Annotated in this window: 47 protein-coding genes, 3 tRNA genes and 1 pseudogene (2 of these 51 cut by a window edge); 20 read left to right on the top strand and 31 right to left on the bottom strand. The window is 73.5% G+C overall.

What is annotated here, in order from left to right; all coding sequences use genetic code 11:
- The 3 genes in view from Cpa01nite_RS01090 to Cpa01nite_RS01080 are tightly spaced (at most 32 nt apart) and all read right to left on the bottom strand, a layout consistent with a single transcriptional unit that may run on beyond the window.
- A protein-coding gene (locus Cpa01nite_RS01090) for an immunity 8 family protein (protein WP_203666870.1) crosses the window boundary here: on the bottom strand, positions 1-322 show its 5' portion. Its footprint begins 29 nt before the window's first position; the window shows 322 of its 351 coding nt (coding positions 1-322); its start codon is at positions 320-322; the stop codon falls past the left edge of the window.
- The gene (locus Cpa01nite_RS01085) at positions 319-6,651 is read right to left on the bottom strand and encodes an RHS repeat-associated core domain-containing protein (protein ID WP_203666869.1); all 6,333 of its coding nucleotides are present in this window, start codon (positions 6,649-6,651) and stop codon (positions 319-321) included. The genes Cpa01nite_RS01090 and Cpa01nite_RS01085 overlap by 4 nt, the downstream gene beginning before the upstream one ends.
- Positions 6,652-6,683: 32 nt before the next feature.
- A complete protein-coding gene (locus Cpa01nite_RS01080; RefSeq protein WP_203666868.1) occupies positions 6,684-9,551 on the bottom strand; it encodes a hypothetical protein in 2,868 nt (955 codons plus the stop codon).
- A 387-nt stretch (positions 9,552-9,938) separates the two neighbouring features.
- On the opposite strand from Cpa01nite_RS01080, the gene Cpa01nite_RS01075 reads away from it, so the two are divergent.
- Positions 9,939-10,382, top strand: coding sequence for an MreC domain-containing protein (locus Cpa01nite_RS01075; protein ID WP_203666867.1), 444 nt, complete (start codon positions 9,939-9,941; stop codon positions 10,380-10,382).
- A gap of 10 nt (positions 10,383-10,392) precedes the next feature.
- Here the strand turns inward: Cpa01nite_RS01075 and Cpa01nite_RS01070 are convergent, their stop codons facing one another.
- Genes Cpa01nite_RS01070 through Cpa01nite_RS01060 form a run of 3 tightly spaced genes read right to left on the bottom strand, consistent with a single transcriptional unit; the run spans position 10,393 to position 12,867 of the window.
- Entirely contained in the window at positions 10,393-10,965 is a 573-nt protein-coding gene (locus Cpa01nite_RS01070; protein WP_203666866.1) for a YdeI/OmpD-associated family protein, read from the bottom strand.
- Between the two features lie 55 nt (positions 10,966-11,020).
- Positions 11,021-11,623 carry a response regulator transcription factor gene (locus tag Cpa01nite_RS01065; RefSeq protein ID WP_203666865.1) on the bottom strand — a complete coding sequence of 201 codons (603 nt, stop codon included), beginning with the start codon at positions 11,621-11,623 and terminating at the stop codon, positions 11,021-11,023.
- Positions 11,620-12,867, bottom strand: a complete 1,248-nt coding sequence (locus Cpa01nite_RS01060; protein WP_203666864.1) for a sensor histidine kinase — start codon at positions 12,865-12,867, stop codon at positions 11,620-11,622. The genes Cpa01nite_RS01065 and Cpa01nite_RS01060 overlap by 4 nt, the downstream gene beginning before the upstream one ends.
- Positions 12,868-13,020: 153 nt before the next feature.
- Here Cpa01nite_RS01060 and Cpa01nite_RS01055 point away from each other — a divergent pair, with 153 nt between their 5' ends.
- Both Cpa01nite_RS01055 and Cpa01nite_RS01050 read left to right on the top strand, forming a co-directional pair.
- Entirely contained in the window at positions 13,021-13,518 is a 498-nt protein-coding gene (locus tag Cpa01nite_RS01055; RefSeq protein ID WP_203666863.1) for a small multidrug efflux protein, read from the top strand.
- 86 nt (positions 13,519-13,604) lie between these two features.
- A complete protein-coding gene (locus Cpa01nite_RS01050) occupies positions 13,605-14,351 on the top strand; it encodes an SRPBCC family protein (protein ID WP_203666862.1) in 747 nt (248 codons plus the stop codon).
- Between the two features lie 122 nt (positions 14,352-14,473).
- Here the strand turns inward: Cpa01nite_RS01050 and Cpa01nite_RS01045 are convergent, their stop codons facing one another.
- From Cpa01nite_RS01045 to Cpa01nite_RS01025, 5 genes are all read right to left on the bottom strand, one after another.
- Positions 14,474-14,575 (bottom strand): LPXTG cell wall anchor domain-containing protein, encoded by a 102-nt coding sequence (locus tag Cpa01nite_RS01045; RefSeq protein ID WP_203666861.1) that lies wholly within the window; start codon positions 14,573-14,575, stop codon positions 14,474-14,476.
- A 100-nt stretch (positions 14,576-14,675) separates the two neighbouring features.
- A complete protein-coding gene (locus tag Cpa01nite_RS01040; RefSeq protein ID WP_203666860.1) occupies positions 14,676-16,388 on the bottom strand; it encodes a glycoside hydrolase family 13 protein in 1,713 nt (570 codons plus the stop codon).
- Between the two features lie 62 nt (positions 16,389-16,450).
- Positions 16,451-17,341 (bottom strand): carbohydrate ABC transporter permease, encoded by an 891-nt coding sequence (locus Cpa01nite_RS01035; RefSeq protein WP_203666859.1) that lies wholly within the window; start codon positions 17,339-17,341, stop codon positions 16,451-16,453.
- Positions 17,341-18,267 carry a carbohydrate ABC transporter permease gene (locus tag Cpa01nite_RS01030; RefSeq protein WP_203666858.1) on the bottom strand — a complete coding sequence of 309 codons (927 nt, stop codon included), beginning with the start codon at positions 18,265-18,267 and terminating at the stop codon, positions 17,341-17,343. Before Cpa01nite_RS01030 ends, Cpa01nite_RS01035 begins: the two co-directional genes overlap by 1 nt.
- Positions 18,264-19,586, bottom strand: coding sequence for an ABC transporter substrate-binding protein (locus Cpa01nite_RS01025; protein ID WP_203666929.1), 1,323 nt, complete (start codon positions 19,584-19,586; stop codon positions 18,264-18,266). The genes Cpa01nite_RS01030 and Cpa01nite_RS01025 overlap by 4 nt, the downstream gene beginning before the upstream one ends.
- Before the next feature lie 117 nt (positions 19,587-19,703).
- Between Cpa01nite_RS01025 and Cpa01nite_RS01020 the strand changes: the two genes are divergently transcribed.
- Positions 19,704-20,912, top strand: a complete 1,209-nt coding sequence (locus tag Cpa01nite_RS01020; RefSeq protein ID WP_203666857.1) for an ROK family protein — start codon at positions 19,704-19,706, stop codon at positions 20,910-20,912.
- A gap of 168 nt (positions 20,913-21,080) precedes the next feature.
- On the opposite strand, the gene Cpa01nite_RS01015 is transcribed toward Cpa01nite_RS01020, so the two are convergent.
- Positions 21,081-21,163 (bottom strand) — tRNA-Leu (locus Cpa01nite_RS01015).
- 269 nt (positions 21,164-21,432) lie between these two features.
- Between Cpa01nite_RS01015 and Cpa01nite_RS01010 the strand changes: the two genes are divergently transcribed.
- Genes Cpa01nite_RS01010 through pknB form a run of 7 tightly spaced genes read left to right on the top strand, consistent with a single transcriptional unit; the run spans position 21,433 to position 30,334 of the window.
- Complete coding sequence (locus Cpa01nite_RS01010; RefSeq protein WP_203666856.1) at positions 21,433-22,146, top strand: FHA domain-containing protein; 714 nt, start codon at positions 21,433-21,435, stop codon at positions 22,144-22,146.
- A gap of 21 nt (positions 22,147-22,167) precedes the next feature.
- Entirely contained in the window at positions 22,168-22,668 is a 501-nt protein-coding gene (locus tag Cpa01nite_RS01005) for an FHA domain-containing protein FhaB/FipA (RefSeq protein ID WP_203666855.1), read from the top strand.
- Positions 22,669-22,676: 8 nt separating this feature from the next.
- Positions 22,677-23,993 (top strand): Stp1/IreP family PP2C-type Ser/Thr phosphatase, encoded by a 1,317-nt coding sequence (locus Cpa01nite_RS01000; protein WP_203666854.1) that lies wholly within the window; start codon positions 22,677-22,679, stop codon positions 23,991-23,993.
- Entirely contained in the window at positions 23,993-25,468 is a 1,476-nt protein-coding gene (locus Cpa01nite_RS00995) for an FtsW/RodA/SpoVE family cell cycle protein (protein ID WP_203666853.1), read from the top strand. The genes Cpa01nite_RS01000 and Cpa01nite_RS00995 overlap by 1 nt, the downstream gene beginning before the upstream one ends.
- Positions 25,465-26,922 (top strand): peptidoglycan D,D-transpeptidase FtsI family protein, encoded by a 1,458-nt coding sequence (locus tag Cpa01nite_RS00990; RefSeq protein WP_203666852.1) that lies wholly within the window; start codon positions 25,465-25,467, stop codon positions 26,920-26,922. Before Cpa01nite_RS00995 ends, Cpa01nite_RS00990 begins: the two co-directional genes overlap by 4 nt.
- Complete coding sequence (locus Cpa01nite_RS00985) at positions 26,919-28,337, top strand: serine/threonine-protein kinase (RefSeq protein ID WP_203666851.1); 1,419 nt, start codon at positions 26,919-26,921, stop codon at positions 28,335-28,337. The genes Cpa01nite_RS00990 and Cpa01nite_RS00985 overlap by 4 nt, the downstream gene beginning before the upstream one ends.
- Complete coding sequence (pknB, locus tag Cpa01nite_RS00980) at positions 28,337-30,334, top strand: Stk1 family PASTA domain-containing Ser/Thr kinase (protein ID WP_203666850.1); 1,998 nt, start codon at positions 28,337-28,339, stop codon at positions 30,332-30,334. The genes Cpa01nite_RS00985 and pknB overlap by 1 nt, the downstream gene beginning before the upstream one ends.
- Positions 30,335-30,510: 176 nt before the next feature.
- Here the strand turns inward: pknB and Cpa01nite_RS00975 are convergent, their stop codons facing one another.
- The 5 genes from Cpa01nite_RS00975 to Cpa01nite_RS00955 all read right to left on the bottom strand — a co-directional run bounded on the left by Cpa01nite_RS00975 (position 30,511) and on the right by Cpa01nite_RS00955 (position 34,397).
- On the bottom strand, positions 30,511-31,401 hold the full coding sequence (locus Cpa01nite_RS00975; RefSeq protein ID WP_203666849.1) for a hypothetical protein: 891 nt from the start codon (positions 31,399-31,401) through the stop codon (positions 30,511-30,513).
- 425 nt (positions 31,402-31,826) lie between these two features.
- Entirely contained in the window at positions 31,827-32,450 is a 624-nt protein-coding gene (locus Cpa01nite_RS00970; RefSeq protein ID WP_203666848.1) for an aminodeoxychorismate/anthranilate synthase component II, read from the bottom strand.
- 2 nt (positions 32,451-32,452) lie between these two features.
- Positions 32,453-32,614 carry a hypothetical protein gene (locus Cpa01nite_RS00965; protein ID WP_203666847.1) on the bottom strand — a complete coding sequence of 54 codons (162 nt, stop codon included), beginning with the start codon at positions 32,612-32,614 and terminating at the stop codon, positions 32,453-32,455.
- Entirely contained in the window at positions 32,614-33,465 is an 852-nt protein-coding gene (locus tag Cpa01nite_RS00960) for a class E sortase (protein WP_203666846.1), read from the bottom strand. The genes Cpa01nite_RS00965 and Cpa01nite_RS00960 overlap by 1 nt, the downstream gene beginning before the upstream one ends.
- On the bottom strand, positions 33,462-34,397 hold the full coding sequence (locus tag Cpa01nite_RS00955; protein ID WP_239068426.1) for a DUF881 domain-containing protein: 936 nt from the start codon (positions 34,395-34,397) through the stop codon (positions 33,462-33,464). Before Cpa01nite_RS00955 ends, Cpa01nite_RS00960 begins: the two co-directional genes overlap by 4 nt.
- Before the next feature lie 122 nt (positions 34,398-34,519).
- Here Cpa01nite_RS00955 and Cpa01nite_RS00950 point away from each other — a divergent pair, with 122 nt between their 5' ends.
- Positions 34,520-34,768 (top strand): cell division protein CrgA, encoded by a 249-nt coding sequence (locus Cpa01nite_RS00950; RefSeq protein ID WP_203666845.1) that lies wholly within the window; start codon positions 34,520-34,522, stop codon positions 34,766-34,768.
- Positions 34,769-34,981: 213 nt separating this feature from the next.
- On the opposite strand, the gene Cpa01nite_RS00945 is transcribed toward Cpa01nite_RS00950, so the two are convergent.
- Positions 34,982-35,677: a rhomboid family intramembrane serine protease gene (locus tag Cpa01nite_RS00945; protein WP_308439332.1), complete on the bottom strand. Its 696-nt coding sequence runs from the start codon at positions 35,675-35,677 to the stop codon at positions 34,982-34,984.
- Positions 35,678-35,840: 163 nt separating this feature from the next.
- Complete coding sequence (locus Cpa01nite_RS00940) at positions 35,841-36,383, bottom strand: peptidylprolyl isomerase (protein ID WP_203666843.1); 543 nt, start codon at positions 36,381-36,383, stop codon at positions 35,841-35,843.
- A gap of 149 nt (positions 36,384-36,532) precedes the next feature.
- Here Cpa01nite_RS00940 and Cpa01nite_RS00935 point away from each other — a divergent pair, with 149 nt between their 5' ends.
- Complete coding sequence (locus Cpa01nite_RS00935; protein WP_203666842.1) at positions 36,533-37,459, top strand: hypothetical protein; 927 nt, start codon at positions 36,533-36,535, stop codon at positions 37,457-37,459.
- A gap of 222 nt (positions 37,460-37,681) precedes the next feature.
- On the opposite strand, the gene Cpa01nite_RS00930 is transcribed toward Cpa01nite_RS00935, so the two are convergent.
- The 12 genes and pseudogenes from Cpa01nite_RS00930 to dnaA all read right to left on the bottom strand — a co-directional run bounded on the left by Cpa01nite_RS00930 (position 37,682) and on the right by dnaA (position 50,977).
- Complete coding sequence (locus Cpa01nite_RS00930; RefSeq protein WP_203666841.1) at positions 37,682-38,386, bottom strand: hypothetical protein; 705 nt, start codon at positions 38,384-38,386, stop codon at positions 37,682-37,684.
- A gap of 165 nt (positions 38,387-38,551) precedes the next feature.
- Positions 38,552-38,627, bottom strand: a tRNA-Ala gene (locus Cpa01nite_RS00925).
- A gap of 83 nt (positions 38,628-38,710) precedes the next feature.
- Positions 38,711-38,830, bottom strand: coding sequence for a DLW-39 family protein (locus tag Cpa01nite_RS18440; RefSeq protein WP_239068425.1), 120 nt, complete (start codon positions 38,828-38,830; stop codon positions 38,711-38,713).
- A gap of 24 nt (positions 38,831-38,854) precedes the next feature.
- Positions 38,855-38,928: transfer RNA gene (locus tag Cpa01nite_RS00920), tRNA-Ile, on the bottom strand.
- A 71-nt stretch (positions 38,929-38,999) separates the two neighbouring features.
- Positions 39,000-39,737, bottom strand: a complete 738-nt coding sequence (locus Cpa01nite_RS00915; RefSeq protein WP_203666840.1) for a DUF3566 domain-containing protein — start codon at positions 39,735-39,737, stop codon at positions 39,000-39,002.
- Complete coding sequence (gene gyrA / locus Cpa01nite_RS00910; RefSeq protein ID WP_203666839.1) at positions 39,734-42,349, bottom strand: DNA gyrase subunit A; 2,616 nt, start codon at positions 42,347-42,349, stop codon at positions 39,734-39,736. The genes Cpa01nite_RS00915 and gyrA overlap by 4 nt, the downstream gene beginning before the upstream one ends.
- A gap of 73 nt (positions 42,350-42,422) precedes the next feature.
- Positions 42,423-44,423, bottom strand: coding sequence for a DNA topoisomerase (ATP-hydrolyzing) subunit B (gyrB, locus tag Cpa01nite_RS00905; RefSeq protein ID WP_239068424.1), 2,001 nt, complete (start codon positions 44,421-44,423; stop codon positions 42,423-42,425).
- Between the two features lie 277 nt (positions 44,424-44,700).
- The gene (locus Cpa01nite_RS00900) at positions 44,701-45,330 is read right to left on the bottom strand and encodes a DciA family protein (RefSeq protein ID WP_239068423.1); all 630 of its coding nucleotides are present in this window, start codon (positions 45,328-45,330) and stop codon (positions 44,701-44,703) included.
- Entirely contained in the window at positions 45,320-46,579 is a 1,260-nt protein-coding gene (recF, locus tag Cpa01nite_RS00895; protein ID WP_203666837.1) for a DNA replication/repair protein RecF, read from the bottom strand. Before recF ends, Cpa01nite_RS00900 begins: the two co-directional genes overlap by 11 nt.
- 10 nt (positions 46,580-46,589) lie before the next feature.
- Positions 46,590-47,543: pseudogene (gene gnd, locus Cpa01nite_RS00890) on the bottom strand (phosphogluconate dehydrogenase (NAD(+)-dependent, decarboxylating)); the annotation flags it as partial.
- Positions 47,544-47,687: 144 nt separating this feature from the next.
- The gene (gene dnaN / locus Cpa01nite_RS00885) at positions 47,688-48,818 is read right to left on the bottom strand and encodes a DNA polymerase III subunit beta (RefSeq protein WP_203666835.1); all 1,131 of its coding nucleotides are present in this window, start codon (positions 48,816-48,818) and stop codon (positions 47,688-47,690) included.
- Positions 48,819-49,540: 722 nt separating this feature from the next.
- Positions 49,541-50,977, bottom strand: coding sequence for a chromosomal replication initiator protein DnaA (gene dnaA / locus Cpa01nite_RS00880; protein ID WP_239068438.1), 1,437 nt, complete (start codon positions 50,975-50,977; stop codon positions 49,541-49,543).
- Between the two features lie 495 nt (positions 50,978-51,472).
- Between dnaA and rpmH the strand changes: the two genes are divergently transcribed.
- The 7 genes from rpmH to Cpa01nite_RS00845 all read left to right on the top strand — a co-directional run.
- Positions 51,473-51,610: a 50S ribosomal protein L34 gene (rpmH, locus tag Cpa01nite_RS00875; protein WP_010849920.1), complete on the top strand. Its 138-nt coding sequence runs from the start codon at positions 51,473-51,475 to the stop codon at positions 51,608-51,610.
- Positions 51,611-51,624: 14 nt separating this feature from the next.
- Positions 51,625-51,999, top strand: a complete 375-nt coding sequence (gene rnpA, locus Cpa01nite_RS00870; RefSeq protein WP_203666833.1) for a ribonuclease P protein component — start codon at positions 51,625-51,627, stop codon at positions 51,997-51,999.
- On the top strand, positions 51,996-52,319 hold the full coding sequence (gene yidD, locus Cpa01nite_RS00865) for a membrane protein insertion efficiency factor YidD (protein WP_203666832.1): 324 nt from the start codon (positions 51,996-51,998) through the stop codon (positions 52,317-52,319). The genes rnpA and yidD overlap by 4 nt, the downstream gene beginning before the upstream one ends.
- A gap of 22 nt (positions 52,320-52,341) precedes the next feature.
- Entirely contained in the window at positions 52,342-53,613 is a 1,272-nt protein-coding gene (gene yidC, locus Cpa01nite_RS00860; RefSeq protein WP_203666831.1) for a membrane protein insertase YidC, read from the top strand.
- Between the two features lie 49 nt (positions 53,614-53,662).
- Positions 53,663-54,175, top strand: coding sequence for a Jag family protein (locus Cpa01nite_RS00855; protein ID WP_203666830.1), 513 nt, complete (start codon positions 53,663-53,665; stop codon positions 54,173-54,175).
- A gap of 1,490 nt (positions 54,176-55,665) precedes the next feature.
- Positions 55,666-56,391, top strand: coding sequence for a 16S rRNA (guanine(527)-N(7))-methyltransferase RsmG (gene rsmG, locus Cpa01nite_RS00850; RefSeq protein WP_203666829.1), 726 nt, complete (start codon positions 55,666-55,668; stop codon positions 56,389-56,391).
- Positions 56,388-57,358 carry the 5' portion of an AAA family ATPase gene (locus Cpa01nite_RS00845; RefSeq protein ID WP_275406178.1) on the top strand. The gene runs 19 nt beyond the window's last position, so only the first 971 of its 990 coding nucleotides appear in the window; its start codon is at positions 56,388-56,390; the stop codon falls past the right edge of the window. Before rsmG ends, Cpa01nite_RS00845 begins: the two co-directional genes overlap by 4 nt.

Genomic DNA, 57,358 nt, shown 5'->3' with positions numbered 1-57,358 from the left:
CCAGACGGCTGAGCTTGTGACCGATTTCCTGCCACGTCTCACCGTCGCACCGAGCGACTCGGCCTTCGATGTAGCCACGGATCGCTGCCCAGTCGAAGCCTCGCACGACGAGATGATGTCGAGCGTCGTAGACGCTCGTGTTCACGGTCTGTTCCCCGAGCCAGCTCGGGGAACAGACCGTCAGATCGAACGATTCCTCGCCGGGGGCGCCAGCTGGGCCGGCGATAAATCTGATCGCAATGGCGAATGAATCATCCGACGGGCGGAACTCGGCTAAGTCCTCCACGTCACTGGAGAATATCGATCGGATTTCAGCTCTCATGGCATGTCGATGATATCGAGGTGGCCATTCGTCTGCCACTGGCCGCGCGGAACCCACCGAGACTCGAAGTTCGACTGCCAGGTCCCGCCTCCCCAGTTCGGCTTGAACGACGGCGGTCTCCACTGTCGTAGACCGTCTTGGCTCAACCAGGTCTTTCCGTCGCTAGCGAGGCGTGCTCCGTCGCCGACCCAAGCCTGGCCAGCGTCTCGCGCTTCTGCAGCGGTTCCCCGTCCGACGCCGAAGTTTCCCTTCCCCCGCGCGGCGTCCCGCAGGATTCCACTGACGTTGGCCCAGTCGTCGCCAGACGCCGCTGCCACGTCTCCCGCGGTCGAACTCCTGCCAGCCGAGGCAAAGAGATTGATCGAACCCCGATCCGACCCTCCAGCAACCGCTGTCGAGACCCTGCTCCGTACCGTCGCGACTGCAGCGCGTGCACCCGACGTCACGGCCCCTGACGCGCGGGCCGCCGCTGCCGCCACCCCCTGCCTGATCGCAGGTGCCGCAGCAGCCGCGACCTTTCCGAGGACTCCGCCAGCCGCCCCGGCGAGAGCACCCATCCCGGTGTCACGTGCGAGCGACGCCCACGAGAAGGCTTGGGTCTTCTGGACCTTCGATCTCCAGAGGTTCGTCGCAGCGCCCGCTGCCGCGCCACCGAGGGCCGCACAGCCGACGCTTCCCGCACCGGCGGTGACGAAGAGGCACCCACCCGTCACTACGGCACCCGTGACACCGCCGACGATCTCCGCCTGGTACTTCTTCACGAACCGCGTCGTCGACTTCCACGCGGAGCTGGCCTTCTTCTTGGCCGAGCTCCACATCTTCCCGAGGGACAGCAGACCCGTCGGGTCGGAGAAGGACACCGGGTTGTTGTCGGCGTACGAGTACGCCCCCCACTGCTGCGGGCTCGCCATGTCGAACACCGGGTCGACCGAGATGAACCGGCCGATCTTCGCGTCGTAGTACCGCGCCCCGACCTGCGTGAGTCCGCTGGAGTCCTGCACCTTGTTCAGGAAGCCGCGGTCCCCCGGCCAGGTCCCCGTGGCGGTCCCGCGGGCGTTGCCGTAGGGGTCGGTCCGCCGCTGGGTCACGGCCTTGGTGGTGTTGGCGATCGAGATGGTCGCCGTCTGGTGCGGGTCCGCCACGAGGGAGCTGACGGTGGACCCCGACATCCCCGTCCGCATGGCGATGTTCTGCCCGTCGAACGAGTAGTAGCGCGTGCCCTTCACGACCTTGGTCGCGGTGGTGAGGCTGAGCTCCTGGCCGCCGGGCAGGTAGACGGTCGTCACGCCGCCCTGGCGGCGGATGAGCCGGTCGCCGTCGGCGGTGTAGAGCGCCTGCATGACGGTGGTCGTGCCCTGCGTGATCGACTCGAGCCGGCCCTCGGCGTCCCACTTGAGGGTCTGCCCGGCCGCGCCGGCGACGTTGCGGGTCGTGGTGTTGCCCGCGGCGTCGTAGGCGTAGGAGCTGGTGGCCGCACCGCCCGCGCCGGCCTGGGTGACCGCCGTGACGGCGTGCGGACGGGCCGCACCGGCCGCGGGGTACGCGTACGTGCGCGTCGTGTCGCCACCGGCGGTGTGCACGACCTCGCTCGTGCGGTTGCCCGCGGCGTCGAGCGTGTAGTCGATCCAGTACGGGGCGGGGCCGCCGAGCGTCGCGACTGAGCGGGTCGAGCCGCAGTTCGCGTCGGCCGGCGTCCACGCGGACGTCAGCTGGCGCAGACCGTCGTACGCGAAGCACTGCGCGTCGACCGCCTTGCCCGTCGGCCGGTCCACGACCGACGTCGGGTTGCCCATCTGGTCGTACGCGTACGTCAGGTCCATGTCCAGACCGGCGACGCCCTCGCGCTCGACCCAGGTCTTCTGCAGCCGGCGCGTGCCCTCCTCGTAGGCGTAGTTGACCTTGAACGAGTAGGTGTTGCCGAGGTCGTAGCGCAGCGGCTCGCCGTACACGTCGTAGAGCGAGCCCGCGACGTACACGCCCCAGCCGAGCCCGCCGGACATCCACTCGGGCTGCGAGAGGGCGTCGTACCGGGTGGTGACCGTCTCCGCGTTCAGGCCTCCGCCGGCGGGCAGCTTCACCGTCTGCACCTGGCCGTCGGCCGTGTAGGTGTAGCTGGTCGTGTACGTGCCGGCCAGCGCTCCCTCGGTGCTCGGCAGGGTCACGGAGGCGCCGAGCGGCCGGGAGGCGTCGTCGTAGCCGGTCACCGCGGTGACGTACGCGGCGGTGCCGCTGTACCGCGTCGACGACGTGAGCTGCCCCTTCTGCAGGGTGTCGTAGGACCACTTGGCCCGCAGGGCGCCGGTCGCGCTGGTCTCGCGGAGCTCGGTCTGCCGGCCGAGCTGGTCGCGGACGTAGTACAGCGTGGTGCCGCGCGCGTCCTTGCTGGTCTGCATGAGGCCCGCGTCGTCGTACGTGGTCGTCGTCGCGCCCTTGTCGGGGTCGGTCGCCGAGGTCTGCCGGCCGCGCAGGTCGTACGCGTACGTCCAGGTGTTCCCGGTGGCGTCCTTGACCGACGTCAGGTTGCCGGCCTTGTCGTAGCCGTACGTCGACGACCGGTACGTGCCCGAGGGCGTCGCTCCGAGGTACTGGCGCAGCTCGGTCGTCTGGCCGCGCGCGTCGGTGATCGTGGTCTGCGGCGTGCCCCCGGCCGGCGGGTCGACGCTGACGCGGTCGCCTCCGTAGCTGGTGGTGGTGCGCCAGACCTCCTTCTCGCCCACGTCCGTGATCTGGACGGTCTCCCGGCCGGCGCCGTCGTAGACGAAGCGCGTGCGCTGCGGCACCGCGGTCGAGGAGACGACGAGGGTGGTGGCGGGCGCGCCGTTCGTGAACCAGGCGCCGTGCGTCTTGGCCGTGTTGCCGCGGCTGTCGTAGTAGGTGTCCGTCACGAGGCGGCCGGGCGTGTCCCGCGCCGCCGACGGCGACTGCGTCTGGCGGGGCCGCAGCATCCCGTCGTAGAGCTCGACGCTCGTCAGGTACGTCTCGCCGGCGGTGAGCGTGGAGGTCGTGACCGTGTTCGGGGCGGTCTTCGAGATCGTGTACCCGTAGGTCACGTGGGCGCTCTTGCTGCCCTGCGCGCGCCCGGGGTGCCAGACGGCCGTGGTCCGGCCCAGCGCGTCGAAGGTCGCCGACGTGACCTTGCCGTTGGGGTCGGTGACCTTGACGGTCGAGCCCCAGGCCGGGTCGAGGTCGACCTTGGTCACGGCTGCGGTCAGCGCGCCGGCACCGTCCGGGTCGGGCGCGGTGACGGTGGTCCCCGTGACCATGCCGGCCGTGCCGGTGTAGGCGGTCGTCGAGGCGCGACCCATCGCGTCCGTGGCGACCGTCGGGCGGCCCAGCGCGTCGTACGTGGTGGTGGACGTCGTGGCGTACGTGGGCGTCGTGCCGGAGTAGGCCGAGAGGACCTGGGTGGCCGACGGCAGCCCGCGGGTCGGTGCCGCGCCGAACGCGCCGCCGTCGTAGAGGGTGCGCTCGTCGGCGACGACCTGGCCGGGGCGGGTGGGCGTGGCCGCGCACGCCACGGAGACGGTCTCGCTGCGGCGCACCGTGGCGACCACGTGGGCCGCCGTGTTGCGGGCGTACTCGACGCGGGTGCAGCGGTCGTCGGCGGCGGTCGACACGTCGCCCTGGTCGTCGACCTGCGTGACCATCCCGTACGTGCCGTCGTAGGACGTGACGGTCCTCGTGGTCCGCACGCCGCCCGGGAGCGCGGGGGCGGCGGTGCGCTCCTCGACCGATGCGGGCTCGAGGAACGTCGCGCGGGCGCCGTCGGCGCCGACCGCGGTCGGACCGGACACCCACGGCGTCGTGATCGACCCGCCGACCTCGGGGCCGTCCACGCCGTCGTAGGTGATCTCCTCGCGGACGAAACCGTTCAGCCGCTCCTGGTCCGGGATGCCGTCGACCGCGACCTGCCGGGTCCCGCCGCCGGCCAGCCGGTCACCGTCCATGCCCCGGAAGTACCGGGTGCGCTCGTGGGAGCGCTGCTCGAGCGGCGAGCCCGTCAGGACGTCGACGGTGCCGTAGCCGCGCCACTCGCTCCACGTGCGGTGCGCGGGCGGCGCGAGCGGGTTGTCGTCGTAGTGCCACGCCGGGTCGCCGACGTACCGGTACGCGGTCTCGACCGCGGGGCTGACCTCGTCGTTCGGGTTCTCGACGACGGTGTCGACGACGTACTTGTGGAAGTACTCCTGGATCTCCGGGCCGGTGCCCTCGGGCTGCCAGGTCACGGGGAAGCAGCGCCGGGTGTTGCTGTCCGCGGCGCCGGGCACGTTGCCCGGCGCGCAGTCGGGCGCGGAGTAGTTGATCGTGACGGTGCCGCCCGACTCGGAGCCGATGGCGGTGACCCGGTACCGGTTCATGGGCGGGCCCGCGTCGCCGGTGGCGTCGACCCGGTTGGCCATCTGGGCGCCGCGGAACGTGACCTCGGGCAGGGTGATCGTCGACCCGGCCAGGCCCTGGTGGGTGATGCCGTCGAGCCAGAGCGCGGCGTTGGTGCGGTCGCCGGTGTCCGGGAACGTGTGCCGGAGGTTCCAGGCGTCGACGTCCCGGTAGGACGACCCGTCCAGCACGCGCGTCTTCACGGAGACCAGGCGCTTGCGGGTGAAGAAGGACGGCGACGTCTGCTCCGCGCAGCTGGACCCGGACGAGCAGATGAGGTCGGCCGGCACGTCGGGCCACGACTTCGCGTTCTCCTCGGTGAGCTGCGCCGGGTCGCAGGTGATCGACCCGGACGGCAGGCACCGCTCGGCGACCGTGAAGTCGACCCGCGCCGGGGCGGGCGACGCCGACTCGGCGCCGGCGCGCTGGCCGTACTCGATCCGGGTCAGGAAGCCGCCGCGGACGTAGGACGACACCGCCTCGTTGTTGTTCCGCCCGTAGTTGTTCGTCTCCTTCTCGTAGACGTACGTCAGCGTGTTGCCCGACGGGTCGACGACGTACTCGAGGTTCCAGCGCCAGGCCTGGGTGCAGGAGGACCCCGCGAAGGTGGGGGCGTAGCACGGGTCGCCCGGGTGGTTGCCGTACACGGGCACGGACCAGGTGGAGTTGAGCTGGAGCGCGTCCGCCGCCGACCGCTTGCCGCGACCGAAGTAGTACTGCGTGCCGTCGGTGGTCGTGAGGCGCCAGTACTCCCCGTCGTTGTCGTCGTTCCAGCCGCCGGTCAGACGCTCGACGCGCGAGCCGTCGTCCGCCTTCGGCCGCCAGGCGCCGGTGGTGGCGTCCTTGACGAGCTCGGTGCTGGAGCCGCCGAACACCAGCGTGGCGTTGTCGCCGAACCAGCACTGGTCGCCCGTCCGGTGCCCGGCGTTGTTGGCGTTCGCGCCCATGTCGTCGAAGCACGACTGGTACTTGCGCTCGACGTAGCCCGAGTCGAGGTTCCAGCCGTCGCCGACCCAGGAGGTCTGGTTGTTGGTCGACGCCACCCGACCGTCCAGCGAGCCGGAGGAGTAGGAGAAGGCCAGGTCCGGCTGCGGGCCGCCCGAGACCGGCGGGACGCGCATCGGGTAGGACCAGCTGAAGTCACCGGTCTGCCCCGAGACCTGCCACGACGCCGACGGCGACAGCGGGGTCGCGGACCAGTTGCCGGTGGAGCCGGACGTCGTCGCCGCCAGGGCCATGACGCGGGCCGACGCGGGGGCGACGGTCGCGGTGACGGTGCCGGCCTCCGGGTCGTTGCTCGACTCCACGGGGGTGCGGGTGCGGCACTCCTCCGCCTCGGGGTCGGTCAGCGCGCACTCCGGCAGGGCGACGAGCTGCAGGCGGGACGCCCAGTCGCCACCGAACGCGCCGGCGAACTCGGTGTAGTCGACGGTCACGTCGACGGGGGCGTCGGCCGCCTCGGCGCCGCTCTCGACGGAGAGCAGGACGCCCTCGACGCCCGCGTCCTCCGCGTCCGCGCGGTCCAGCACCTCGACGCTGACCTCGGCGGGAGCCGGGTCGGCGGTCTCCGTCGGCGCGGGCGCGGCGGTCTCCGTGGCCCCGACGGCGGCAGGGTCGGCCCAGGCCAGGCTGACCACCTCGCCCGCCGCCTCGGTGGCTCCGGCATCGAGCGTCGTCGCGGCGGCCTCCGGCCAGGCGGCCGGGTCGGCCTCGGCACCCGGCATCTCCGGCAACGGGTCGACCGGGATCGTGCCGTCTCGCGACGGGAGCGGGTCGGTCTCCTCGCGCTCGCCTGCGACCTCCGCACCGTGCGCCCGTCGTTCGGCGTCCGACATCAGCCGGTCGCTCCGCGCCGCCTGCGCCACGCCGGGCGCGACCAGGACGAGTGTCCCGACCAGTGCCGCCGTCACCGTCGACGCGACGACGCGCCGGACCCGACCCCACTCCTGCATCGCGTGCTCCCCTGCTCCGTGCCGTCGGGTGGTCAGTAGGTGGTCGCGGTCGGCACCGCGAGCTGGGCCGCGGGCTCGCACAGGCGCCGCATGCTCTCCGTGTCGAAGACCCCGGTCCGGGTGCGGACCTCGCTCACCGCGCCGGTCCAGCCCGCGCTACCGGCGGTCTTCGTCGCTCCGACGCGGAACGTGCCGGCCGCGGCCCACGACTGCGTTCGCGGGATCTCGACCACGTCGCTCGACGGGGTGCCGAGGGTGCAGGACCACACGGAGACCGATCCGGGCGTGGTGCCCTGCGGCGCCTTGAGAGCGCCCCCGACCAGCGTCCAGACGCCGCTCTGCACCTTGGTGGCCGTCAGCGCCCGCGTGACCCCGGCGGTGGCACTGTCCGACTGCGCGACCTCGAACGCCCAGCAGCTGCCCACCCCGTCGGCGCAGGGACGGAGGCCCAGGTCGAAGCCCGCGGTCGCCGTCCCGTCCTGGCTCAGCACCGTGGCGGATCCGTCGACCACGTCGGTCCGGACGATCGCCTGGACCCCGAAGCTGTCGTTCGTCACCACGGGGGCCCGCGCGCTGGTCACCGTCGCGCCCGGAGCACCGAGCACGAGCGCACGGTCCGCGGCGCTCCACCCGGTCTCCGCCATCGGCCCGTCGACCCGCGTGATCGCACCGCCGAGCGTCAGCGGGTACGACGTCCCCGCGTCGTCCGAGCTGGCCGCCGTCGTGCCCGTCGTCTCGTCCAGGGTCCAGATCGTCTGCGTCGGGTACGCCACCGAGAACCGGAAGGTCTGCGTCGGGCTGGTCCACCCGGCGCGGTCCACCGACTGGACGTACAGGACCTGCGACCCGGTCGAGGTCGGCGTGAGCGCGATCGTCGGGGTCGCTCCGCTCGCCGTCTTGTCCAGCGCCGAGCTGTTGAGCGAGTACTTGTACGACAGGATGTCGGTCGCAGTCCCCGGTCCCAACCGGAACGACCCCGTCTTGCCGATGCCGCCGGCCGGAGTGTCCGCCGCGTAGACCGGCTGGCTGCCGACCGCCACGGGCGCCACGGTCGGCGCGCCCGGGGCCTGGGTGTCGATCGTCATCTCGCAGGCGACCGCCGGGCCGCCCGTCACGTTCGGGTCGACGCCGTTGATCTGGACCCGGAAGGTCTTCCCGTTCGCGCCCTTCATCCCACCGAGGCGGATCGTCTGGGCGACGCCCGACGCCTGGGCCGCCGGACGGGCGTGCCACAGGATCGGGTTGCTGGTACCGGCCGCGTACACGTCGACGTTCGCCTGGACCGCCTGCCCGTCCGGGTCGCTCAGGACCGCGTGCAGCACCGGCTCGTCCGAGCGGAGATAGGGCCGGCCGGCACCCATGACGCACTTCGACGGCGGGTCGCTCGTGATCTTCACGTCGACAGGCAGGACGGGCGGCCGGTTGTACGAGATCGACAGGCCGGCGTCGTTCCGGAACCGCTTCCACCACGCCATCGAGCCCTCGTTCACCGCGATGCCCATGGTGAGCTGGCTGGAGTTGGCGGACGCCACCGCCCGGCCGGCCTCGTGCGCGGAGAACTCGAGCCAGCGCACCGGGCTGCCGGCGCAGGTGGACTTCGTCGCCGCGACGAGCGTGCTCTGCGGGATCCAGTTCGCGCCACCGGGCCACGGAGTCGACGAGTCCCAGTTGTCGACGCGGTACGCCGTGACCTCACGCGGGGTGCAGTCGTAGGAGTGCGTGCCCACGGCGGCGAAGGTCGCGCCGAGGATGTGCCCCGGCTCCATCGCGCCGATGCTGGACAGCCCGCCGAACTTGAACAGGAGCCGGCTGCGGAAGGTCGCGCTGCACGTGGTCGTGGTGCCGCGGTCGCAGAGGCCCACGCCCTCGTCCGGGTTGAACCGGTACGACTGCCCGTAGACGTCGCGCACGGCGGACCAGTCGTTCAGCGAGCCGCTGATGGCGGGGTCGATGTAGACCGGCCACACGGTGGCGTCGTCCTCGATCATCCCGGTGTCCGGCGTGATCGCCACACCGTCCTCGCCCATGGACACCGGCAGGTAGCTGACCTGGCTCTGCGCCGAGGGGGAGCGCTCGAGGTCCACGACCTCCCCGCCCACGGCGTCGACCGACGCCTCCGACGCACCTGGCAGGCGCGCCGCCCGGGCCGCGAACGAGGGCAGCGGCGCCACCCGGCGCGAGTCCCACATCGCCGGGGTCGGGCTGGAGAACACCTGCTCACCGGCGTCGTCCAGGGCGACGAACCCGCCCGCCTCCTCCTCGAGCGTCAGCCCGTCCGTCGTCTCCACGGGGAAGGAGAGAGCCGCGAGGCGCGGGTCGGCGGCCGCCTCGGGCGACTCGACCCGCAGGACCTCCGAGAACCCCGTGGCGTCGTCGTTCACCGTGACGACGAGGTCGACGCCGGGGAGCACCTCGTCGTACGTGATCTGGTCACCCTCCGCGGCGGGTGCCGGCAGGTCGAACGGGACGTCGAACGTCAGCTCGTGGCCGTCGCGCTCGATCCGTGCGAGCGGCATGCCGTCGGTCCCGTCGCTGAAGACCATGGGGCGAACCGGGGCTGCGACGGTCAGACCGGAGTCACCCTCGACGACCGTGGTGTCGATGTCGCCCCAGGAGCCGGTGACGTCCGTGCGGACCGCGAGCGCCGAGACGTCGAGTCGCATCGTGCCGTCCGGCTGCGCGTAGACGGTGTTCCACTGGGTGCGCTCGCCGACGACCTCGACGTCCCGTGCGCACGCCGTCGCGATCGTGCTGGCCTCCGCGCTGTCCGCGGCGGAGGCGGCACATGTCACGTCCGGTGCCTCCGGCTCCGGGTCACTGGCCGACGCGGGTCCGACCGCGGAGGCGAGCAGGGCCGTCGTGACGGCGACGGACAGGACGGTGGTGACAGGACGACGCACGGGCCGAGCTCCCCCTACGGCACCCGGGGGCACGTCCTCCCCCGGGCATGACGACGACGGGAGCAGGCGCTCCGCCGCGACCTCGACGGGCGCTCGCGAGAGCCTGTGCGTGATCTGTGAGGAACGTAGGGCTCGGGTGAAATGCCTGGATAGCGGCCGTTCGGGTGACACGGTGATCGTTTTCCCACGAGCTCGTTCATCCGTGACGGCCGAGAGCCAGCGGCCCGTCCCGACCGGCCGAGGTCGCACGTCACACCCCGGCTGGGCCGATGGTCACAGCCCGCGGCGGATCCGAGGGCGACCCGGCCCGACCCACAGGCGCCGCCGGCCGGTCGCACCGCTCCCCCAGTTGACCGCGGCCCCCGGCGGAGGAGCAGGGTGGGCCCCGTGCAGTCGGACGAGTGGGCACAGCAGGGCGACGTCATCGAGCAGGCGCGGCACCGCGCCGAGGTCGTGCGGCAGAACGTCGAGCGCGCCCTGCGCCTGGCCGAGGCCGAGGGCGGGCCGTTCGACTTCCTGTCGGTCGCGATCGCGGCGCACTGCTCGGTCGCCTACCTGCGGCAGCACCGCGAGTTCGCCGGGCGGATCCGCGCGCTGCAGGCCACCGTGCCGCCCGAGCCCGACGACCGCCGGGACGCCGCGCTGCGGACCCGGCTCGCCCGGGCCGAGCACCGGGCCGTCGCGCTCGCCGCTCGCGTCGAGCGGCTGGAGGCGGAGAACGCACGGCTGCGCGACCGGCTGGCGCTCACCCGGCGGGCAGCACCGGTCCCGCTCGGAGCCGGCGCGCGCCGACCCGGGACGGCCGCGCCCGGTGCGACGAAGCGGCCCTGACGACGGGCGGTCAGCCCTCCACCAGCCCCCGCACCGCCCGGGCGACGCGCTGCGCCCGCACGGCCAGGCTCGGCGCGGTCATCAGCGGGTGCAGCACCGAGTACCGCCGCTGCTTGTCGAGCGCGTCGAACGCCGCCCGCGCTCCCGGGACCGCGTCGAGCGCCGCCAGCAGGTCCTCGGGAACCTCGGCGGTCGCCGACCCCGCGTAGGCGCGGTCCCACCGGCCGTCCGTCCGGGCCAGCTCGACCTCGGCGTGCCCGCGCGGCCGCATCCGCCCGTCGGCGACCAGGCGGGCGACGTGCTCGACGTTGCGCTGCGACCAGATCGACCGGCGCCGCCGTGGGGTGAACCGCTGCAGGAAGGTCGCCTCGTCGCGGCTGCGCTTCTGGCCGTCGATCCAGCCGCTGCACAGCGCCTCGTCGAGCGCCTCCGCGTAGGTCAGCGACGTGGGGTCGACGGTGCCCTTCTTCGCGAGCACCAGCCAGACGCCGGCGGTCTCGTCCTCGTGGGTGTCCAGCCACGCGCGCCAGGCGGCGGCGTCGGGCACCACGAGCAGGTCGTCGGCCGGGGCGGGGTCGGTCATGGGGTCCACGATCCCGCACGTGCGCCGCTGACGGCGGGAGCCCGGCCGACCCGGCTCAGATCCAGCCGCGCTCCTCCGCGGCGAGCACCGCCTGCTGCCGGGTCGCGACCCCGAGCTTGCCCAGGATCGACGAGACGTGGTTCCGCACCGTGCCCGGCGACAGGTGCACGGCGGCGGCGATCTCCGCGATGGTCTGGCCCCGCCGGCCGGCGCGGAGCACGTCGAGCTCGCGGTCGGTGAGCGGGCTGCGCTCGTCGGCGAGCGCGTCGGCGGCGACCTCGGGGTCGACGTACCGCCGCCCGGCCGCGACCAGCCGGATCACCTCGGCGACGTCCTGGGCGGGGCGGGACTTCGGCAGGAACCCGTCGACCCCGGCCTGCAGCGCGCGGCGCAGCACCCCGGGCCGTGCGTGCCGGGTGACGACCACGCACCGCGTGGGCAGCGCGCGCGTCAGCCGGGCCGCGGTGTCGACGCCGTCGATGCCGGGCATCTCGAGGTCGAGCAGGCACACGTCCGGCCGGGTGCGCTCCGCCTCGGTCAGCGCCTCCGCGCCCGACCGGCACTCGGCGACGACCTCCAGGTCGGGCTCCAGCCCGAGGAGGGCCGCGAGCGCCGTGCGGATCATGTCCTCGTCGTCGGCGATGAGCACCCGGATCACGTGCGAACCCCCTCCCCCGTGGCGCCGACTGGCACCGCGACCGTCAGCTCGAACTCGTCGTCGCGGCGCACGTGCACCTCGCCGCCGAGCGCGCCGATCCGGTCGCGGATCGCCGCGATGCCCGTGCCCGGCGGCCCGCCGGGCGTCGCAGCCCGCTCGTCCCGGTCGTTGGCGATGGCGTAGCGCCACCGGTCGCCGTCGCGCCGCAGGCTGATCCGCGCCCGGGCGCCCGCGCCGTGCTTGAGGACGTTCGTCACACTCTCCCGGACCAGCGGCCCGAGCACGTCGGCGGGCGCGTCCTCGGCCCCCGGGCCGAGCTGCACCTGCACCTCGTGGCCCGCGGCGCGGAGCAGGTCGGCGGCGTTCGCGATCTCGTCCGGCAGCGGCACGCCGCGGAACCGGGTCGCCAGGTCGCGCGTGCCGGCCCGCGCCTCGTCGACCGACGCCCGCGCGGTGCGGATCTGCTCCGCCGCGGCGGCCGGGTCACGCTCGATCAGCCGCTCCGCCAGCTCCAGCTGCAGCGCCACGACCTGGAGGTGATGGCCCTGCAGGTCGTGCACCTCTCCGGCCAGCCGCAGCCGCTCGCGCATCGCGGACAGCGCCCCCGCGGCCTCCCGCGCCCGGTCGAGCTCGCGCACCAGGTCCCACCACCACAGCGAGAACGCCGACATCGCGGGCAGCAGCAGGATCAGCGTGGGCGGCAGCGTCGCGAGCTCGGCCTCGGCGGTGTCGATCCCGAACCGGGGCGCGTCGACCGCCCACAGCGCCACCAGCACCAGCGTGAGGACGACGACGAGGCGCCAGCGCACGCCCCGGGGCCAGGGCCGCAGGCTGAGCAGGAACGCCAGCACGCCGACGCCGAGCATCCAGGACCCCGTGGTGATCCCGAGCAGGGCGGCTCCCGCGGCGCCCACCACGAGCGCCGCCACGTCGCGTCGGCGCCGCAGGGGGTCGACCGGGGCGTCCTCGCCGGCGTGCGCCACGACCGGGTAGTCACGGACGAGCACGACCGCCGCGGCGAGCTGGAGCACGACGCCCACGGCCGCGAGCGCCGGACCACCCGGGACGACAGCGTGCTCGGGGAGCTGCCCCAGCCAGACCCACCAGTTCACCACCACCACGAGGTCGAGGAACACGAGCCCCGCGACGGTGTACCACCACGTCGCCCGGACCCCTCCGGCGTACGGGCTGACGCCGCCGGGCACCGCCCCGCGCGTGACCGACGTGCGACCCGGATCCGCCATGGACCCGACCGTACGGCCATGACATCCGTCACGGGGTGCTCCCCGGGACCTCACGGACGCCGGTGACACCGCGCCACTGCCGCGGGCGGCGTCGACGCCGTTGGCTGGAGGCACCGAGAAACGCACCGTCCGATCCGCACCCCGGAGGTCTCCATGGCTGGTCTGTCCGACGTCGTCCCGCAGTTCCAGGAGCTCGTCGCCCAGCTCCCCGACTGGCTCCAGCCCGCGGGCGTCGCGCTCGCCGGTGCCGTCCCGTTCGTCGAGGGCGAGGGCGCCGCCGCGATCGGCGTCGTCGGCGGCATCCACCCGGTGTTCGCCGCCGTCGCGGGGATCGTCGGCAACTTCGTCGCGGTGCTGCTGGTGGTGCTGGTCGGCGCCCGCACCCGGCAGGCCGTCGTCACCCGCGGCGGCCGGGCCCCGGTGGCCCCGAGCGCGAACCGGCAGAAGTTCGACCGCGCGTTCGCCCGCTACGGGGTCGCCGGCGTGAGCCTGCTCGGCCCGCTGCTCATCCCGACGCACTTCACCGCGGCCGCGCTGGCCGCGTCGGGCGTGCCCCGCGCCCGCATCCTCACCTGGCAGGGGATCGCCATCACGCTGTGGACGATCGCGATCAGCCTCGTGATCACCGGCGTCATCGCGTTCGCCGGCTGAGCGCAGGCGCCCGCGGCCGTCCGCGCGCATCCTGGACGGGCCGGGTGGAGCAGTCACCCGGCACCGAGCTCGGACGAGGAGACGTCATGACGACGAAGGTCGAGGAGTCTGTCCTGGTGAACGTGCCGGTCAGCGTCGCGTACAACCAGTGGACCCAGTTCGAGGACTTCTCCCGGTTCATGGGGGGCGTCAAGTCCGTGACCCAGCTCAGCGACGACCGCCTGAAGTGGGTCGCCGAGATCGCCGGAGTGAAGCGCGAGTGGGAGGCCCGGATCCTCGAGCAGGTCCGCGACACCAAGGTCGCCTGGGCCGCCACGGAGGGCGCGACCAACGCGGGCGCCGTCACGTTCGAGGACCTCGGCGGCGGGCAGACGTCCGTGCACCTGTCCCTCGAGTACGAACCCGAGGGCCTGGTCGAGAAGGTCGGCGACAAGCTCGGCGTCGTCGAGAACACCGCCGCGAAGGACCTGGAGCGCTTCAAGGCGTTCATCGAGGACGAGGGCTACGCGACCGGCGCCTGGCGCGGCGAGGTGAACCCGGGTGCCTCTGTCGGCACGCCCGGCGTCGCCGACGCGGCCGCCTCGGAGGGCGACAAGGGCAAGGCCGTCGCCGCGGGGCTGGGCGTCGCCGCGGCCGGTGCCGCTGCTGCGGTCGCCGGGGCGGCGAAGGCCGGCGGCGGTCAGGACGACACCGCGACGGTCGAGCACGTCGACCCGGTGGTCCCGGTCGAGCCGGTGGTCGTCGAGACCGACCCGGTGCTGGGCGTGCCGCCGACGACCGGCACCGTGCCGGGCACCGGCGACGACGGGACGGACCCCGCCGCGCGGATCTGACGCCGCGATGCGCGCGAACCCCCCGGTCGGGTCACCGACCGGGGGGTTCGGTCTGCACCGGACGACACTGTCGGCATCGCTCACCGCGACCGGCGTCGATCAGGCGGGCCGGCGCGGGCCCGTCACCGCTTCCGCCGGGCGAACATGACGCCCGCGACGACCAGGATCACGACGATCCCGACCACCGCGAGCGCCGGACTCAGCGTGCCGCCTTCTGCCACCATCGCGCGCCTCCCTGGGACGACGCCCGCCGTCCGCACGGGCTGGGGCGAACGTAGCGGGCAGCGCATGCCGCTGCACCACGTCGCCGTCGGGGCGCCCGCGTCAGCCCTCTGGCGGGGTGAACCAGACCGTCGCGCCCCCGGGCACCAGCACCGCCCCGTCCGCCGCCGACCCGGCGTCCGGCGCGCTGGTCAGGACCACCCGTCCCACGCCGCCGACCGGGTACGGCTCGTCGCCGAACACCGTCACCACGTGCCACCCGCCCGGTCGGACGTAGTGCAGGACGTCGTCCCGTCCGGTGTCCACCCACGTCAGCCGCTCCTCCCCCTGCAGCCGCCGCCGGGCGTCGAGGGCCTGCCGGTACAGCGCCAGCGTGGACGCCGGGTCGGGCTCCTGGACCGCCACCGCGTGCTCGGCGAACCACGCGGGCTGCGGCAGGTGGGAGCCGGCGGCGCCGAAGCCGAACGAACCCGCGTCCGCGGTCCACGGGATCGGCACCCGGCAGCCGTCCCGGCCGACCTGCGACCCGCCGGTGCGGAAGAACGTGGGGTCCTGCCGCTGCTCGGCGGGGATGTCCGCGACCTCGTGCAGGCCGAGCTCCTCGCCCTGGTACAGGTAGGTGGACCCCGGCAGCCCGAGCACGAGGAGCGTCGCCGCCCGGGCGAGACGCAGCCCCCGGGCCCGGTCCAGGTCCGCCTCGGGCCCGCCCTCGAGCAGCCACCGGGCCGCGCGCTCCCGGGGCGCCAGCCCGTCGCCGCGGGACGCGACCCCGTAGCGCGTCGCGTGCCGCACCACGTCGTGGTTGGACAGCACCCAGGTGCTCGACGACCCCGACCGAACGGCGAGCTCCAGGTTGTCGGTGATGATGCGACGGAACTCCGCGGCGTCCGGCTCGGCGAGCAGGAGGTCGAAGTTGAACGACTGCCCGAGGCTCTCGGGCCGCGCGTAGAGCGGCACCCGCTCCGAGTCGACCCAGGCCTCGGCGACCGCGGCGCGCGGCGGGTCGTAGTCGTCGAGCACGGTGCGCCACTCGGCGTAGACCTCGTGCACGTCGTCCCGGTCGTACAGCGGGTGGTTCCCGTCCCGGGGCATGGCCTCGATCTCCGCGGCGGAGGGCAGCGGCTCGGTGAGGTCCTTCGTCAGCATGTGCGCCACGTCGATGCGGAAGCCGTCGACCCCACGGTCGGACCAGAACCGCAGCGTCCGGACGAAGTCGGCGCGCACCTCCGGGTGGTCCCAGGCGAGGTCCGGCTGCTCGGGGGCGAAGCTGTGCAGGTACCACTGCCCGTCCGGGACCCGGGTCCAGGCCGGACCGCCGAAGGTCGACTCCCAGTCGGTCGGCGGCTCCGACCCTCCCGGCCCGGACCCGTCGCGGAAGATGTACCGCGCTCGGGCCGGGGACCCGGGGCCCGCGGCCAGGGCCTCCCGGAACCACGCGTGCTGGTCGGAGGTGTGGTTCGGCACGATGTCGACCACGACCCGGATGCCTCGCGCGTGCAGCGCCTCGACCAGCGCGTCGAAGTCGTCGAGCGTCCCCAGCCGCGGGTCCACGTCGCGGTAGTCCGCCACGTCGTATCCGCCGTCCGCGAGCGCCGACGGGTAGAACGGGCTGAGCCAGATCGCGTCGACGCCGAGCTCGGCGAGGTAGTCGGCGCGCCGGGTGATCCCGGCCAGGTCGCCCAGCCCGTCGCCGTCGGCGTCGGCGAAGCTGCGCGGGTACACCTGGTAGACGACGGCCTGCCGCCACCACGCGGGGACGTCCCCGGGCGGGGTGCTCGCGGCCGGCGTCGGGGCGGTGGTGTCCGGTGCGGTCATGCGGGTGCGTCCTCCTGGTCGGTCGACGGGGGGTGCGGGTGAGCGGCTCCGGTGGCGGGGTGTCAGCCCTTCACGGCGCCCTGCGTGACGCCCTCCATCACCCAGCGCTGCGTGAACAGGTAGGCGACGATCGCGGGCGCCATCGCCATCAGGTACGACGCGAACGCCACGTGGTAGTTGTTGCTGAACTGGTTCTGGAACAGGTTCTGCCGCACGGGCAGGGTCTGCAGCGCCGGGTCGGCGATGATCAGCGACGGCATCATGAAGTCGTTCCAGGCGTACAGGAACGCGAAGATCCCGACCGTCGCGCTCATCGGCGCCAGCAACGGGAAGATCAGTCGCCAGAACGTCTGCCACGTCGTGGCCCCGTCCAGGCGGGCGCTCTCCTCGAGCTCCTCGGGGATCGAGCGGAGGAACGCGGTGAACAGCAGCACGGAGAAGCTGAGCTGGAACATGGTCGCCAGCAGGATCACGCCGAAGGGGTTGTCGAGGCCGACCCGTCCGGTCAGCTGGATCTGCGGCAGGGCGACGACCGGGAACGGGATGAACATCGCGGCGAGCAGGTAGTAGAACGAGTACCGGAACACCCGGTGGTCCCAGTTCCGCATGATCGCGTAGGACGCGAACGCGGCGAGCAGGATCGTCGCCACGACGGTGCCCGCGGTGACCAGGAGCGAGATCCCGGCTCCCACGGGGAAGTTCGTGAGGTTCCACGCCTGCACGAAGCCGTCGACGCTGAACGGCGCGGGCAGCGAGAACGCCTGCCCGTCGACGGCCTGCCCCTGGGTCTTGAACGCCATGGACACCGTCACGTAGAGCGGCAGCAGGACGGTGACGGCGCAGAGCACGAGGACGACCGTCCCGGACCAGTTCGTGCGCTCCTTGCGGACCTGCCCGGTCGTGCGGCCGGTGCCGCGGGCGGGCACGGGCCCCGCCGTCGTCTGCGTCGCCATCACGAGGCCTTCCGGGAGCGCGTCAGGGAGAGCTGCAGGAGCGAGATGAGGACCGCGACGACGAAGAAGATCGTCGCGTTGGCCATCTGGTAGGCGTAGTCGCCGCCGTTGAAGCCGGCGATGATCGTCATGGCGACGCTGCGCGTGGCGGTGCCGGGACCGCCGTTGGTGAGGCCGACGATGATGTCGTAGGCGTTGAGGTAGCCCTTGAAGCCCAGGATGACGTTGATGACGACGTACCCGGCGACCAGCGGGACCGTGATCCGCAGCAGCTGCTGGAGCTTGCTCGCACCGTCCAGGTCGGCCGCCTCGTACACGTCGCCGGGCACGGACAGCAGCCCCGCGATGTAGATGAGCATCGTGCCGGGGATCGACTGCCACGCGGTCACGACGACGATCGCCACCCACGCGAGGTCCGGGTTGGCGAGCAGGCTCGTCTCCAGCCAGCTGATCCCCGTGGCGGCGCCCGCGGCGGGCAGCGAGTTCGAGAACAGGAAGTTGAAGACGTAGGCGATGATGATGCCGCTGATCACCATCGGGACCACGAACACCGTGCGCAGCGCCGTCTTCATCCGGATCCGCGAGGTGAGCCCCACGGCGAGCAGGAACGCGACCACGTTGACGACGAGGACGGTCGCGACCGCGAAGCCGAACGTGAACAGGTAGCTCTGCAGGATCGCCGGGTCGCTGAACATCGCGACGTAGTTGGTCAGCCCGACGAAGCTCCAGTCGCCGATGCCGATCGAGTCGGTGAAGCTGAAGAAGATGCCGATGACGCCCGGCACCGTGATCGCCAGCGTGAACAGGACGACCGTCGGCAGCAGGAGCAGGTAGTACAGCGGCTCGACGCGCCGGCGCGGGCGTCTCGGCGCCGGGCGGGTGGTCGCAGCGCTCGCCGCGGCCGCGGTCGTGACGGTACCGGTCATCGCGTCGACTCCTTCGTCTCCGTGACGGGGGCCGGCTGCCGGAAGGCGAGTCGCGCCCAGTCCGCGTCGAGCGTGCGCAGCATCGCGGCCGAGTCCTGGCCGAGCAGCACCGCCTGTGCGTAGTTGTTGACCGGGATGGTCCTCGGCACCAGCACCGACGGGCCCTGGTAGACCCGGTTCTCCTCGTAGTACGGGACCATGCCGGCGACCCGCGGGTCGTCGACGGGGGCCGCGTCGGTGGTCGGCGCGAAGCCCAGCTGCGAGGCGTTGTACGCCTCGATGACCTCCGGCTGGTAGAGGTGCTCGAGGAAGTCGCGCGCGGCCTCCGGGTGCCGGGCCTCGACCGGGATCCACGCCGCGAGGTCGACGTTCACCCGGACCGCCAGATCGTCCGGGTCGTCGGTCATGGGCAGCGGGAACGTGCCGAGCGGGAGGTCGGGCGCGGTCTTCGCGATCTCGCTGAACGCCCACGGACCCTGCAGGTACATGGCGGCCTCGCCCTGCGCGAAGGCGAGGTTGCCGTCGCCGTAGCCGCGGCTCGCGGCGTCCGGGTTCACGTACTGCGCGAGCTCGGTGGCCTGCTCCAGCGGGCCGCTGAAGTCCTTCTGGAACGACACCGCGCTGTCCGGCCCGACGTCGGTGCCCTGCTCGGCGAGCCGGTCGAAGAACTCGAGCACGTCGACCTGCCCGCCGACCGCGTAGTCGAACCACCCCTGGGCGACCGTCCAGTCGTCCTTGAACGTCGCGTAGATCGGGGTGATCCCCGCGGCCTGCAGCGTCTCGCAGGCGGCGATCAGCTCGTCCCAGGTCTGCGGGACCTCGATCCCCTGCTCGGCGAAGATCTGCTCGTTGTAGATCACCGACGCGGCCATGACGGAGTACGGCAACGCGCTGGTCCGCCCCGGGTACGACCCGTACTGGTCCATCAGCGGCTGCAGGTCCGGGCGGATCCGGTCGGCCGCGTCGGTGTCCGACAGGTCGCTGAGCGCCCCGCGCTGCACGAACCGCGCCGACTCCATGTTGTAGTTCGCGAGCGCGATGTCCGGCGGATTGCCCCGGACGAAGCTCGCCGACACCACGTCGACGCCCGAGGTGTCCAGCACCACCCGCACGTCGTCCTGCGAGGCGTTGTACTCGTCGACCAGCTCGGTCATGAAGCCGATCGCCTCGCGCTTGCTGAACGCGAACCGCACCTCGTCGCGGCCGTCGCCGGCGCAGGCCGCGAGCAGGACCCCGCTCGTCAGGACCACCAGCACGGACGCGACCGCCCGGCGGGCGCGACGCACCCGCCCGCTCCGTCGCCAGACCTCCAGCACCATCGCCCCCTCCGTCGCGGACACCGGCCGGGCGAACTTCTTCGTCGCCCACTAGATCTACTTGGCAAATCAAGTCGCCTCGGGCAGTGTGTCAGCGCCGAGGAAGGGCGGTCAAGACCTGTGACGACCCAGCACCACCGCGCCGCCCCGCGGCCCGCGAGCCTGGACGCCGTGCTGTCCTGCGCGTGGGAGGCGGCCGAGCTCACGGCCAGCGACGTCATCGCGGCGACCGGCCTCACCCGGTCCACCGCCATCGACGCGCTCGACGCGCTCACCGCCACGGGGCTGCTGCGTGAGCTGCCGAACGCGCGGGAGGCCGGCGCCTACCGCAAGGGCCGCCCCGCGCGCCGGTTCGAGCTGCGCGCGGACGCCGCGGTCCTGGTCGGCGTGGACAGCGGGCAGGTCCACGTCACCGCCACCGTCACCGACCTCCGCTGCGCGCCGCTCGGGACCGCCCGCGCCGTCCTGGACGTGTCCCACGACGATCCGGCGCGCCGGCGGGCCGCCGTGCTCGCGGTCGTCGACGAGGCGCTGGCCGAGGCGGACCGGTCGCGTGCGGACGTCCTGGCGCTCTGCGTCGGGGTCCCCGCGCCCGTGAACACGCACGGCGCCTCGCCGCCGCACCCCGACGGGTTCTGGGACCGGATGAACCCCGGCTTCCAGGAAGCCCTCGCCGACCAGGCCCCCGTCGTGCTGGTCGAGAACGACGCCTCGCTCGCCGCGGTGGCGGAGGGTGCCCGCGGCGCGGCCGTCGGCTGCCGCAACTACGTCGCCCTGCTCGCCGGGGAACGCCTGGGTGCGGGCGTCGTCGTCGACGGCCGGGTGCTGCACGGCACCCACGGGGGCGTCGGCGAGATGGTGGCGTTCGACCTCGTCGAGGGGGTGGGAGCGGCGTACGGGCTCGGCGCGCGCGCCGCCGGGTGGGCGGCGGACGCGGTGGCGCGCGGGGAGGTCGCGCCGGGCGGCCCGCTGACGACGGTCGCGGTGGAGGAGATCGACGGCCGGCTCGTGCTCGAGCTCGCGGCCGCCGGCGACACCGACGCCCTCCGCGTCGTCGAGCGCGTCGGCGCCGTGCTCGCGCGGGTCGTCAGCGTGCTGGCCAGCATGTTCGACCCCGAGCGGATCGTCGTCTCCGGCGCGGTCGCCGCAGGGGTGGACCAGGTCGTGGAGGCCGCCCGTGCGGCGCTGCCACCCGGGCTGCACCTGCCCGCACCGGACCTCGTCGTCTCGCCCCTCGGCGCGGACGTGGTCGTCACCGGGGCGATCGCGCAGGCGCACGCGGCGGCACGGCGGCGGGTGCTTGACGTGTGGGCGGCGCGCGAGGGTTGACCCGCACGGCGTCCCCGGCTCCGTCCGCCGCCGGTACGGCCGCCACCGCGCCTGCGCTCGCGTCGTCGCGCTGTCGGCCCCGTCCGGGTCGGGAGGAGCGGCGCGACCGGCACGGAGGAACGCGAGAACCCCCGGCCGGATCTCTCCGACCGGGGTTCCCGTCATGTGTGCGCGAGGGGGGATTTGAACCCCCACGCCCTTTCGGACACTGGCACCTGAAGCCAGCGCGTCTGCCGTTCCGCCACTCGCGCGCCGCAGAAGATTAACACGATTCCGGGGGGCCTCTTGACCACTCCCCCGCGACCCCCGGCACGACCCCGGCGCGGGCCCCGCGAGACGGCTCGGGGCGCCCACCTGCACAGCCCCCGCACACCCCGCCGCAGCCTCTCCACCAGCCCCGCGCCACTCCCGTCGTCCCCAGGGAGAGCCCGCGGACCTGCTCCGCGGCTACCATCGGGGCAGTGTGTCGGGTGCACGTCCGTGCCCGACCGTTCGCGCGTGCGGTGAGGAGGTGGTGGGCGTGGGGATCCTGGACCGGTTCGAGCACGGTGTGGAGCGCGTCGTGAACACCGCGTTCGCCAAGGCCTTCCGCAGCGAGGTGAAGCCCGTCGAGCTGGCGAGCGCGCTGCGCCGCGAGGTCGACGACCGCGCTGCCGTCGTGGGCCGCGACCGGACGGTCGTGCCGAACGAGTTCACGCTGGAGCTCTCCCCGTCCGACTACGACCAGGTCGAGGCGTGGGGCGCGGAGGCCCTCGCGGACGAGCTGGCCGCGAACGTCACGGAGCACGCGACGGGCCAGCGGTACGCGTTCGTGGGCCCCGTGACCGTGGCGTTCCACGAGTACGAGGACCTCGAGACCGGTCGGTTCCGGGTGAAGTCGGCCACGGTGCGCGGCGCGGCCGCCCCCGCGACGACCGCCGCCCCGAGCCCGCGGCACCCGCTCATCGACATCGACGGCCAGCGGTACCTGCTGACCGGGCCCGTGACCGTCATCGGCCGCGGCTCCGAGGCGGACATCGTGGTCGACGACCCCGGCGTCTCCCGCCGGCACCTGGAGATCCGGGTCTCCCCCCAGGGCGTCGTCGCGTCCGACCTGGGCTCGACGAACGGCCTGTTCGTCGAGGGCCACCAGGTTCCCGCCGCGACACTCCTCGACGGGAACACGCTGACGATCGGCCGGACCCGCATCATGTTCTGGACGGGCGACGGCGACGGACAGGACCTGGACGAGTGAGTCACGGCACGCAAGGCACGCATGAGTGAGCTGACGGTCACCCTGCTCCGCCTGGGGTACCTGGTGCTCCTGTGGGCCTTCGTGCTGTCCGCGATCGGCGTGCTGCGCCGGGACCTGTACGGGACCCGCATCACGAGCCGCCGGCGCCCCCGGGCCGCCGCGAACCCGGCCCCGCCCGCCGGCGCCGCCGCCACGGCCCCCACCCCCGACCGGGGACGCGGCCGCAAGAGCGGCCCCACCCGCCTGGTCGTCACCGAGGGCCCGCTGCGCGGCACGACGCTCCCGCTCGGGTCGTCCGCGGTGCTGATCGGCCGCGCGCCGTCCTGCACCCTCGTGCTCGACGACGACTACTCGTCCTCCCGCCACGCCCGGGTCTACCCCGAGGGCGGTCAGTGGCTGGTCGAGGACATGGGCTCGACGAACGGCACCTTCGTGGACGACCAGAAGGTGACGGACGCGGTCCCGGTCCGCCCCGGTGCGCAGATCCGCATCGGCCAGAGCGTCCTCGAGCTGCAGGGGTAGCGGGGATCGTGGGCATCGCGCTGCGGTACGCCGCCCGGTCCGACGTCGGGCTGGTCCGGTCGAACAACCAGGACTCCGCGTACGCCGGGCCGCACCTGCTGGTGGTGGCCGACGGCATGGGCGGCCACGCCGGCGGCGACGTCGCCTCGTCGGTGGCGATCGCCGCGCTCGCGCCGCTGGACGGCGAGTCGCACGGCCCCGACGACGCGCTGGACGAGCTCGAGCGCGCCCTCGAGGAGGCCCGCGAGGAGATCATCAGCCGGTCGGAGTCGAACCCCGAGCTGGCCGGGATGGGCACGACGGTCACCGCGATCCTCCGCGCCGGGAACAAGCTGGCGATGGTGCACCTCGGCGACTCCCGCGGGTACCTGCTGCGCGACGGCGTGCTCACGCAGGTCACGACGGACCACACGTTCGTGCAGCACCTGGTCAACACGGGCAAGATCACGCCCGAGGAGGCGGAGACCCATCCGCAGCGCTCCGTCGTCATGCGGGTGCTCGGCGACTTCGACGTCGACATCGCGCCCGACCTGTCCGTCCGCGAGGCGCGCGCCGGCGACCGGTGGCTGCTGTGCTCGGACGGGCTGTCCGGGTTCGTCAGCGGCGAGACGATCGCGCGCACCCTCTACGAGCTGACCGACGTCGACACCTGCGCCGAGCGCCTGGTGCAGCTCGCCCTGCGCGCCGGCGGCGGCGACAACGTCACGGTCGTGGTCGCGGACGTCCTCGAGCTCAACGAGGTGCGCGACGGCGCCGGCCCCACCACGAACGCCGTGGTCGTCGGGTCCGCGGCCGTCTCGCGCAACCGCCCGACCTCCGCGCAGGACGGACCCGCTGCCCGCGCCGCCGAGCTGTCCCGGCAGAGCACGCCCGGCGCCGGGGTGCCGGTGGTCGACGGGGTGGACGACGACGAGGAGGAGGACGAGGACCCGCGCGAGCGCCGCGCCCGCCGCCGCCGGCGCGTCCGGCGCGTCGTGCTGAGCCTGCTCGCTGTCGCCGTCGTCGTCGCGGGCGCCTTCGGGTTCTACCGCTGGACGCAGACGCAGTACTACGTGGGGACGGACGGCGACACGGTCGCGATCTACCGCGGCATCCCGCAGTCCGTCGGCCCGCTGTCCCTGTCGGAGGTCGTCGAGACCACGGAGGTCGCCGTCGACGACCTGCCCGCCTTCGTCCGGGACCGCGTCGAGCAGACCATCCACACCGCCTCGCTCGCCGACGCCCGCGAGCGCGTCGAGCAGCTCGCGGCGGACGCCGAGGCCGAGACCGAGGCGGACGCCGAGCCCACGCCGAGCCCCTCCCCGACCGGCACGGCGGCACCCTGATGGCCACGGTGGAGGCGCACCGCGTCCGAGCCGGCCGCGGCACCGAGCTCGCCCTGCTGGTGCTGGCGCTGGCGATCGCGATCGCGTCGTACGCGCTGGTCGGGCTCGGGGCGACGGACGAGCTGCCGGCCGACGTGCTCGGCTACGGCGCGGGCATGACCGGCCTCGCACTCGCCGTCCACCTCGTGCTGCGCTGGCGCGCCCCGTACGCGGACCCGGTGATCCTGCCGTCGGTGATCGCGCTCAACGGCATCGGGCTCGCGATGATCTACCGGATCGACCTCGCCCGCGAGGCCCGGGGCGGCACCGAGATGTTCGCGGGCAAGCAGCTCGCGCTGTCCGCGGTCTCGGTGGTGCTGGCGTGCGTGGTGCTCGTCCTGCTGCGCGACCACCGCACGCTGCGCCGGTACACGTACACCGCGATGGTCGTCGGCCTGGTCCTCATCCTGCTGCCGCTGATCCCGGGCCTCGGCGTCACGATCAACGGCGCGCGCATCTGGATCCGCGCGCTCGGGTTCTCCCTGCAGCCGGCGGAGCTCGCCAAGATCGCGCTCGCCGTGTTCTTCGCCGGGTACCTGGTCACGCACCGCGACACGCTCGCGCTCGCCGGTCCCAAGGTGCTCGGCCTCCAGCTGCCCCGCGTGCGCGACTTCGGCCCGATCATCGTGGTGTGGGCCGCGTCGATCGCCGTCCTCGTGCTGCAGAGCGACCTCGGCACCTCGCTGCTGCTGTTCGGCCTGTTCGTCGCGATGCTCTACGTCGCCACCGAGCGGCTCTCCTGGATCATCATCGGCCTGGTCATGTTCGCCGGCGGCGTCGCCGTCGCGACCGCGACGTTCGGGCACGTCGCTGCCCGATTCCACATCTGGCTGCACGCGCTGGACCAGGACGTGTTCGAGCGTGCCCCGGGCGGCTCCGGCCAGCTCGTGCGTGGCCTGTTCGGCCTGGCCAGCGGCGGCCTGTTCGGCACCGGCTGGGGCCAGGGCCGCCCCGACCTCGTGCCGTTCGCCGAGTCCGACTTCATCATCGCCTCGCTCGGCGAGGAGCTCGGCCTCACCGGGCTGATGGCGATCCTCACCATCTACCTGGTGCTCTGCCAGCGCGGCCTGCGCACGGCGATCGGCGTCCGCGACGGGTTCGGCAAGCTGCTCGCCGCCGGCCTCGCGTTCGTCATCGCGTTCCAGTGCTTCGTGGTCGTCGGCGGCATCACGCGGATCATCCCGCTCACCGGCCTGACCACGCCGTTCCTCGCCTATGGCGGCTCCTCCCTGCTCGCGAACTGGATCGTCGCGGCCCTGCTGCTGCGGATCTCCGACGACGCCCGGCGCCCCGCGCCCGAGCCGGTCGGCGAGCTGCTGACCACCCCCGCCGGGGGCACGCCGCTCGACGAGGACGCCCGCAATCCGGTCGCCGTCGCCGGCGACGACCAGCCCACCGAGCAGCTGCGCCGCACGTCCGGGGGTGGTCGCGCGTGAACACCGCCCTCCGCCGCCTCGCGACCGTCGTCGTCGTCATGTTCCTGGCGCTCCTGGCCGGCACCACCTGGGTGCAGTTCGGCCAGGCGTCGGCCCTGAACAACGACTCGCGCAACGTCCGCACCCTGTACCGGGAGTACGGCAAGCCGCGCGGGCCGATCATCGTGGCCGGCCAGCCGGTCGCGCAGTCGACGCCCGTCGACGACCCGTTCGGGTTCCAGCGCTCCTACACGCAGCCTGAGCTGTACTCGACCGTCACCGGCTTCTACTCGGTCGTGAACGGCGGCTCGCAGCTGGAGCGCTCGATGAACGACGTGCTCACCGGCCAGGCGGACTCGCTGTTCTGGTCGCGCGTGCAGGACCTCATCACCGGCGCGCAGCCGCAGGGGTCGTCGATCGAGCTGACCCTCGACCCCGCGGCGCAGCAGGCGGCGGTCGACGCCCTGGGCGGCCAGCAGGGCGCGGTCGTCGCCGTCGAGCCGTCGACCGGCAAGATCCTCGCGATGGTGTCGACGCCCGGCTTCGACCCGAACGCCCTGGCCACGCACGACACGACGGCGGCGAACGCGGCCTACCAGGGGCTCCTCGCGGCCGACGGCGACCCGCTGATCAACTCGACGACCAGCGAGAACTACCCGCCCGGGTCGACGTTCAAGCTGGTGACCGCGGCCGCCGCGCTCGAGTCCGGCTCGTACACCCCGGAGTCCGTGCTGTCGGCACCGGACGTGTACACGCTGCCCGGCACCCGGACGACGCTGCCCAACTTCGGCGGGTCGTCCTGCGGCGCGAACGAGCAGACCACGCTCGCCGACGCGCTGCGCATCTCCTGCAACACCGCGTTCGCCTCGCTCGGCGTCGACCTCGGCGACGAGGCGATCCGGGAGCAGGCGGACAGGTTCGGCTTCGACCGGGCCGACCTCACGGTGCCGATGCGGGTCGCCGCGTCGACGTACCCCGAGGACCTGAACGACGCGCAGACGGCGCTGTCGGCGATCGGCCAGGAGTCGGTCCGGGCGACGCCGGTGCAGATGGCGATGGTCGCGTCGGCGATCGCCAACGGCGGGTCGCTCATGACGCCCTACCTCGTGCAGACGGTCCGCACCGCGAACCTCGACGTCGTCAGCGAGGCGGAGCCGACCGAGCTGTCGGAGGCGGTCTCGGGCACGACCGCGCAGCAGCTCACCGACATGATGGTCGGCGTGGTGCAGTCCGGCTCCGGCACCTCCGCCCAGATCTCGGGCGTGCAGGTCGCCGGCAAGACCGGCACCGCCCAGACCGGCGTCGAGGGCGAGTCCCCGCACGCCTGGTTCACCGGGTTCGCGCCCGCGGAGGACCCGCAGGTCGCGGTGGCCGTCATCGTCGAGAACGGCGGGTCCGTCGGCTCCGAGGCGACCGGTGGCCGCGTGGCCGCGCCCGTCGCCCGCGCCGTCATGGAGGCGGTGATCAACCCGTGAGGCCGGCACCGGGCGTGGTCCTGGGCGGGCGCTACCGGCTCACCCACCAGATCGCCATCGGCGGCATGGGCGAGGTCTGGGCCGCGCACGACGAGTCGCTGGCCCGCGACATCGCGATCAAGGTGCTCCGCGAGGAGTACGCCGGGGACACCGGGTTCCTCGAGCGGTTCCGCACCGAGGCCCGCAACGCCGGCAGCCTGTCGCACGAGGGCATCGCCGCGCTGTTCGACTACGGCGAGCAGGACGGGTCGGCGTTCCTCGCGATGGAGCTCGTCGTCGGCGAGCCGATGAGCGACCTGCTCGAGCGCGAGCCCGTGCTGCCCCCGCGGCGGCTGCTGCCGATCCTGGCGCAGACCGCGCGGGCGCTGCACGCCGCGCACGAGGCCGGCGTCGTGCACCGCGACGTCAAGCCCGGCAACATCCTGGTCACGCCGACCGGCAAGGTGAAGATCACCGACTTCGGCGTCTCGCTGTCGAGCAACCAGGTGCCGATGACCGCCACCGGCATGGTCATGGGCACCGCCCAGTACCTGTCCCCCGAGCAGGCCGTCGGCGGGCCCGCCACGGCGGCGTCCGACATGTACGCGCTCGGCATCGTGGCGTACGAGGCGCTCGTCGGGCACCGCCCGTTCACCGGGCCGACCGCGGTCGACATCGCGGTCGCGCACGTGAACACCCCCGTGCCGCCGCTGCCGCCGTCGGTCGACCGGCAGATCGCGCGCCTCGTCATGCGCCTGCTGGCCAAGGACCCCGCGGACCGGCCGCGCTCCGCCGAGGAGCTCGCCGACCTGTTCGACGCGCTCGTCCCGCACACGCCCGCCGGGGGCAGCCCGCCGGTGTCGATCGTGCCCGGGCGGAGCGCCTCGGCGGCGGGGTCGGGCGGGTCCGGTGCCGCGGCGGCACCGGCCGGTCCCGGCACCCGGTCCGGTGCCCGGGGGCGCACGGACTCCGGGGGCACCCGGCGTGGGGGCGCCCGGCCGAGCGCCACGGGCGCGACGCGCGTGCGGGGCTCCCAGGGGTCGGCGTCCTCGCCGGCCGCGGGCGTCGGTGCGGCACCGCCCTCGTTCGACCCCCGCACGGGCCGGCCCACCGGCTCGGCGCCCACCTACCGGGCGACCGGTCGACCGGGCGGGGCGCACGACGCCTCGCACCCCAGCACCCGGGCGCACGCCCGGGTCCAGCCCGGGGCCGGGGGACGGTTCCACGTCCGCTGGCCGCTCCTCGTGCTCGCGGTGCTCGTGGTGGCCCTGCTCGGCGCCGCCCTCGCGGACCGCCTGACGGGTGACGCGGGCACGTCGGCGCCCGTGGGTACGAGCGAGTACACCCGGGCGGACGGCGAGGGTGGGATGATCTGGCGAGCACAGTCCGGCGCAGCCGCGCCGGACGCGCAGACGACGACAGCGAAGGACGCCTAGTGGTGGACGACGGATCCCGGATCCTCGCCGGACGGTACGAGGTCGGTGAGCTCATCGGCCGCGGTGGCATGGCCGAGGTGCACATCGGGCACGACGCGCGCCTCGGGCGCACCGTGGCGATCAAGATCCTGCGCTCCGACCTCGCGCGGGACCCGTCCTTCCAGGCGCGGTTCCGCCGGGAGGCGCAGGCGGCGGCGGGGCTCAACCACCCGTCGATCGTCGCCGTGTACGACACCGGCGAGGACGTCTACACCGAGCCGACGGGCGCGACCGCGCACGTGCCGTTCATCGTCATGGAGTACGTCGAGGGCCACACGGTCCGCGACATCCTCCGCGACGGCCAGGCCGTGCCGATCGAGGAGGCCATCGAGATCACCGCCGGCGTGCTGTCGGCGCTCGAGTACTCCCACCACGCCGGCATCGTGCACCGCGACATCAAGCCGGCGAACGTCATGCTGACGCCGACCGGCGCGGTCAAGGTGATGGACTTCGGCATCGCGCGCGCCGTCGCCGACTCCGCGGCCACCATGACGCAGACCCAGGCCGTCATCGGCACCGCGCAGTACCTCTCCCCGGAGCAGGCGCGCGGCGAGACCGTCGACGCCCGCTCCGACCTGTACTCCGCCGGCTGCCTGCTGTTCGAGCTGCTGACCGGCCGGCCCCCGTTCATCGGCGACTCCCCCGTGGCCGTCGCCTACCAGCACGTGCGCGAGATCGCCCCGGCGCCGTCGTCGGTCGCGTCCGACGTGCCCGAGGTCCTCGACCGCATCACGGCCAAGGCGCTGGCGAAGGAGCGGGACGCCCGCTACTCGTCCGCCGCCGAGTTCCGCGCGGACCTCGAGGCCGCCGCCCGCGGGCAGGCCGTCTCGGCGCCCGCCGTGGCCGCCGCCGCGCTCGGTGCCGGTGCCGCGACCCAGGTGCTGACGCCGGACCCCGCGGCGACGCAGGTCATGCCGGGCGAGGCGCCGGCCTGGGCCCCCACCGGCCCCGGGACGTCGGTGCTGCCGACGCAGGGCGACGAGGACCCCGAGGACGAGAAGAAGTCCAAGCGCTGGCTGTGGATCACGCTGAGCGTCGTCGCGGCGCTGGCCGTCGGCGGCATCATCTGGCTGCTCATGCAGGACCGGGAGCCCGACGTCGTGATGGTCCCGGTCCCGTCGGTCGCCGGCCAGGCCGAGGCGGAGGCGACGACGGCGCTGACCGGCGCCGGGTTCGAGGTCGTCCGGCAGACGGAGGCGAGCGCGGACGTGCCCGAGGGCACCGTCACCCGCACCGACCCCGCCGGCGGCGAGGAGGCCGAGGAGGGCTCCGACGTCACGCTGTACGTGTCCGCCGGCCCGAACTCGGTCGAGATCCCCGACGTCAGCGGCCTCGCCCAGGACCAGGCACGCGCGCAGCTCGAGGAGCGCGGGTTCACGGTCGGGACCGTCCGTGAGGACGACAACCCGGCGCAGCCCGAGGGCCGCGCGCTGGGCACCGAGCCGGGCGCCGGGCAGTCGGCCCCCGAGGGCTCCGCGGTGACGCTGGTGCTGTCGTCGGGGCTCGTGCAGCTGCCCGACCTCGCCGGCCAGACCCGGGACGCCGCCGTGCAGGCGCTCAACGACCTGCGGCTGACGTCGAACGTCGAGCAGGAGGAGAGCGCGGAGGTCGCCGCCGGGACGGTCATCCGGCAGGACCGCTCGCCGGGCGTCGTGCCGCAGGGCACCCAGGTCACGCTCACGGTCGCGACCGCGCCGACCACGGTGACGATCCCGAACGACATCGTCGGCAAGTCCGAGGCGGACGCCACGGCGCAGCTCCAGGCCCTCGGGCTGCAGGTCAACTCGGTCCAGTCGGACGAGCCGTCGAGCCAGCCGGCCGGCGCGGTCCTGTCGTCCGACCCGCGCCCGGGTCAGCGCGTCGACATCGGCGCCACCGTGACCCTGACCCTGTCCGCGGGCCCGAACTCGACGGGCGGCGGCAACCCGGGCGAGGGCGGCAACGGCGGGGGCGACTGACGCCCCGCACCGCAGCACGCGCGAGGCCCCGGCCCTCCTGAGGGAGGCCGGGGCCTCGCGCCGTCTGGGCCGCGCCCGCCCGGCGTGCGCCCTCTCGCCCACTTCGGTGTCTTCCGCTCACTTCGGTGTGTGGCACCACCGAAGTCGCCGGAGACCACCGACGTCGGCGCCGAGCGTCACCGCCGCTCCACCCGGCGCCAGGCTCGGCGCACCCGTGCGAGCACCTCCGCCGGATGATCGAGGTCGGCCCAGGTCACCCGGACGACGACCCAGCCCTCCTCCTCGACCGCCTCCTGCCGGCGCTTCTCCGCCATGAACGCCGCTGCCGCCTCCTGCTGAGCGGTGCCGTACTTCACCCGGCCGTCGAACTCCACCGCCAGGCGCACCTCGTTCCAGCCGAGGTCCACCCAACGCCACCCGAGCCGGGTGCTCACACCCACCTGGAGATCGGGGCGCGGGAGGTCCGACGAGGCCAGCACCCACCGCAGCCGCGACTCGCCCGCGGAGTCGGCGCGAGGGTCCGCCAGCTCGAGCACACGTCGGGCCCTGCGCACGCCACGACACCCAGCCCGGGCGTCCAGGATGCGCCGGACCTCGGCAGGGTCGGCTCCGGCTCGCATCCCGGAGTCGGCGACCGCGAGCCCGTCCGCCGGTGGCAGGGAGGAGGCGCAGTCGACGAGTGTCCGGGCCAACGACGTCACCGGCAGCGCCAGGTGCCCGCTCACGTGCGCGGGACCGGGTGGGTCGATGAACAGGTGGTCCCTGACGCCCCCGGGGCCACGACCTCCCGATCGGCGGCGAACCGTGCTCGTGACGTCGACGACCGCGGGGATCGTCGTCAGCACGCATCCCCAGAGCACCGCGGCCGTCCCGTGGCTGAACCAGTGCGGGCCGGAACGCAGGGCGTGCACGGCAGCGGCGCGGCTCAGGAGGCGGTGCTGCTCGACGACCCAGGGCCGCACGTCCGTCGAGGGAGGTACGTAGATCCCCCGCGTGACGCGGATCAGCTCGAGCCGCCTCACCCGTGCTCGCAGCTCGTCGGCCGGCAGGTCGCCGGCGCGCACCACGCGCGGCACCGCCGGTCGCGTGATCGGCGCCCAGGCACGCCGAGGCGGCCGAGCGTCAGCCTGCCTGCGCCGCTCGGGGTCGGGTGAAGGGCCCGTGTCGGGCTCTCGCGGGTCGGAGTGGTCAGGCTGGGGTCGCGTCGTCGTGCGCATCGCCTCAGGCTGGCCGACCCGCCGCGCGTACCACCGCGGCGTCCCCAGCTCCGACAGCCCGGATCGGGCGCGCGGGCCTGTGGAGCGTTCGTCGGCGCGCCGTCACGCGCGACGGACTCTGGGAACCGGCTCCGGTCGCACGAGCTCGGCGCGCCTTCGGTGGTTCGGCGCGAGTTCGGAAGCTCGATGCACCGAAGCGGGCTCGAACCACCGACGTGGCCGACGAACACCGCCCGCGGCGCACCGGCCGCGGGGCGCACGCCCGCGCGGGTCGGTCAGGGGCGGACGAGGGGGTGGAGGCCCGCGGAGCGGGCGACCGCGTCCGGCTCGCCGGTCAGGGCGAGCCAGTTCGCCAGCAGCCGGTGCCCGCCCTCGGTCAGCACGGACTCCGGGTGGAACTGGACGCCGTGCAGCGGCAGCGTCCGGTGCTGGAGGCCCATGATGATCCCGTTGGCCCGGGCGGTGACCTCGAGGTCGGCGGAGACCGTGTCGTCCACGACCGCGAGCGAGTGGTACCGGGTCGCGGTGAACGGCGTCGGCAGGCCCTCGAACACCCCGCCGCCGTCGTGCGACACCCGGCTCGTCTTGCCGTGCATGAGCTCGGGGGCGTGCGTGACGGTGCCGCCGAACACCTCGCCGAGCGCCTGGTGCCCGAGGCAGACCCCCAGCATCGGCGTGCCCGACTCGGCGCAGTCGCGGATGACCTGCATCGACGCGCCGGCCTCCGCCGGCGTGCCGGGCCCCGGGGACACGAGGACCCCGTCGAAGCCCGCGCGCTCGGACACCGGCGGCACGGCGTCGTTGCGCACGACGACGGTCTCGGCGCCGAGCTGGTCCAGGTACCCGACGATCGTGTAGACGAACGAGTCGTAGTTGTCGACGACCAGGATGCGGCTCATCCTCAGCCCTCCCCCACGGTGGTGTCGTTGAACGGCATGAACGGGGCGATCCAGGGGAACACCCACACGAAGCAGGCGGCCAGGACGGCCGCCGCGAGGACGAGCAGCAGCAGGACGCGCACGAGGGCGGGACCGGGCAGGTGGCGCCACAGCCAGCCGTACATCAGGGGACCTCCGCGAGCTCGGCGGGCACGCCCTCGGAGACGGGGGCCCAGTAGTCCAGGACGCCGTGCACGATGTACCGCTCGCGCGCGGAGAACATCGGGTGGCACGTGGTCAGGGTGATCATCCGCTCGGTCGGCTCGACGCCCGGCTGGTCCGGCACCGGCGCGATGACCTGCACGTCGTCCGGCATGACGATCTGCGACGAGGTGACCCGGTAGACGTACCAGGTGTCCTCGGTCCACACCACGACCGGGTCGCCCTCCTGGAGCTCCGCGATCCGGTTGAACGGCTTGCCGTAGGTCGTGCGGTGCGCGGCGAGCGAGAAGTTGCCGACCCCGCCGGGCATCGCGGTGCCCTCGTAGTGCCCGACGCCGAGCGGGTTGAGCACGTTGGGCCGGTCGGTGCCCTGCGTGATCGTCCGCGTCGGCTCGCCGTCCCAGCGCGGGATCCGCATGGACGCGAACGTGGTGAGGTACTCGGGCTCGTCCATGACGGGCGGCTCGTCGTACCGGGGCGTGACGATCGCCGGGCCGTCGGACGCCTGCAGGGCCTCGAGCGGGCGGTCCCAGCCCTGCTCCTGGACCAGCGCGGCCTGCTCGCGGTTCGCCTCGACGTCGGTCCACCACAGCTGCCACGCGAGGAACGCCAGCAGCAGGACACCCGCGGTGATGAGCAGCTCGCCGAGCACGCCGACCGCGCCCAGCACGACGCCGCCCCCGCGGGACGGCTGCCGGCCGGCCTGGTGCCGCCGGGTCGCGCGGCGCCCGCCGGCGTCGGGGGCCGCGCCGGGCGCGCCGGACCCGTCGCCCCGCCCGCCCAGGTCGGGCCAGGTGACGTCGGTGCCGCTCATCCCTCGGTGTCCTCCCGGCGCACGCCGGCGCTCGTCGCGGTGCTGTCGTCGGCGACGAGTCCGGGGAGGACCTCCGTGCCGGGCGGCACGCTGGCGTACCGCATGTCGACGGACCCATCGTAGGCGGGCACCTGCACCCCCTGGTCCGGCCGGGTCACCTGCCAGCCGAGACCCACGGCGTCCACCCAGGAGCGGTACGCGCGCACGGCGGGGTCGGCGTCGAGGGCCGCGAGCAGCTCCGCGGGGTCGCCGACCACGGTGACGACGTAGGGCGGCGAGTACCGGCGGCCCTGCAGCGACAGCACGTTGCCGATGCACTGGAACGCGGAGGTCGAGATGACCCGCTGGTCCATGAGCGCCATCGCCTCCGCTCCCCCGGCCCACAGCGCGTTGATGACCGCCTGGAGGTCCTGCTGGTGCACGACGAGGTCGTCGGGGCCGGTGCCGGCCGGCCGCGGACCGTCGGCGGGCGCGTCGTCGAGGCTCACGGTGATCCCGGTCCCGCTGACCGCGACCTTGCCGGACGCGATGTCGAACGCCTCGCCGGCGGACTGCCACTCGAGGCCGACGGTGTCGGTCTGCGCGCGGGTGAGCGCGTCGACCTCGGCCCGCAGGTCGGCGACCTGGTCGGCGAGCCGCTCGCGGCGCGCGTCCTCGTTCGACTGCAGCCCGGCGAGGTCCTGCGGCTGACGCTCGTCCGTGCCGCTGGCGAGCCGGGCGTTCGCGGTGAACAGCGCCCCCGCCAGCGCCATGACCAGGCCGATCGACAGGGTCCCGCGGAGCGCCCGGCCGCGCCGGTGCCGCTCGAGGCGGTGCTGCGCGTGCTCCCGTGCCGCGCGGAGGCGCGCGGACGGCTCGGCGGGCTCGGGGCCGGTCGGCCCGTCCGCCGCGTGCGCCCCGTGGACGCGGCGCTCAGGGTGCTGCTCGGGCACGCTCATCCCCCTCGGTCTCCCCCCCACTACGCTAGGCCACGTCACGCGGGTCCGTGCGCGCGTCCGCAGCGCGGCGCCGGGCGGAACCCGCCGAGCCAGACGGTCGAGGTCAGGAGCATCCCGTGCCCAAGTCCAGGACGCGGCAGAAGTCGCACTACACCGCGCCCACCGAGCGCTCGACGGCGCGCGTCGGCAACCCGACGTGGTTCGTCCCGGTGCTCATCGGCCTGCTGGTCGCGGGGCTGCTGTGGATCGTCGTCACGTACCTCACGAACTTCGACTACCCGATCCCGGGCATCGGGTCGTGGAACCTCGCGGTGGGCTTCGCGTTCGCGCTGGTCGGGCTCGGGATGGCCACCCGCTGGAAGTGACGGGCGCGGCGCTCCGGACGGACGGGGTCGTCCCGCCCGGATGCGCGCCCCGCGGACTCCGTCCCCAGGCCGGCGGCGGTTGTCCCCAGCCCGTCCCCCGGTGATCCCGCGGGCGGCCGGGGCGATCGCGGGCCGTATCCCCAGCGGTGCACAACCCTGTGGACAACTACACCGGTGTAATTCCACACCTGTGAGCAACGCTGGGGACCGGCGTCAGACGCCCGCGTAGGTCACCAGGGCCGCACCGACGAGCAGCACCAGCGCCGCGACGCACGAACCCACGGCGACCGCGGTCCGCCGATCCCGCGGCGCGTAGGCGAACGCCGCTCCGAGGGCCGCCCCGACGACCAGGCCCCCGAGGTGCGCCTGCCAGGCGACCCCGGGGAGGACGAAGCCGAGGACGGCGTTGATGACGAGGACCGCGACGATGCCGCCCGCGGACCGGCCCACGCGGCGCAGGACGACCAGCACCGCGCCGAACAGGCCGAACACGGCGCCCGAGGCGCCGACCAGGGCGGTGTACCAGGACTGCTCGAACGGCGACGCCAGCAGCAGGAACATCACCGAGCCGCCGACCGCGCTGAGCAGGTACAGCGCGAGGTACCGCCAGCGGCCGAGCGAGGCCTCGAGGAACGGGCCGACGGACCACAGCGCGATCATGTTGAACGCGATGTGCACGATGCTGCCCGGCGAGTGCAGGAACGCCGAGGTGAGGAACCGCCACGGCTCGGTCTCGCCGATGAACGGCGCGAACGCGAGCTCGGAGGTCCACCGGTCCGTGGTCAGCTGCAGCACGTAGCTGAGGACGCACAGGCCGATGAGCGTGAGGGTGACGACCGGGCGGCCGTCGGTGACGCGGCCGCCGAACGCCGTGCGCGCGGGTCGCTGGGCGCGCTGGCCCTCCCGCACGCAGTCGACGCACTGGATGCCGACCGCAGCCGGGCGCTGGCACTCCGGGCACGTCGGCCGGCCGCACCGCTGGCACCGCACGTAGGCGATGCGGTCGGGGTGCCGCGGGCAGACGGGGGTCGGGGTGGGGGCAGGGCCCGGCTGCGGTTGGGTCATCGAGGCGTCAGGACTCGAACGAGACCGACTCGATCACGACGTCGTCGACCGGACGGTCGCCCGGGCGGGTGCGCGTCGTGGCGATCGCGTCGACGACCGCGCGGCTCTCGTCGTCCACGACCTTGCCGAAGATCGTGTGCTTGCCGTTGAGGTGCGGCGTCTCGGTCACGGTGATGAAGAACTGGGAGCCGTTCGTGCCGCCCACCTGGCCCGAGACCGGGTCGCGGCGCAGGCCGGCGTTCGCCATCGCGAGCAGGTACGGCTCGGAGAACCGCAGCTCGGGGTGGATCTCGTCGTCGAAGGTGTAGCCCGGGCCGCCGGTGCCGCGGCCGAGCGGGTCGCCGCCCTGGATCATGAAGCCGTCGATCACGCGGTGGAAGATGACGCCGTCGTACAGCGGGGCGCCGGTGCGCGCCTCGCCGGTGGCGGGGTCGGTCCACTCCTTCTCGCCGGTGGCGAGGCCGCGGAAGTTCTCCACGGTCTTCGGGGCGTGGTTCTCGAACAGCTCCAGGCGGATGTCGCCACGGTTGGTGTGCAGGGTCGCTCGCATGGTCGTCATCCTGTCACGCGGACGCGTGGGTCGGCCGGGTGAGGAACCCGTGTTCTCCCCGGACGAACACACCACTGCCACCTGCGCACGAGGCCGGACGGTGGCAGAGTGGGGAGCCACCTGACCAGCCCGAGCAGGAGAGTGTGGACATGGCGTTCCTGACCCGACGGAGCAAGATCGAAGCCGTCACCGACCACCTGACGTCCGAGCGCCTCAAGGGCCAGGCCGCCGCCGCCCTCGCGGACGCGGGCTCCAAGGCCGCCGAGGGCGCCGGCAAGCTCGCCGCGACCGCCAAGGTGCAGGCCGGCGAGGCCGCCGTCCTGGCGAAGGGCGCGGCCGGCCAGGCCGTCGAGTGGACGCAGCCCCGCGTCGAGGCCGCCGTCGAGTGGCTCGTCCCGCGGATCGACCACCTGTACAAGGAGAGCGTGAAGGCCGCGGCCCCGCGTGTCGAGAAGGCGGCCACGAAGGCCAGCCCGGTCATCGACACCGCGCACGACAAGCTCGTGGACGACCTGCTGCCGAAGCTCGTCCTGGCGGTGAACGAGGCCGCCGAGCGCGCGGGCTCCGCCGTCGAGCAGGCCGCGGGCAAGGAGGCCGGCAAGAAGAAGGCCCGTGCCGCCGCCGTCGCCGCCGCCGCGGCCGCCGCGCAGAAGCAGGCCGAGAAGAAGAAGCACAAGGGCGCGAAGCGGTTCTTCCTGGTCGCGACCCTGATCGGCGCCGGCGCCGCGGTGTTCGCCTGGAGCCGGTCGCGCACCACGACCGACCCGTGGGCCGAGCCGTGGGAGCCCGAGGCGCCCGCCGGTGACCAGCTCCGCGCCCGCGCGGGCGACGCCGCCGACGCGGTCGGCCAGGCGGCCGGCGAGGCCGTGGCCCGCGGTCGCGAGGCCACGCACAAGGCCGCCGAGCGCGTCGCCGAGGTCCGCGAGGCCGCGGAGGAGCGCGTCGCCGAGGCGACCGAGAAGGTCACCGAGGCCGCCAAGAAGGCGACCCCGCGCCGCGCGGCGCCCAAGAAGCCGGACACGCCGGCCGAGGGCGGCGCCACCGAGGGCACCGAGGGCACGACCCCGGGCGCCTGACGCAGCCGCACGCCACGACGGCCCGGCACTCCCGCAAGGGGGTGCCGGGCCGTCGTCGTGCGGCGGGAGCCCGCCGGGTCCCAGGGGCCGGACGTCTGGCGGTCGCGGGGCCGGCGCACCGACGACCTCGTCCGGCGCCGCACGCCGCGCAGCTGACCTCGCCGAGCTCGTGCGAGCGCCGCGAGATCGTGTGGTCCGGCGCACGACCTCGCGTGGATCGCACTACCTCGGCGGGGGCGGCGGAGTCCAGGACGGCGCCTCGGAGGATGTGGACGCCGGCGGGGCGGGCGCGGGTGGGGCGGACGCGAGCGCGGCGGGCGCGGGCGGCGTCGACTCGGGTACGGCGGACTCGGGCACGGCGGCCTCGGGCGGGGCGGACTCGGGCGCGGGCGGGGCGGACGCCTGCACCGCGGAGGTCGGCGCCGTCGCCTCGAGCGCGGGCGCGGGCACGGCGGGCACCGGGCGCGCGGCCAGGGCCTCGCGGCGCTCCGCGCGGGCCCGGATCGCTCCGTCCGCCCACAGGCGCGCCGTGCCGGCCGTCGCGGCCCCGAGCGCGCCCCATCCGGCGACGCCGGCCGGGGGAGCGACTCCCCACAGCAGGATGACGAGGGCCGCCGCCACGCCTCCGGCCACGGCGTACGCTCCGGCCCCACGACCCCGGGCGGGGCGCGGTGGCAGGAGCCGCGTCACGACGACGCCGAGCGGGTAGCCGAGCACGAGCGTGATCACCCCGTGCACCGCCCAGACCCACGACAGGAACGAGATCGACTCGCCGAGGTCGCTCTGCTGGGCGGCGCTGACCACCACGGCCAGGACCGCGGCGACGCCGGCCAGGATCACCTCGCACCGCACGACGACGCCCCAGGCGTCCACGGCCGCGCGGGACCAGCGGCCCGCGGTATGCGCGGCGGGCGTCGGAGCGGTCACGGGCGTCCTCTCGGCCGGTGCGGCGGCCGCTCGTCGCTCGCCGGCCGTCACCCCGGGACGCTAGCAGCGGCGACGCCCGGTGCAGCCGCGATCGCCGGCGGGCATCGGGGCGAACCCGCACCACGACGGCCCGGCACCTCGCAGGTGCCGGGCCGTCGTACGTGCTGGTGGAGCCAAGGGGACTCGAACCCCTAACCCCCTGCTTGCAAAGCAGGTGCGCTACCAATTGCGCCATGGCCCCGTGCGGCCGGGCTGGCCGGCGGCGTGGGATCCGGCCGCGCCGCGCGCCGTGACGGCGCCGAAGGCGGGGCGGGGGACGGGGTCCTACTCGACGGAGTCGGTGACCTCGGCCCAGAGGTCGCGGTCGTCGCGCTCGGCGGCGTACCGCGTCCAGAGGACGTAACCCGTGGCGGCGACCGCCGCCAGGAGCAGGAGCTTCTTCATGGGTCCCCCACGGGTCTTCGGGAGTGGGCCTAAGAGGACTTGAACCTCTGACCTCTTCCTTATCAGGGAAGCGCTCTAACCGTCTGAGCTATAGGCCCGTCGCGCATCCAGCGTGGCTGGCGCGCCGGACGAGACTACCCCAGCAGGGGCGTCCCGCCCAAACCGAGGATCACTCGTCCGTCATCGTGACGTGCACGCCGCCGACCAGCGCGGCCGTGATGTTGTACAGGAACGCGCCGATGGTGGCGAGCGCCGTGATGAGGAAGATGTCCACGACGGCCACCAGGGTGGCGATCGACAGCACGCGGTCGAACTCGACGTACTGCATGAGGTTGATGTCGGAGTCCGCGAGGATCTCCTCGACCAGGTCGTTGATCGTCGCGAAGACGTGCAGCGAGTCGAGCGTGACCCACACGACCGCGGTCGCGACGACGATCATGATGCCGATCGCGACGGACATGAGGAACGACAGCTTCATGACCGACCACGGGTCGACGCGCGAGACGGCGAGCCGCACCCGGCGCGGGCCGGAGCCGGTCAGCGAGCCGGACGTCGCGGGCCGTGCGGCGGTCGCCGTCGCGGCACCGGCGGCGGCACCCGACGCAGCCGCCGAGCCCGACGCGCCCGCCGTGCTCGACCCGCCCGACGCGGCGCCCGCCGGCTTCGCCGACCCGCCCGCGGCCGGGCGCACCGGCTCCTGCGTCGTGGTCGTGGCGGCCGGGCCGGTCTTCGTGGAGGTGCGCGGCGTGCCGCCCTTCGCGGCAGGGGTGGCCTTGGTGGCCGGGCCCTTGCCGGAGGAGACCGTCGCGGACGACCCGCGGTCGGCCTGCTCGGTGGCGGTGCGGCCGGTCGGCTTGTCGCCGGCGTCGCCCTTGCGGGGCGGGATCGACGGAGGCGTGTCGGTCACGCGTCCTCCTCGGAGGTCTCGTCAGCCACCGGGGCGTCCGGAGCTGTGGTGGCGCTGGTGTCCTCGAGGGCCGCGGACGTGGTCACGTCCGGCTCGCCCGACTCACCCACGGTACCCGCCTCGTCACCGAGGTGACGCTCGATGTTGCGCGCGACCGCGATGATCCGGTCGCCGTTGTCGGGCTTGGCGAAGATGACACCCTGGGTCGTGCGGCCCGTGGCGTTCACCTCGGAGGTGGCGGAGCGGACGATCTTGCCGCGCTCCATGATGACGAGCACCTCGTCGTCCGGGTCCGTGACCAGGGCGCCGACCAGGTCGCCGTTCGCCTCGGGCAGGTTCGCGACCTTGATGCCGAGGCCGCCGCGGCCCTGGACGCGGTAGTTCTCCACGGTGAGCGCGGTGCGCTTCGCGATGCCGCCCTGCGTCACCGTGAACAGGAACGCCTCCTCGCGGACGACGTCCATCGCGAGCAGCTCGTCGTCGGCGCGGAACTTCATGCCGGTGACGCCGGAGGTCGCGCGGCCCATGGGGCGCAGCGCCTCGTCGGTCGCGGTGAACCGCAGCGACTGGCCCTTGCGGGACACCAGGATCAGGTCGTTCACCGAGTCGACGATCCGGGCCGACACCAGCTCGTCCGGCAGGCCGTCCTCGTCCTCGCGCAGGTTGATCGCGATGACGCCGCCGGACCGGTTGGAGTCGTACTCCGCCAGCCGCGTCTTCTTGACGAGGCCGCGCTTGGTGGCGAGCACCAGGAACTCGGCCTGCTCGTAGTCGCGCAGGTCCAGGACCTGGGCGATCTTCTCGCCGGGCTGGAACGCCAGCAGGTTCGCGACGTGCTGGCCCTTGGCGTCGCGGCCGCCCTCGGGCAGCTCGTACGCCTTGGCCCGGTACACCCGGCCGAGGTTGGTGAAGAACAGCAGCCAGTGGTGCGTGGTCGTCACGAAGAAGTGGTCGACGATGTCGTCCTCGCGCAGCTGCGCGCCGCGCACGCCCTTGCCGCCGCGGCGCTGGGCCCGGTAGTTGTCCGAGCGCGTCCGCTTGGCGTAGCCGCCGCGGGTGATGGTGACGACCATCTCCTCCTCGGCGATGAGGTCCTCGACCGACACCTCGCCGTCGAACGGCAGGATCGTGGTGCGGCGCTCGTCGCCGTACTTGGCGACGATCTCGTCCATCTCCTCGCGGACGATGCCGCGCTGGCGCTCGGGGGACGCGAGGATCTCCCGGTAGCCGAGGATCTCCTGCTCGAGCTTGGCGTACTCGTCGAGGATGCGCTGGCGCTCGAGGGCGGCCAGGCGGCGCAGCTGCAGCGTGAGGATCGCGTTCGCCTGGACCTCGTCGATGTCGAGGAGGGCCATCAGGCCGGTGCGCGCCTCGTCGGCGTCGGGGGAGCGGCGGATGAGCGCGATGACCTCGTCCAGCGCGTCCAGCGCCTTGAGGTAGCCGCGGTAGATGTGGATCTGCTCCTCGGCCTTGCGCAGCCGGAAGTTCGTCCGCCGGACGATGACGTCGAGCTGGTGGGTCGTCCAGTGCCGGATGAACGCGTCCAGGCTGAGCGTGCGGGGCACGCCGTCGACCAGCGCGAGCATGTTGGCGCCGAACGTGTCCTGCAGCTGGGTGTGCTTGTACAGGTTGTTCAGCACGACCTTGGCGACGGCGTCGCGCTTGAGGACGATCACCAGGCGCTGACCGGTGCGGCCGGAGGTCTCGTCGCGGATGTCGGCGATGCCCTGGACGCGGTTCTCGCGGACCAGGTCGGCGATCTTCTTCGCGAGGGTGTCCGGGTTGACCTGGTACGGCAGCTCGGTGACGACGAGGCAGATCCGGCCCTGGATCTCCTCGACCTCGACCACCGCGCGCATCGTGATCGAGCCGCGGCCGGTGCGGTACGCCTCCTCGATGCCCCGGTGGCCGAGGATCGTGGCGCCGGTGGGGAAGTCGGGGCCCTTGACACGCGTCAGGAGAGCGGCGAGCAGCTCCTCCTTGGACGCCTCCGGGTTGTCCAGGTGCCAGCGGACGCCCTCGGCGACCTCGCGCAGGTTGTGCGGCGGGATGTTGGTCGCCATGCCGACCGCGATGCCGGCAGAGCCGTTGACCAGCAGGTTCGGGAACCGCGACGGCAGGATCGACGGCTCCTGGGTGCGGCCGTCGTAGTTGTCCTGGAAGTCGACGGTGTCCTCGTCGATGTCCCGGACCATCTCCATGGCCAGCGGCGCCATCTTGCACTCGGTGTACCGCGGGGCGGCGGCCGGGTCGTCGCCGGGGGAGCCGAAGTTGCCCTGCCCGGCGACCAGCGGGTAGCGCAGCGACCAGTCCTGCACCAGGCGGACGAGGGCGTCGTAGATCGCCGTGTCGCCGTGCGGGTGGTACTTGCCCATGACGTCGCCGACGACGCGGGAGCACTTGGAGAACTGCCGGTCGGGCCGGTAGCCGCCGTCGTACATGGCGTACAGGACGCGGCGGTGCACCGGCTTGAGGCCGTCGCGGACGTCCGGGAGCGCGCGGCCCACGATGACGGCCATCGCGTAGTCCAGGTAGGACCGCTGCATCTCGAGCTGCAGGTCCACCTGGTCGATGCGGCCGTGCTCGATGTTGTCGCCGGTCAGCTCAGTCACAGGTCAGGGTCCTTCGGTGGGACGGACCCGGCGCGCGGCGTGCGCCGGGGTCGTGCGGGAGGTGGGGCGCGCCTCAGATGTCCAGGAACCGGACGTCGCGCGCGTTGCGCTGGATGAACGAGCGCCGCGACTCGACGTCCTCGCCCATGAGCACCGAGAAGATCTCGTCGGCGGCGGCGGCCTCGTCGAGGGTGACCTGCAGCAGCGTGCGGTGCTCCGGCGCCATGGTGGTCTCCCACAGCTCCGAGTAGTCCATCTCGCCCAGACCCTTGTACCGCTGGATGCCGTTCTCCTTCGGGATCCGCTTGCCGTTGGCCTGGCCGTCGGCCAGCACGGCGTCGCGCTCCCGGTCCGAGTAGACGTAGTCGTGCGGGGCGTTCGACCACTTGATGCGGAACAGCGGCGGCTGGGCCATGTAGACGTGGCCCTTGAGGATGAGCTCGGGCATGTAGCGGTAGAGCAGCGTGAGCAGCAGCGTGCGGATGTGCTGGCCGTCGACGTCGGCGTCGGCCATGAGCACGATCTTGTGGTACCGCAGCTTGGAGAGGTCGAAGTCCTCGCCGATGCCGGTGCCGAACGCCGTGATCAGCGCCTGGACCTCGGCGTTGCCGAGCGCGCGGTCCAGCCGCGCCCGCTCGACGTTGAGGATCTTGCCGCGGATCGGCAGGATCGCCTGCGTCTGCGGGTTGCGGCCGCGCACGGCGGAGCCGCCGGCGGAGTCGCCCTCGACGATGAACACCTCGCACTCGGCGGGGTTGTTCGACTGGCAGTCCTTGAGCTTGCCGGGCATCGAGTTCGACTCGAGCAGGCCCTTGCGCCGGGTCGCCTCGCGCGCCTTGCGGGCCGCGAGCCGCGCCTGGGACGCCTGGATGGCCTTGCGGATGACGTCCTTGGCCTCGTTCGGGTGCGAGTCGAGCCAGTCGCCGAACTGCTCGTTGACGACGCGCTGCACGAAGGTCTTGGCCTCCGTGTTGCCGAGCTTGGTCTTGGTCTGGCCCTCGAACTGCGGCTCGCCGAGCTTGATCGACACGACGGCGGTGAGGCCCTCGCGGATGTCGTCGCCGGTGAGGTTGTCGTCCTTCTCCTTGAGGATGCCCTTGTCGCGCGCGTAGCGGTTGACCAGCGAGGTCATCGCCGCGCGGAAGCCCTCCTCGTGCGTGCCGCCCTCGGTGGTGGAGATGGTGTTCGCGTAGGTGTGCACCGACTCGGAGTAGGCGCTGGTCCACTGCATCGCGACCTCGAGCGAGAGCTTGCGCTCGGTGTCCTCGGCCTCGAAGTCGATGACGTCGGGGTGCACCAGGTCGACCTTCTTGGCCGAGTTCAGGTGCTTCACGTAGTCGACCAGGCCGCCGTCGTACTTGTACGTGACGGAGCGCGACGCCGGCGCGTCCGCGGCCGGGGTGTCGTCGCCGGCGACCTCGTCCTCGGTGTCGCCGTGCTGCGGCCGCTCGTCGGTCAGCGAGATCTGCAGGCCCTTGTTGAGGAACGCCATCTGCTGGAACCGCGAGCGCAGCGTCTCGAAGTCGTACTCGACCGTCTCGAAGATGCTCGGGTCGGCCCAGAACGTCTGCGAGGTGCCGGTGTCGGTGGTCGCCTCGCCCTTCCGCAGCTCGCTGGCGGGCTTGCCGCCGTCGGCGAAGTCCATCTCCCAGGCGAAGCCGTCGCGCTTGACGACCGTCTGCACCTTGGTGGACAAGGCGTTCACCACGGAGATGCCGACACCGTGCAGGCCGCCGGACACGGCGTACCCGCCGCCGCCGAACTTGCCGCCCGCGTGCAGGATCGTCATGACCACCTCGACGGTGGGCTTGCCCTCCGTCGGGTGGATCGCGACCGGGATGCCGCGGCCGTTGTCGACGACGCGCACGCCGCCGTCGGCCAGCAGCGTGACCTCGATGTGGTCGCAGTAGCCGGCGAGGGCCTCGTCGACGGAGTTGTCGACGACCTCGTAGACGAGGTGGTGCAGGCCGCGCTCGCCGGTGGAGCCGATGTACATGCCGGGACGCTTGCGGACCGCCTCGAGCCCCTCGAGCACGGTGATCGCGGACGCGTCGTAGGCGGGAGTCCCGTTCACCGTCCCCCCGGGTGCGGAGGAGTCAGGTCCGGTGGAGGGGCTCTGGTCAGCCACGGGCGGTGGTGCTCCTCAGTTCTCACACGCGGCGGAGGCGCCCGTCCTCCGGGCGGGAGGGCGGATCACTCCACGACGACGGAGATCGTGCGTCCTGGACCGGCGCAGACGCGCCAGAGATGTCGATTCTCAGTGTACCCGCCCCCGGCCCGGAAACCCCGGAGAACCGCGCTCCTGTGGACGACCGCACCCGCCTGCCGAGCGGCGGACGCGGGGCGACCCGTCAGCCCCAGGTGTCGCGGGGTCCGCGGCCGCGGACCGAGCGGCGGCCCTTGCCGAACCCCGGTCCCTGCGGACCCAGCACCCGCACGTCCTTCACCACGCCCTCGCCGACGTCCTCGGCCATCCGCCGGACCAGCTGCGGCGCCAGCATCTTCAGCTGCTGCGCCCACGCGGAGGAGTCGGTCCGTACGACCAGCACCCCTTCCGCGAAGGTCTCCGGCGTGCAGTGGTCGGCGATCTGGTCCCCGACGACCTCGCGCCACCGGCCGACGACCCCGCCGACCGACACCTCCTGCACCCAGCCGCGGTCCCGGAACAGCGACGCCATCGTGGCGGACACCGCGAGCGGGTCGCGGGGGTGCGCGCCGGCACCGCCGAGCTCGGCGGGGGACAGCGGCGACCGGCCGCGGGGCGCCTGACCGGGGCGGTAGCCCTTCGACCGGGCCACCGAGCGGAACCGGGCGAGCGAGAGCCGGGCCATCTGCGCGGCCGGCGTGACCTCGAGCTGCTCGGACACCGGCACCGCGGGGTCGAACGACGGGGCGTCGTCGGCGTCCGGCGCCGAGGCAGGTACCGGGGCGGCGCCCGCGGCGTCCTCGCCCCGCGCACGGGGAGAGTCGTCAGGCGACACGGGCGACCTCCGACGCCAGCACGTCGTACCGGGCCCCCGCGAGCCGCTCGGGGACGTCGCCCGGGACCGCCGCCGTGACGAACACCTGCCGCGCGCCGGCCACCATGCCGGCCAACCGCTCGCGTCGCCTGGCGTCCAGCTCGGCGAACACGTCGTCCAGCATGAGCACCGGCTCGCCGTCCGGGCCGGAGTCGGCCACCCAGAGCTGCGCGGCGTCCTCGGTGGTGCCGGCCCGCGGGCCGTTGGTCAGCAGCTCGTAGGACGCGAGCCGCAGCGCCAGGGCGACGGACCAGGACTCGCCGTGGCTCGCGTAGCCCTTGGCGGGCAGGTCGCCGAGCGTGAGGACGAGGTCGTCGCGGTGCGGGCCGACCAGGCAGACGCCCCGCTCGAGCTCCTTGGGCCGCACCCGGCCGAGCGCCTCGAGCATCTGCGCCTCGACGGCGCGCGCCGGGGTCGCGGAGTCGGCGCCGGGCTGCGCCGGGCCCGCGACGGCGGGGAGCGTGTCCCGCTCGGCGTCCGCGCCGGCCAGCGCCGCGGCGAGCGAGGACCGGTAGCCCACCCGGGCCGCGCCCTGGCCGTCGCTGACCTGCTCGTACGCGTCCCCGACGTACGGGTCGAGCGCCGCGACCACGGCCTGCCGCGCGACGATGACGTGCGCGCCGAGCTCGGCCAGCTTGGCGTCCCACACGTCGAGGGTGCTGAGGTCGACGGACGACCGCCCGCGGAACCCCGCGGCGGACTTCAGCAGCGCCGTGCGCTGCTTCACGACGCGGTCGTACTCGGAGAACACGCCCGCGAGCCGCGGGGTGACCTGGACGGCGAGGTCGTCGACGAACCGCCGGCGGCCGTCCGGGTCGCCCTTCACCAGCGCCAGGTCCTCGGGCGCGAACAGCACCGAGCGCAGCGCGCCGACGACGTCGCGGGCCCGGGAGGGGGCGCCGTTGAGCTTGACCCGGTTCGACCGCCCGGACCCCAGCTGCGCCTCGATGACCAGCGCGCGCTCCGAGCCGTCGTCCTGCGCGCGCACGATGCGCGAGCGCACCACGGCCGCCGACGACCCCGCCCGCACGAGCGGGGCGTCGGTCGGCACGCGGTGGCTGGAGAACGTCGAGATGTAGCCGATCGCCTCGACGAGGTTGGTCTTGCCCTGCCCGTTCGGCCCGACGAGCGCGGTGATCCCCGGCTCGAAGGTGAGGTCGACCTGGTGGTACGACCGGAAGTCCGTCAGGGACAGGTGCGAGACGTACATCGGCGGGGCGTCAGCCCTCCGAGCGCACGCCCGACGGGGCGTCGCCGGAGATGGGGGCGCCCGCGGCCTTCACCGCGTGCCCGCCGAACTGCTGGCGCAGCGCCGCGACCGCCTTCATCGCGGGGGACTGCTCCTGGCGGGACTGGAACCGGGCGAACAGCGCGGCGGTGATGACCGGCAGCGGCACGGCGGCGTCGATCGCCTCGTCCACGGTCCACCGGCCCTCGCCGGAGTCCGCGACCCAGTCGTCGATCGCCTCGAACGCCTGGTCCTCCTCGAGCGCCTTGACGAGGAGCTCGAGCAGCCAGGAGCGGACGACGGTGCCGCGCTGCCAGGCCTTCATGGTGCCGGCGACGTCGGTGACGATGTCCTTGGCGGCGAGCAGCTCGTAGCCCTCGGCGTACGCCTGCATGAGGCCGTACTCGATGCCGTTGTGCACCATCTTGGCGTAGTGGCCGGCGCCGACCTCGCCCGCGTGCACGAAGCCCTCCTCGCGCGGGCCCTCGGGGCGCAGCGCGTCGAACACGGGCATGACGCGCTCGACCTGCGCGGCGTCGCCGCCGACCATGAGGCCGTACCCGTTGGCGAGGCCCCAGACGCCGCCGGAGACGCCGACGTCGAGGAAGTGCACACCCTTGGCGCCGAGCTGCTCGGCGTGGCCCTTGTCGTCGCCGAAGTACGAGTTGCCGCCGTCGATGACCAGGTCGCCCTCGGTCAGCAGGCCGCCGAGCTCCTCGATCACCGCGTGCGTGACGGCGCCGGCCGGCACCATGACCCACACGACCCGCTCGCCGGCGGGGAGCGCCTCGACCAGCTCGGCCAGGGACGCCACGTCGGTGACCTCGGGGTTCCGGTCGTAGCCGGTGACCTCGATCCCCGCGTTGCGCATCCGGTCGCGCATGTTCGCGCCCATCCTGCCGAGACCCACCAGGCCGATCTGCATCGCTCCACCTCTCCTCGCCCGACCGCCGTCGGGACGGCTTCGCGTCCCGCGGCGTCCTTGTCGCCCGCCATCCTCCCGCGGCGACGGGGGTGGTGACGACCGGTGGCCCCGTCTCGCAGGTCACACCCGGCGCGCGCCGGCGGCCGCCCGGCCGGCGCGCGCGCGTCAGGACGCGAAGCGGATGGGGACCAGCAGGTAGCGGTACTCCTTGAGGTCGTCGCCCTCGAGCGACTCCTGGCCCGTGAACTCGACCGGCTTGTTCGGGTGCGTGAACGAGAGCCGCACGAACGACGTCGTCAGCGCGCCCAGCCCGTCGAGCAGGAACTGCGGGTTGAACGCCACGGCGATGTCCTCGCCGACCAGCGTCGCCTCGAGCGCCTCGGACGCCTGCGCGTCGTCGCCCTGGCCGGCGTCCAGCACGACCTGGCCGTCCGTGAACGTCAGCCGGATCGGGGTGTTCCGCTCCGCGACGAGCGCCACGCGCTTGGCGGCGTCGGCGAGCAGCTGGGTGTTCACGACCGCGTGGATCGGCGACTCGTCCGGGAACAGCCGGCGCACGGCCGGGTAGTCGCCGTCGACCAGCAGCGAGGTGGTGTGCCGGCCGCCGGCCTCGAAGCCGATGAGGTCGACGCCCTGGCCGGTCGCCAGGCCGACGTTCACCGAGCCGGAGGCGCCCAGCGACTTCGCGGCGTCGGACAGCGTGCGGGCGCGGACCAGCGCGACCTCGGACACGCCCGGGTCGGAGGGGTGCCAGGTGAGCTCGCGCAGCGCGAGGCGGTACCGGTCGGTGGCGAGCAGCGTGACCTTCTCGCCCTCGATCTCGACGCGGACGCCGGTCAGCAGGGGGAGGGTGTCGTCGCGGCTGGCGGCGACGGTGACCTGCGCGACGGCGCGGGTCATCTCGTCGCCGTCGACCGTGCCGGTGAGCGCCGGCATCGCGGGGAGCTGCGGGTAGTCCTCCACCGGCATCGTGAGCAGCGTGAACCGGCTCGCGCCGCAGGTGACGGACACCTTGGTCCCGTCGAGCTGCACGTCGACCGGCTTGTTCGGCAGGGCGCGGGAGATCTCCGCGAGCAGGCGGCCGGAGACCAGGACGGTGCCGGGCTCGCTGACGTCCGCGGGGATCTCGGAGCGCGCCGACACCTCGTAGTCGAAGGAGGCCAGACGGAGCGTGCCGTCGGCCTCGGCCTCGATGCGGACACCGGCCAGGACCGGGACCGGCGGGCGGGTGGGCAGGCTGCGAGCGATCCACGTGACGGCTTCTGCGAGGACGTCACGTTCGACGCGGAACTTCATGCCCCACCCTCTCGGTCTGGGGGATCCGGGGATCCCGTGCGCGGTGCTGAACGACCCCGGCCGTGGGAGGGCAGGGGTCGCCCCGAACACTACGCGAGTGACCAGGGGTCCGGTACCGATCGCGTGGGGCTGTGGACACGCGCGGAGGGCGCGGATCGTTCGTCAGGAGGCCTCGAGAGCTGGGCGTCGGTGCGGCCCGGGGAGACTGCGCGGCGGCCTCCCGCGCAGAGGACGGCACTGGGCGAACGTTTCGGGGCCGTCGACGTCGTGCACAGCCGTTCGGGTCCGGGGCGTCGTCCGGGAAGGAGCGCCCGGAGCCGTCCGGTCGGTCGTCGCCTCGGCCCGGAACAGCATTGACGGGCTGTGGATCTCTTTCCTAGGGATCGGTCGTCGTCATCGTCGCTTCTGTGCACTCTGGGGATGACGTGTCTTCGTGCAGGTCAGCGTATCTCGGGACGTGTGCACGGTGCCTGTGGACCGGTTGGGGACGGCGCGCGCGGACGTGGACAGTGCTCGTGGCGTCCTTCTCCGTCCACGACGACCGCAGGATCCGTCCACACGAATCATGGGGGTCGTCCACCGGTTTCCACAGACGTGTCCACAGGTGTGCACATTCGTCCCAGGCCTGTTTCGTGCGCCCTGCGGGCACGAGAACGCGACGACCCGCCGCCGGCCGGTGCCGGGGCGGGTCGCCGCGTGCCGCGCGGAGCGGGCCGGGGCGGTCAGCCGCGGCTCTCCTGCTTGATGCGGTTGGTCAGCTCGGTGACCTGGTTGAAGATCGACCGGCGCTCGGCCATGAGCTCGCGGATCTTGCGGTTCGCGTGCATCACGGTGGTGTGGTCGCGTCCGCCGAACGCCTGGCCGATCTTCGGCAGCGACAGGTCGGTGAGCTCGCGGCACAGGTACATCGCGATCTGGCGCGCGGTCACGAGGACGCGGGACCGCGACGACCCGCACAGGTCCTCGATCGTGAGGCCGAAGTACGCCGCGGTCTGCCCGATGACGGCGGTCGCCGTGATGTCCGCCTGGTCGTCGTCGGTGATGAGGTCCTTGAGCACGATCTCGGCCAGCGACAGGTCCACCTGCTGCCGGTTGAGGTTCGCGAACGCGGTCACCCGGATGAGCGCGCCCTCCAGCTCGCGGATGTTGGTCGAGATCTTCGACGCGATGTACTCGTGCACGTCGTCCGGCGCCTGCAGCTTGTCGTTGGCCGACTTCTTCCGCAGGATCGCGATCCGCGTCTCGAGGTCCGGCGGCTGGACGTCGGTGATGAGGCCCCACTCGAACCGGGACCGCATCCGGTCCTCGAAGCCGTTGAGCTGCTTGGGCGGCAGGTCGGACGTGAGCACGATCTGCTTGTTGGCGTTGTGCAGGGTGTTGAACGTGTGGAAGAACTCCTCCATCGTCTGCTCCTTGCCCTGCAGGAACTGGATGTCGTCGATGAGGAGCACGTCCACCTCGCGGTAGCGGCGCTGGAAGGCGCCCGCCTTGCCCTCCGAGATGGAGTTGATGAAGTCGTTGGTGAACTCCTCGGAGTTCACGTAGCGCACGCGCACCGAGGGGTAGAGGTTCCGGGCGTAGTGGCCGATCGCGTGCAGCAGGTGCGTCTTGCCCAGGCCGGAGTCGCCGTAGATGAACAGCGGGTTGTAGGCCTTCGCCGGTGCCTCGGCCACGGCCACGGCCGCCGCGTGCGCGAACCGGTTGGACGAGCCGATGACGAACGTCTCGAACAGGTACTTCGGGTTCAGGCGCGCCGGCTCGACGCTCGGCGTCGGCCCGGCCGGCTCGCGGCGGAACGGCTCGCCGCGCACGGGCTCGACCTGCGCCGCCTCGCCGGTGCTGGGGTGCCCGGTCGCCGCGTGCTGCACGACCGGGGTCGGACCGGACTCCGGCCCTCGCGCGGGCGGTGCCGTGGCGAGGCCCGCGTCACCGGTCTCGAGCGACGGGTCGACCGTGATCGCGAACCGGGCGTCGCGGCCGAGCGCGGCGGCCAGGGCGTCGGAGACCTCCTGGCGGACGCGGGTCTCCAGGTAGTCCTTGGTGAGGTCGTTGCCGACCGCGAGCAGCATCGTCCCGTCGAGCAGGCCGAGCGGCTTGGCCAGGCGCACGAAGGCGAGCTGGCGCGGCGTGATGTCGGGGCTCACCTCGAGCTGCGCCATCGCGGCCGACCAGACCTGCGTGAGCTGATCGTCCTGTCCTGACACCTGTACCTCGCTGCCGTCGTGAGTCGCGTGGTCGAGTGTCGCACGCCCCGGTGACGTGTCCACAGACTTGTCCACACCTGTGCGCGACGGTGGATCGCGCGGGATCTCGGGCTCGCCGTGGCGCGTCCGGTCATCCGGTGCGGCGTCGTCCACAGCCTCGGCCGGCTCTGTCCACGGGGTGGGGACCGGGTCGCTGCGGGACGCGTCGGGGGACGATGCTAGTGGCCGCCACGACCGCGCGGGAGGGGTGCGGGCCGATCGGCCCCGCCCCGCGGGCCCCGCGGTTTGACCGGCGCACGCGGGCGACGTACCGTAGTCCGGCCTGAGATGGCTCCTGCTGGCGTGCCCTGACGTCGGCCGCGTCGACGACGTGGGTACCGGAGCAGTCGAGCACGGGCGCAGAGACCTGGCCGGACGTCGGCCGATGTACCGAAGTACTTGGAGACCATCGTGAGCAAGCGGACCTTCCAGCCGAACAACCGGCGTCGCGCCAAGACCCACGGCTTCCGTCTGCGCATGCGGACGCGTGCCGGCCGCGCGATCCTCGCCGCCCGCCGGCGCAAGGGTCGCGCCGAGCTGTCGGCCTGACCCCACCCGACGCGGTGCTGCCCGCCGCGCACCGGATGCGCCGGTCCGCCGACTTCGAGCGGACCGTCCGTGCCGGTGCGCGCGCCGGGCGGAGCACGCTGGTGGTGCACCTCGTGACGCGAACCGACCCCGGACCCGGTCCGGCGGTCGGTTTCGTCGTGTCCAAGGGCGTGGGCAACGCCGTGACCCGCAACCGGGTCAAGCGGCGCCTGCGCGCCCTGACGACCGAGCGGCTGGCCGCCCTGCCGGCCGACGCGGACCTCGTGGTGCGGGCGCTCGCGCCGGCGGCCGAGGCCGACTACGCCACGCTCGGGCGCGACCTGGACGGCGCCCTGCGCACCGCGGGCCGTCGCCGGGCGGAGCGCGCCGCCGAGGTCGCGGCACGATGACCCGGGACCGCGACGGTGCCGGTGGCGGCGTCCGCGTGCTGCGCGGCGTCGCCCGGGTCCCGCGCCGCCTGCTCGTCCTGCTGATCCGCGGGTACCAGCGCTTCGTGTCCCCGCTCACCCCGCCGACCTGCCGGTTCTACCCGTCGTGCTCCGCGTACGCCGTGATCGCCCTCGAGCGGCACGGCGTCGTGAAGGGCACGCGGCTGGCGGTCTGGCGGATCCTGCGCTGCAACCCGTGGAACCCGGGCGGCGTCGACGACGTTCCACCGGCGGGGTCGCACCGTCGCCACCCGCACGGCGCGGTCGCCTCCGCGCACTGATCACCACCTGGAGTAGTCCACGATGGCCTGGTTCGACAGCATCTTGTATCCGATCATGGTCGCGGTGGCCTGGATCATGGTCCAGTTCCACTCGCTGCTGACCTGGCTGGGTCTCGACCCCGCCGGTGGCGCGGCCTGGGGGCTGTCGATCGTCGGCCTCGTGATCGTCATGCGGATCATCCTGATCCCGCTGTTCTTCAAGCAGATCAAGGCGTCCCGGGGCATGCAGCTCCTCGCGCCGGAGATGCGGAAGATCCAGGCGAAGTACAAGGGCAAGACCGACCCCGCGTCCCGTGAGGCCATGAGCCGCGAGACGATGGAGCTGTACCGCAAGCACAAGACGAACCCCTTCTCGTCCTGCCTGCCGATCCTGGCGCAGTCGCCCATCTTCTTCGCGCTGTTCCGGGTGCTGAACTCGCTCCCGCAGCTCGCCGACGGCTCGTACCCGCGGCCGAACCTGGGCCCGCTGACGCAGGAGCTCGCGGCGCAGGCCGAGAGCGCGACGATCCTCGGTGCCCCCCTGTCCGCGACGTTCATGAACGCCGCGGAGTTCGGCGACGCCGCGGCCAACGTCCGGTGGGTGACGGTCATCCTGGTCGTCGCGATGTCGCTGACGACGTTCCTCACGCAGCGCCAGCTGACCATGAAGAACATGCCGCCCGCCGCCCTCGAGGGCCCGATGGCGCAGCAGCAGAAGATGCTCATGTACGTCTTCCCGCTGATCTTCGCCTTCTCCGGCGTGAACTTCCCGATCGGTGTCCTCATCTACTGGACCACCACCAACCTGTGGTCGATGGGTCAGCAGTTCTACACGATCCGCCGGATGCCGGCGCCGGGCTCTGCGGCCGAGGCCGCGCTCAAGGCGCGGCAGTCCAAGAAGGCCGCGCACAAGGGCGTGACGATCGAGGAGTCGGACACCCTCACCATCGAGGAGAAGCCGACCGGCGGGCAGCGTCAGCAGCCGGTCGGCAAGGCACGCGCGAAGAAGCAGCGCCCGGCGGGTGCGGCCGCTCCGTCCGGCGGCGCCAGGAAGTCGACCCGCTCGGGCTCCGCGCAGGGCGGGACGGCCGGGGGAGCGACCGCCTCGGGTCCGGCGCAGGGCGGCAAGGGCGCAGGAGCGTCCGGCTCGGGGCCCGCGCAGGCCGGATCCGCGCAGGCCGGCAAGGCCGCGGGTGCCACCGGCCCGGCTGCCACCCGGGCGAAGAAGAAGCGGGGCGGCAGCGGCCAGGGCACGGGTGGCTCGGCGCAGAGCCGCCCCGGCACGACCCCGTCCGGCAACGCGACCGACGACTGAGACCTGCGCGCCTCGGCGCGGACCGACCCTCCCAGCAAGGAGAGCCCAGATGACCACTCCCACCGACGCCACCGGTGAAGCCGGCGCCGTGACCCGCCTCGAGGAGGAGGGCGAGATCGCGGCCGACTACCTGGAGGAGCTGCTCGACATCGCCGACCTGGACGGCGACATCGACATCGACGTCGACCACGGCCGCGCGGCCGTGGAGATCGTCGCGGAGCCGGGGACCGAGCGCGCGCTCCGTCGCCTGGTCGGCGAGGACGGGGAGGTGCTGGACGCGCTCCAGGAGCTGACCCGGCTCGCCGTGCAGGCGAAGACCGGCGACCGCAGCCGGCTGATGCTCGACATCGCGGGATACCGCGCGGGGCGCAGGACCGAGCTCGTGAAGGTCGCCGACGAGGCGATCGCGGCCGTGCGGGCATCCGGTGGCCCGGTGTCGCTGGAGCCGATGAACCCGTTCGAGCGCAAGGTCGTGCACGACGCCGTCGCCGCGGCCGGGCTCAGCTCGGACTCGGAGGGCGTCGAGCCGGCGCGCTACGTCGTGGTGAAGCCGGCCGACTGAGGCGGCCGACGCTTCGGCAGGAGCTGACGAGAGGCCGGTCCCGGACGGGGCCGGCCTTTCGTGTGTGTCCGCGGCCACCGTACGGGGCTTCTGGGCGAAGTCGTGCACGGGTGAACGACTGGCGGGAAGTGCGTGGTCGATCGCATCGCGCCATTCCGTGTCAGTTGCCCCTGCGTGTGGTGGCTGGCGCGCGATGGACCCGGTGAGGCGAGCGGTCGCGCCGACATGGCGCGACCGCGGGCGCACGGTCGACGGCCAGAGGCGATCCGGCCTTGACTTACGTACTCGTGATCTCGGCCGCCGACCGGAATCGACCGCACGCGGGGCGCGGGACGACGTCGTCGAGGTCCGGGCGGAGCGCGGTGGAGAGTTCATGCGGCGGCGAGCTCCCGGGCGAGTCCGGCCGCCGAGGCCGCGCTTCCGACGGGGCGCGGGTCGGCGAGCGCGCGCTGTGGGTGCTTTCCGGATCTCGCGACGATCGCCATCCGCCATCCGCCATGGCCGACAGGACCGGGTCATCGGTGGGCGGGCCGGTGCCGGCGCTGTTCCAGCGGCTCGAAGCCTTCCGCTGCCCGGCCTCGGAACGCAACGCGGGGCGCCCCATTGGCTGCACGCTGACCCGTTCCACGTGAAACGCGCCCAGGACGCGCTCCGGGCTACCCGAGGTGAGCGTCAGCCGCGGGCGTACCGAGGACCTGTGCGCCTCCGTCGAGCGGCCCGCCTTGGCTTGCGCTGCCTCCGCGATTGGAGTGACGGCACGGGCTGGCCGATCGCCAGGGCGGGGCCCGGGAAGGGCGGCGCGCCCGTCGGCGGCGGATCGGCCGACCGGAGGCGTGCTGTCGATGAGCATGCCCGCCGCCGTCCGCAAGAGGGAAGTTCCGGTCTGGGTGGGAGTGTGGTGACGTGCGGAGCGGCCGTTCCACGGGAGTAGGAGCTCCGGGCGGGACAAGCGGCGTACCGCGCGAAGCAGTCTCCGCCTCATGCAGGCGGTCCAGACGGAGGCAGCGTTCAACTCGGAGGCGGCGTTTCACGTGGAACCTGTCGGACCGGGCCGGAGCGGTGTCAGGCCACGGTCCTCGACAGCGGAACGGGCCCGGCGCGCGGGGGCCGTCCGGCGCGACTCGGTCACGTGCACGCCCCCGCCGTCAGTGCCGTTTCACGTGGAACGAGGCGGCCCGGCGCCGCATCGTCGTTGCGGGCAGGCGGAGAGAGGGGGCGGGTATCCGGCGGGAAGCCGTCGGCGGCATCAAACTGGCGCAAAGATCCGACCCACCACCGGCCCGGTAAGCCCGCGCGTCGCTCACCGTTCCACGTGGAACACCGGGCCGACACCGTGCGCGCCCGAGCCGGAGCGTCGGACGCGCGCGGTACCGTAGAGGCTCACGTGCGCGGGACGTGCCGACCCGGCATCGCGCACCACCCGATCCCGAGACCAGGGGAGTGCTGTGCGGTCAGAGTCGGCACCTGCGCGCGATGACGAGCAGCGCGACGTGCCCGCCGATCCCCTGGCGGGCGACCCCCGCCTCCCCGAGCACTTCGGCGCTGCCTGGCCCGCGGTGGAGGGGTTCCACGACCTGCTGCGCGACCAGGGCCTCCTGCGCGGCCTGGTCGGTCCGCGCGAGCTCGCGCGCCTGTGGGAGCGCCACCTGGTCAACTCGGCCGCGGTCGTCCCCTTCCTGCCGGCGACGGGCACGATCGTCGACGTCGGGAGCGGCGCCGGCCTGCCCGGGATCGTCGTCGCGGCCATGCGTCCGGACGCCCAGATCGTGCTGCTCGAGCCGATGGAACGCCGCACCGACTGGCTCTCGGAGGTCGTCGAGACGCTGGGTCTCCGGAACGTCCGGGTGCTGCGCGGCCGCGCCGAGGACCAGGTCGGGGAGCTCAGCGCCGACGCCGTGACGGCCCGCGCGGTCGCTGCGCTCGACAAGCTGTACGGGTGGACGTTGCCGCTGCTCGCCGTCGGTGGCCGCCTGGTCGCGCTCAAGGGCGGACGGGCGCAGCAGGAGGCGGAGGAGGCCGTCATGGTGGGGGAGCGGCTTGGCGGCGGGGTCGCCGAGATCCGGGTCGCGCCGACCCTGCCGGGCCTGGAGCCCACCAGCGTGGTGCTCGTGACCAGGACCAACGCGGGGACGGTGCCGGAGCGCGCCCGTGTTTCACGTGGAACGGAAGGCCGGTCGCGACGACCGCGCCGCTCGACGAAGGGACGGGGCGCGTGACGACGGAACCGAGCCGCTGGGTCGGCGACGACCACGACGAGCGCCGACGCGCCGCGCTGGTGGAGAGCCTGCCATCGGCCGACGAGGACACGCCCCTCATGGCGGAGCTGCGGCAGGACGCCCGGCGGCGGATCGAGCTGCGGGGGCGGACGTTCCCGCGCCCGGACCGCACGCGCGTCATCACGGTCGCGAACCAGAAGGGCGGCGTCGGCAAGACGACCACCACGGTGAACCTGGCGGCGGCGCTCGCGCAGTCGGGCCTGCACGTGCTCGTCATCGACAACGACCCGCAGGGCAACGCGTCGACCGCCCTCGGCGTCGACCACCGGGCCGGCGTCACCTCCGTCTACGACGTGCTGGTGGACGGCACGCCGCTCGCCGAGGCGGTGTACCCGAGCCCCGACGTGCCCAACCTGTGGTGCGCGCCGGCGACGATCGACCTGTCCGGCGCCGAGATCGAGCTCGTGTCGATGGTGGCCCGCGAGACGCGGCTGCGGAACGCCGTGCACGCCTACCTGGAGGAGCGCGAGCGGCGCGGCGAGCCCCGGATCGACTACGTCCTGGTGGACTGCCCGCCCAGCCTCGGGCTGCTGACCGTCAACGCGTTCGTGGTCGGCGACGAGGTCCTGATCCCCATCCAGTGCGAGTACTACGCGCTGGAGGGCCTGAGCCAGCTCCTCAAGTCCATCGAGCTCATCCAGGCGCACCTCAACCGCGGCCTGCACGTGTCGACCATCCTGCTCACCATGTACGACGGCCGGACCAACCTGGCCCAGCAGGTCGCGCAGGAGGTCCGGGAGCACTTCCCGGACAAGACCCTCCGGACCACGGTGCCGCGCTCGGTCCGCGTCTCCGAGGCGCCGTCGTACGGCCAGACCGTCCTGACGTACGATCCGGGCTCGAGCGGCGCCCTGGCGTACCTGGAGGCGGCACGAGAGCTCGCCGAGCGCGGAACGACCGCGGACCG

The sequence above is a fragment of the Cellulomonas pakistanensis genome, from assembly GCF_016862755.1.
Lineage (GTDB): Bacteria > Actinomycetota > Actinomycetes > Actinomycetales > Cellulomonadaceae > Cellulomonas > Cellulomonas pakistanensis.
The sequence above is the reverse complement of the archived record's forward strand: the minus strand, read 5'-3'. Positions and strand labels throughout refer to the sequence as shown.

Bases quoted from the DNA above. Each gene is read 5' to 3' on its own strand.
- Cpa01nite_RS01085 (WP_203666869.1), bottom strand. From the start codon at position 6,651: ATGCAGGAGTGGGGTCGGGTCCGGCGCGTCGTCGCGTCGACGGTGACG.
- Cpa01nite_RS01070 (WP_203666866.1), bottom strand. From the start codon at position 10,965: ATGACCGACCCCGCCCCGGCCGACGACCTGCTCGTGGTGCCCGACGCC.
- Cpa01nite_RS01060 (WP_203666864.1), bottom strand. From the start codon at position 12,867: ATGGCGGATCCGGGTCGCACGTCGGTCACGCGCGGGGCGGTGCCCGGC.
- Cpa01nite_RS01055 (WP_203666863.1), top strand. From the start codon at position 13,021: ATGGCTGGTCTGTCCGACGTCGTCCCGCAGTTCCAGGAGCTCGTCGCC.
- Cpa01nite_RS01050 (WP_203666862.1), top strand. From the start codon at position 13,605: ATGACGACGAAGGTCGAGGAGTCTGTCCTGGTGAACGTGCCGGTCAGC.
- Cpa01nite_RS01045 (WP_203666861.1), bottom strand. From the start codon at position 14,575: ATGGTGGCAGAAGGCGGCACGCTGAGTCCGGCGCTCGCGGTGGTCGGG.
- Cpa01nite_RS01040 (WP_203666860.1), bottom strand. From the start codon at position 16,388: ATGACCGCACCGGACACCACCGCCCCGACGCCGGCCGCGAGCACCCCG.
- Cpa01nite_RS01035 (WP_203666859.1), bottom strand. From the start codon at position 17,341: ATGGCGACGCAGACGACGGCGGGGCCCGTGCCCGCCCGCGGCACCGGC.
- Cpa01nite_RS01030 (WP_203666858.1), bottom strand. From the start codon at position 18,267: ATGACCGGTACCGTCACGACCGCGGCCGCGGCGAGCGCTGCGACCACC.
- Cpa01nite_RS01025 (WP_203666929.1), bottom strand. From the start codon at position 19,586: ATGGTGCTGGAGGTCTGGCGACGGAGCGGGCGGGTGCGTCGCGCCCGC.
- Cpa01nite_RS01005 (WP_203666855.1), top strand. From the start codon at position 22,168: ATGAGTGAGCTGACGGTCACCCTGCTCCGCCTGGGGTACCTGGTGCTC.
- Cpa01nite_RS00995 (WP_203666853.1), top strand. From the start codon at position 23,993: ATGGCCACGGTGGAGGCGCACCGCGTCCGAGCCGGCCGCGGCACCGAG.
- Cpa01nite_RS00970 (WP_203666848.1), bottom strand. From the start codon at position 32,450: ATGAGCCGCATCCTGGTCGTCGACAACTACGACTCGTTCGTCTACACG.
- Cpa01nite_RS00965 (WP_203666847.1), bottom strand. From the start codon at position 32,614: ATGTACGGCTGGCTGTGGCGCCACCTGCCCGGTCCCGCCCTCGTGCGC.
- Cpa01nite_RS00960 (WP_203666846.1), bottom strand. From the start codon at position 33,465: ATGAGCGGCACCGACGTCACCTGGCCCGACCTGGGCGGGCGGGGCGAC.
- Cpa01nite_RS00940 (WP_203666843.1), bottom strand. From the start codon at position 36,383: ATGCGAGCGACCCTGCACACCAACCGTGGCGACATCCGCCTGGAGCTG.
- Cpa01nite_RS00935 (WP_203666842.1), top strand. From the start codon at position 36,533: ATGGCGTTCCTGACCCGACGGAGCAAGATCGAAGCCGTCACCGACCAC.
- Cpa01nite_RS18440 (WP_239068425.1), bottom strand. From the start codon at position 38,830: ATGAAGAAGCTCCTGCTCCTGGCGGCGGTCGCCGCCACGGGTTACGTC.
- recF (WP_203666837.1), bottom strand. From the start codon at position 46,579: ATGTACGTCTCGCACCTGTCCCTGACGGACTTCCGGTCGTACCACCAG.
- dnaN (WP_203666835.1), bottom strand. From the start codon at position 48,818: ATGAAGTTCCGCGTCGAACGTGACGTCCTCGCAGAAGCCGTCACGTGG.
- dnaA (WP_239068438.1), bottom strand. From the start codon at position 50,977: ATGGCGCAGCTCGAGGTGAGCCCCGACATCACGCCGCGCCAGCTCGCC.
- yidD (WP_203666832.1), top strand. From the start codon at position 51,996: ATGACCCGGGACCGCGACGGTGCCGGTGGCGGCGTCCGCGTGCTGCGC.
- yidC (WP_203666831.1), top strand. From the start codon at position 52,342: ATGGCCTGGTTCGACAGCATCTTGTATCCGATCATGGTCGCGGTGGCC.
- Cpa01nite_RS00855 (WP_203666830.1), top strand. From the start codon at position 53,663: ATGACCACTCCCACCGACGCCACCGGTGAAGCCGGCGCCGTGACCCGC.